This is a genomic window from Maricaulis maris (genome assembly GCF_049116555.1).
Taxonomy (GTDB): Bacteria; Pseudomonadota; Alphaproteobacteria; order Caulobacterales; family Maricaulaceae; genus Maricaulis; species Maricaulis maris_C.
This window is the reverse complement of sequence record NZ_JAGDYT010000006.1, coordinates 453,701-509,201: the sequence shown is the minus strand read 5'-3', so window position 1 is coordinate 509,201 and position 55,501 is coordinate 453,701. Positions and strand designations below refer to the sequence as shown.

Genomic DNA, 55,501 nt, shown 5'->3' with positions numbered 1-55,501 from the left:
CACGGTCAGCAGCAACAGGGCCGCCCAGTCTTTCAGGCCGACCTGATGCGGCGTCGAGGGTGTGTTCACAGCAAGTCTTTCAGGGCCGCGCCAAGGGACTGGAAGTCTGCCTCATCATTGTAGACATGGGGTGTGATGCGGATCCGGTCGCCGCGCTGCGAGACAAATATTTCGCGTGCTGCCAATCGGGCTACCAGGTCGGCAGGCGCGCCATCCGGCAGGGAGAGGCTGAGATAATGCGCGGCCCGGTCGGGCGTTGTCTGTGTCAGACCCAGCGGCCGCAGCCGGTCTGCCAGGCTCTGATTGTTCGCACCAAGCGTCGCCGCCAGATCGTCGGCGCCCCAATCGAGCATGGCATCCAGCGCCGCGACTGCCGCGGGAACAAGCTGAAAATTCGAACGCTCGCCCATGTCGAAACGGCGGGCGCCGGGCGCGTGGTCATCGGCATACTCCACCAGGCGAGCGAAGTCCTCGGCCCGGTCCCGGACAATCCAGTTCTGCTCCAGTGGCTCGCCGTCCTGATGATGGGGCGCGACATAAAGAAAGCCCATCGCATAGGGGCCGAGCAGCCATTTGTAAGAGGCGGCGACCGCGAAATCCGGCTGGATGGCGGCGAGATCGAACGGCATCACGCCCAATGATTGGGTCAGGTCCAGAACCAGCGCCGCACCCTGGCGCCGGGCGGCATCGCTGATGGCGGCCAGGTCGAGCGCGCCGCCATCGGCCCAGTGAACCTGCGGGCAGGCGACGATCGAGGTCGCGGGCGAGATCGCCGTGAGCATGGCCTCGGTCCAGCTTTGATTGTCTGAACGGGATACGGCCCGGACACGAGCCCCATGTTCGGCGGCGAGTTCGCGCCAGACATAGACATTGGACGGGAATTGCTCGTTCAGGACGAGAATTTCGCTTTTCGCGTCGGGTGCCAGATTGCGCGCTGCGCTGGCCAGCCCGTAAGAGGCGGCCGGGACCAGGGCGATATCATCCGTCCGCGCGCCGAACAGGCGGGCTGCTTTCTGGCGAAGCCGCTCCGGCGCGTCGAAGAAATCGGTCTGCACGCCGTACTGCCAGGGCTGGCCCTTGCGGGCATAGCTATCCTGTCCGGCGGCGATGGCGGTGGTTGGCATCGGGCCCATATAGGCGGCGTTGAGATAGCAGGTCTCGCGTGGCAACTCGAACCGGTCGCGCTGTGGCGGGATAAGGGAGGGAGAACTCATGGCGAAAGCTCTTGCCCCGCGTCGGTCAGGGCGTCAACGTGCACTGCAACATAACCTGTCCCGCCGCCCGCGATTCCCCGGAGACCGACTTGGCCGATACCGATACGCCCACCGCGACCCGCAGCCCCAATCCCAAGCCCGTCCTGCGCCCCGCTGATCCGCGCTTCTCCTGCGGCCCGGTAAAGAAGTACCCCGGTTGGTCCTGGGACGCGCTGGCCGACGCACCGCTCTCGCGGACCCACCGCGCCGGCGCTCCGGTGGCCCGGATCAAGGAAGCGATCGAACGCACACATGCGTTGCTCGAACTGCCGGAAGGCTATCATGTCGCCCTCATGCCAGGCTCGGACACGGGGGCCATGGAAGCGGCCATGTGGTCGCTTCTGGGCCAGCGCGGTACGGATGTCTTCTCCTGGGACGTGTTCGGCAATCGCTGGACCTTTGACGCCCGCGACGAGCTCAAGCTGAAAGACCTCCGTGTGTTCCAGACCGAGCCGGGCGTCCTTCCCGATATCGGTCAGTATGACGGCAAGCGAGACGCGATCTTCACTCTCAACGGCACGGCAGCAGGAGTGTGGATCCCCGGCTTTGACTGGATCGATGCCGATCGCGAGGGTCTGACATTATGCGACGCGACCTCGGCGGCCTTTGCCGTCGAGATCGACTGGTCGAAGATCGATGTGCTGACTTTCTCCTGGCAAAAATGCATGGGCGGAGAGGCCCAGCACGGCATGCTGGTGATGAGCCCGCGTGCCATCGAACGTCTGAATGCCTGGCGTCCGGACTGGCCGATTCCGGGCCTGCTGCAGCTGCATGCCAAGGGCAAGGCCAATATGGGCGTCTATGAAGGCTCGACCCTCAACACGCCGTCCCTGATGGCGGTCGAGGACTATCTCGCCTCCCTGAAATGGGCCTCGCGGATTGGTGGACTGCCGGAATTGATCCGGCGTCGCGAAGAGAATTTCGCGGCACTGGATGCCTGGGTCAGCCAGGCCGACTGGGTTGATTATCTGTGCGAAAATCCCGACCACCGCTCGCCGGTCTCGGTGACGCTGAAATACACCGACCCGGCCGTGATTGCGGCTGGCGAGGACGCGCTTTGGGATCTGACCAAGAAGATTTCGACCTTGCTGGAGCGCGAGAATGCGGCGCTGGACATCAATATGCACCGCGCGTCCGTGCCGGGTATCCGCATCTGGTGCGGGCCGACAGTCGAGCGTGATGATTTGGCCGCACTCGGTCCCTGGCTCGACTGGGCCTATCGCGAAGCTCTGGACGCGGGTTGAGACACGCTTTATCCCGTTTGCAACTGTAAACAGACGGGTCGCATCGGCGGCTCCAAGGGGACATCATGAAACATTTCCTGACGACAGCCGCCGCCTTCGCCTTGATCACCGGTGCCGGCCTGGCAGAGGATCGCGGGATGGAATTCCGTCTCGGCGTGACCGCGCATGACCTCGCTGATCATGTTGAAGATGGCCCGAATATCACCGTCGACCTGCTCTTTGCCTCGCCGGATTTCCTCGACGCGATCTGGTCGCCGCGCCCCTATCTCTATGGTTCGTTCAACACCAATGGTCTGACCAATTTCGGCGGGACCGGTCTGGCCTGGGATTTTGAAGTTGCCGAAAACCTCAATTTCGAATTCCGTACCGGTCTGACCTATAATGATGGTGTCGAGGACATTGACCCGAACGCGCCTCCGGGTGATCCGACGCGGATCCGCCTGGCGACCACGCGCTCGCTGATGGGCAATGAAATCCTCTTCCACAACGCGATCGGGCTGGATTACGACCTCGATGAGCGCTGGTCCGTCGGCGTCTATTACGAGCACATCTCGCACGGCCAAATCCTCGCATCCGGCCGTAACCAGGCGCTCGACAATGCCGGCATCCGTCTGGGCTATCGCTTCGGAAATTAGGGGGCGGGCTCTCTGGCTGACCATGGTCGCCGGCGGCGTTGTCTCGGCGTTGACGGTGGGTGCGCCGGCTTGACTGGCGACTGAGAAAGGCGCCCAGCAGGTCGCCCCTTGCGTTCAAGCGGGGGCATCGCGCAATGATCGGCCGGCGGGTCTCGGCTAAAGCGCCACTTCCAGCCAAGGCAATTCACGACCCTTGAAGACGTCGCTCGGGCGCATGGCGACGCGGCGGGCGCCCATGTGGATATAGGCGGCTTCGGCATAGGGGTCGGAGAGGATGGTCATCACCGTCTCTCCGCGCGCTTTCAGCTTGGCCTTGGCGTCCTCGAAGAGGTCGCGACCGACGCCCTTGCCGATGGCGGCAGGGGTGATGAAGAGCAGGTCCAGCGTGCCATGATGGGCACCCGGATCGATCTGGCAGACGCCCAGCATCGTTCCGTCCTCAAGCTCGGCGACGGTGGTGTAACCGGCCTCGATGGCTTCGGCCGTGACCCGCAAATAGGGGGCGACCTCGGCCATGAAGGCCTCGTCATAGCCCCAGTGCGCCTTGGACTTCAGGCAAAGCTCCGAGAGTGCGTCTTCTTCGCCTGTACGGGCGGGACGAAGGCAGACCTCGCTCATAGTGCCACCGTCAACGGATCAGGTGCTGGGCGCGGTGCCGATGGCACCGTGGCACTGCTTGTATTTCTTGCCGGAGCCACACGGGCAGGGCGCGTTACGGGCCACACGGCCCCAGGTCTCCGGCTTGTTCGGGTGTGCCGGTGTGGAGACGCGGCGCTGGGTCGGTGCCACACGCGGCGCCACCGGTCCGTCAGCCGGATCGGCCATTTCATTGCGGCCGGTGCGCGGATCGATATGGGTCGCGGTGATGTCTTCCGGTGCCTTGGGCGGAGCCGGCGCGCGCTCGAAGCGGATCAGCATGAGCTGTTTGGTCACTTCGCCGCGCAGATTGTCCATCATGCGCTCGAACAGGTTGAAGGCCTCGGTCTTGAACTCGTTGAGCGGATTGCGCTGGGCGTAGGAGCGCAGACCGATCATCGAGCGCATGGCGTCGAGATTCTGCAGGTGCTCGCGCCAATTGATGTCGATGGCCTGGAGCAGGATCGACTTCTCGATCCGGCGCATCAGGTCCGGGCCGGCATTGGCCGCTTTTTCGGCATAGGCCTTGTCAGCGGCGTCGCTGATGCGTTCGAGGATCTCCTCGTCGGCAATGCCTTCTTCCTCCGCCCAGGCCTCGACCGGCAGGTCGAGTCCGAACGTGGCCTTCAGCTCCTCCTTGAGACCGGCGATATCCCACTGGTCGGCAAAGGCCTTTGGCGGGATATGTTCGGTAACGAGGTCTTCGGCGGAAGACTGGCGCATGTCCTTGATGACATCGGCAACATCGTCGGACAGCATGAAATCGATGCGTTGCTCGAAGACCGCCTTGCGTTGGTCATTCATGACATCATCGTATTTCAGCACATTCTTGCGGATGTCGAAATTGCGCTGCTCGACCTTGCGCTGAGAGGTCTCGAGCGCCTTGGACATCCACGGGTGCTGGATGGCCTCGCCCTCTTTCATGCCCAGCGTGCGCATGATGCCGTCCAGACGCTCCGGCGCGAAGATCCGCAGCAAATCGTCCTGGACGGAGATGAAGAATTTCGAACGGCCAGGATCGCCCTGGCGACCGGTCCGGCCGCGCAGCTGATTGTCGATCCGGCGGCTTTCATGGCGCTCGGTGGCGAGAACGTAGAGACCGCCCGCATCCAGCGCCTTCTTCTTCTTCTCGGCGATATCGGCCTTGATCGTGTCGGTTTCGCGATCGATCTCGGTCTGGGTCGGCGTCTTGCCGGCCGCTTCCTGCTCGGCCTTCCAGGCATCCAGACGCATGTCCGGATTGCCACCGAGCTGAATATCCGTGCCGCGGCCCGCCATGTTGGTGGCGATCGTCACGGCCCCCGGCACACCGGCCTGGGCGACGATGAAGGCTTCCTGCTCGTGATACCGCGCATTGAGCACCTGGTGCTCGAGCGGAATCAGTTTGAGCATTTCCGGCAGGGTCCGGATCGACGGACGGGCGGATTTCTCGAACTCGGCCTTGGCGGCTTCATCCTTCGGATAAAGATGACCCAGCATCTTCTTGAACAGGGCCTTGTCGCTCATCAGCCGATCGAGGACTTCGGACTTCTCGATCGAGGCGGTACCGACCAGAACGGGCTGACCGCGCTCCTGGCAATCGACGATCTCGTCGATGATCGCAGCGTATTTCTCTTCCAGTGTGCGGTAGACCTCGTCTTCCTCGTCGATCCGCGCGATCGGCTTGTTGGTCGGAATTTCGACCACGCCGAGCTTGTAGATGTCGAAGAATTCGTCCGCTTCGGTCAGTGCCGTACCGGTCATGCCGGCCAACTTGCCGTAGAGGCGGAAATAATTCTGGAAGGTGACCGAGGCCAGGGTCTGGTTTTCCGGCTGGATCTCGGTGCCTTCCTTCGCCTCGATGGCCTGGTGCAGGCCGTCGGAGAGGCGGCGGCCCGGCATCATGCGGCCGGTGAATTCGTCGATCAGGACAACCGCATTGTCCTTGATGATGTAATCCTTGTCGCGCACGAAGATCTTGTGCGCCTTGAGCGCCTGGTTGACGTGATGGACGGCCTGGATGTTCTCGACATCATAAAGGTCGCCTTCCGCGAGGAGTTCACGCTCGTGCAGCAGGCGCTCGATTTCCTCATTGCCCTCTTCGGTCAGGAGAACGGAGCGGGCTTTCTCGTCAATCTCGTAGCATTCCTCGCCGAGGAGCGGGATCAGCTCATTGATCGTCTTGTAGAATTCGGTGCGATCTTCCGTGCGGCCGGAAATGATGAGCGGTGTCCGCGCTTCATCGATCAGGATGGAGTCGACCTCGTCGACGATGGCGAAGCCGTGGCCGCGTTGCACCATCTCGTCGGTCGAGTATTTCATGTTGTCGCGCAGATAGTCGAAGCCGAGCTCGTTATTGGTCGCGTAGGTGATGTCGCAGGCATAGGCGGCGCGGCGTTCCGGATCGGTCATGCCATGCGCGATCACGCCGGTGGTCATGCCCAGCTGGGCAAAGACCCGGCCCATCCATTCGCTGTCGCGCGTGGCCAGATAGTCATTGACCGTGACGACATGAACGCCCTTGCTTTCCAGCGCATTGAGATAGCAGGGCAGGGTGGCGACGAGTGTCTTGCCCTCACCGGTCTTCATCTCGGCGATGGCGCCTTCGTGCAGCACCACGCCCCCCATCATCTGGACGTCGTAGGGGCGCAGGCCGAGCGACCGCTTCGCGGCTTCGCGAACGGCGGCAAAGGCTTCCGGCAGGAGGTTGTCGAGCTTCTCGCCCTTGCCCAGGCGTTCGCGGAACTCCACCGTCTTCGCTTTCAGCGCGTCGTCGGAAAGCGTCTGGAACTCCGGCTCCATCGCATTGATTTTTTCAACGATGGGGCGAAGGCGGCGGACTTTGCGGTCGTTTTCGGAACCGAAGATCTTGCGGGCAATGGACAGCATGTGGCTCAGGCTTTGCGAACTACTGGGCAGCTGGCGTCCGGCGCCCAGGTTTCGTTCCGTTCGCCGGGGACGACAGCATTGCTTTGAAACGTCAGGGTGACTTAAGGATGAGGGGTGTAACTGTCAATCAAGCGGCGCGGCAATCAAGTCCCGTCCCTTTAGCAGGTGAGGCGCTATAGGTGTCTGTTTTCAGGCTCTTTTGCATTTTTGTGCTGACTGCATCTTGCATCGCGTGCGGCCCCGAGCCGCGGCGAACAGCGGAAGATTTCTCCGAAGAGGCCCCCATCCTGTCCCTGGATGAGGCCGATCCGGTCGTCGCGCGGGTCGACGGGACGCTGATCCGGCGCTCCGATGTCGAGCGTGAAGCGACCGCCCAGGGCGAGGAAAGCGGCGAGCCTGTTCCGGAGATGGGCAGCGAGGACTTCGACCGGATCCTGGATGAATTGGTCGATCAGCGCCTGTTGGCGCTGGAGGCCCGGCGTCGCGGTCTGCACCAGTCCGAAGTCGCCCGCCGCCGCCTGGCGCAGGCTGAGGAACGCATCCTCGCCAATGTCCTGGTCGAGACCGCGGTGGACGAGGCGGTGCCCGAGGAGACCATCCAGCGCATCTATGAGGAGCAGATTCGGCTTATCCCGCTGGGCGCGGAAGTCCGCGCGCGGCACATCCTCGTCCAGACTGAGGAGGAGGCCATCGCCATTCGGGACCTGATTGATCAGGGCCGCGACTTTGCCGAGCTCGCCGTGGCGCTCAGCGAGGACCAGGCGACGCGTCTCGAGGGGGGCGATCTTGGTTATTTTTCACGCGAGGGCATCCTGCCGGCCTTTGGCGCGGTCGCCTTCGCCACGCCGGAGGGGGGCGTGTCCGCGCCCTTCCGGACCGAGTTCGGCTGGCATTTGCTGACCGTGGTGGACCGGCGCCGACAGCCGCCGCCTTCACTGGAAGCGCTGCGCCCGAACATCACCCGCTTCTATACCTTCGACCAGATCGAGGCGCTGATCGACGGTTTGCGGACCAATGCGGTCGTCGAGCGCCCTGACCTGTCGCGCGGACTTGCCCCGGAGGGCGAGGATGGCGCACTGGACATGACCGGAGATGAGGCGGCGCCCGACCCTGAAGAAAACCTCAACACCGAACAGCCCGGCTAGGCGGCCATTAACCGCCTTTCTGCACGCGTCCTTAAGGGAGATGTGGGACCATGACTGCTTGTAGCCCCAAACCGGTGCTCTTTGTCGCTGCCTGTGCCTTGCTGGATGCCGATGGCCGCATCCTCATCGCCAAGCGGCCCGAAGGGAAGGCCATGGCGGGGCTTTGGGAGTTTCCGGGCGGCAAGATCGAGCCCGGAGAGACGCCGGAGCAGGCTGTGGTGCGTGAATTGCGCGAAGAGCTGAGTGTTGAGCCGTGCGAACGGTGTCTGCACCCCTTTGCCTTCGTGTCGCATCCCTATGACGATTTCCACATCGTCATGCCGCTCTTCCTCTGCCGCACCTGGGACGGCTTTCCCCATCCCAATGAAGGTCAGGAACTGGCCTGGGTCCGCAAGGAACGCCTGCGCGACTACCAGATGTCCGCCGCCGACATCTCCCTGGCCGCCGAACTGAGGGATCGTCTGTGATGAAGCTTCTCACTCGCCTCGCCCGCGACCAGCGCGGCGCCACCGCGATCGAATACGCGATGATCGGGGTTCTTGTCTCGATCATCGGGATCGGTGCGCTGGCGGTCATCGGCCCGGCCGTGATGGACATGTTCACGAGCGCAGCGGCGCCGTTTTAGGGGCCGGCGAAAGCCCCCCTAACCCCCCGCCTTCTCATCCAGCGAAGTCTCCTTCACGCCCAGCGCGTCTGCCAGCCGGTGCGTGGCTGACCCGGGCCGTTTCGGTTTGGGTTGATCTGGATGCGGGGCCCAGCCGGCAGCGTGGATGATTTCGAAGGTGGCGCGGATGCGGCCGTCCGGGTCGGCGAAACGCTCGGCATAGATCTGGCCGGCGCGGGCGAAGAGGGTGCGCGTGGCAGGCTTGCGCGGCCGGTCGGCCAGGATGGAGGTTTCACCCATGCCACGCAGATCGGCCATCAGCGCGAAGATATGATCATAGCGCACGGTGACGCGATCGACATCGGCGACCGGCATGGCAAAGCCCGCCCGCTGAAGCAGGGCGGCCAGGTCGAAAGTCCCGACCAGCGGGGAGACACGCGCTGCGACACCGCCGGTCAGCTCGCTCTCGGCCGCCATCAGGCATTGCCGCAACTCGGTCAGGGTCGCTCCGCCGGGCAGGGCGCAGGCAAAGAAGCCGTCGGGCTTGAGGGCGTGATTGATCTGCACCAGGGCGCCGGGCAGGTCATTGGTCCAGTGCAGGCCCCAGGGCGCCAGCACGATATCCAGGCTCTCACTGGCAAAAGGCAGGGCTTCTTCGTCGAGGGCAAGTGTCGGGCGGGTCAGCTGCGCGGCAATCGACGTCGCCAGATCAGCCCGGCACAGCCAGCCAACTTTCTCCCGGACGCGCGCGCCGGCGGGGGCGGCCATCAGGCCCGGGCCGCCGCCGAGCAGGGCGCCGCGGTCGAAATCACGTGTGATTCCGACCACCCGGTCACCAATATCCTCGAAAGCCCGTTGCGCGAGGAAGTTGTAATCTGACACACTACCCGCAATTCGCGCGCGGCGCTGGCGCAGCAAGGCGCGGTCGAACAGGGCGGGGGGCGCTTGCGATGTCATGCAGCGGATATGCCCCCAAGCCCCGGTCAGGAAAAGAGGGGCGCTGCTTAAAAGGGAGGGCGCGATGGCGTGGCAAGGGCTGAGAGCGGCGGGTCGCTTCCTGGCGGACCTCGCCTGGCCGCCGGTCTGTCCGCTGGCCGGCGACCCGGTCGATCGGGTCGGACATGTGTCACCTTCGGTCTGGTCGCGCCTGACCTTTCTCGATGCGCCCTGGTGCGATCTGTGCGGTTGGCCCTTTCCCTATCCCGGTGGATCAGGCGGGAGTGCAGCGGCGGTCTGCGCCAATTGTGCCGCAAACCCGCCGCGCTATGACCGGGCGCGGGCGCCGCTCGCCTATGACGCCGCCGCCAGCCCGCTCGTGGTCGGTTTCAAGCATGGCGACCGGCGCGAGATGATTGCGCCCTTTGCCCGCTGGATGGCGAGAGCCGGGCAGGATTGTCTGGACGGTGCCGACGCGTTGGTGCCGGTGCCGCTGCACTGGCGACGCCTGATCTCGCGGCGCTATAACCAGTCCGCCCTGCTTGGGCGGGCCTTGGGGGAGCTGACGGGTCTGCCGCTTTGGACCGACACGCTCCTGCGCCGGCGCGCGACGCCCAGCCAGGCGGGCCGAACGGCGCGCATGCGACGACGCAATATGGCGGCTGCCTTTCACGTTCCGCAGCCCGAGCAGGTTCGCGACCGGCACCTGGTCCTGATTGATGACGTGGTCACGACCGGAGCCACGGTGTCGGCGTGTGCACGGCAGCTGAAACGCGCCGGTGCCGCCTCGGTTCGGGTTGTGGCATTGTGCCGAGTTGTACGCGAAACCGATCCAACTATCTAAGAGGGATCATCTGGAGTGACCCATGGCTGACATAACCATCTATACCCGCCCGATGTGTGGCTATTGCGCGCGCGCTGTTTCGCTACTCAAGCAGAAGGGTGTGGCCTTCAACGAGATCGATGCCGGCTTCGACCAGACCAAGCGCCAGGAAATGATCCAGCGCTCCAATGGTGGCCGGACTTTCCCGCAAATCTTTGTCGGCGACATGCATGTCGGCGGCTGCGATGAGCTGATGGCGCTCGAGCGCGGCAACAAGCTCGACGCCCTGCTGCAGGCTTGATCCGATATGGATGTCGCCCTCGTCCAGATGCGGTCGGGCATCGACCCGGCCGAGAATGTCGCGACGGCCAGCGCGCTGATCCGCGCGGCTGCGGCGGACGGTGCGACCTTCATTGCCACGCCGGAGACCACGCATCTGGTCCAGAAGGATGCCGACGCCGCCTTTGCCGTGATGCGTGCGCCCGAGGCCGACCCGGCCATCCCGGTATTCGCGGCACTGGCCAAGGAATTGGGCATCTGGCTCCTGATCGGATCGCTGGCTGTGCGGATCGGTGAGCGCCGGGCCGCCAATCGAAGCTATCTTTTCTCGCCGGCTGGTGAGACCACGGCGACCTATGACAAGGCCCACATGTTCAATGTCGGGCTCGGGCAGGGCGAGACCTATCGCGAGAGCGACAATTACCAGGCCGGTGACCGGCTTGTCGTGCAGGACATCGACGGGGCCAGGCTGGGATTGTCGATCTGCTATGATGTCCGCTTCGCCTATCTTTACCGGCGACTGGCCCAGGCCGGCGCGCAGATCCTGACCGTCCCCGCCGCCTTCACAAAGCCGACCGGGCGCGCCCATTGGGATACCCTCCTGCGGGCCCGCGCCATCGAGACCGGGAGTTTCGTCCTCGCCCCGGCCCAGGGCGGGCTGCACGCGGACGGTCGCAAGACCTGGGGGCACTCCATCATTATCGGGCCCTGGGGCGAGACCGTCGCCGAGCTCGATCATGATAATCCGGGTCTCTTGCGGGCCTCGCTCGATCTGCGCAAGGTCGCCGAAGCGCGGCGCCGCGTCCCCGCGCTGGAGCATGATCGGGAATTGGCGGGTCCGCTTTGACGCTGTCCGGACGACGATTGCCGCGATGATCCGCTATTCGCTCCTGTGTGATGCCCACCATGATTTCGAGGCCTGGTTCTCGGATTCTGCGGGCTTTGATGACCAGGCAGGCCGCGGCCTGGTTGAATGCCCCCATTGCGGCTCGACCCAGGTTCGCAAGGCGCTGGCGGCCCCGGCCGTCGCGACATCGCGCAAACGCGAAGCTCGGGTCGAACACCGGCTGGCCGAGATGGCCAACAAGGTGAAGGCGCATATTCGCGAGAATTACGACTATGTCGGCGAGGACTTCACCCGCGAGGCCCGGGCCATGCACGCCGGTGAGAAGCCGGAACGCCTGATCTATGGCGAGGCCAGTCCCAAGGAGTCGAAAGCGTTGAGCGAGGACGGCGTGCCGGTCACCCCGCTACCCGACGCCCTCGCGCCAACGCCGCCGAAAAAGCTGAACTAGGCCGGCTTCTCCGCGACAACCATATAGTTCACAGCCGTGTCCGAGCCGATCGAGAATTGGTCGGTGAGGGGGTTGTAATTGACGCCGACTGGCCCGCGCAGATGCATTCCGCCTTCGGCCAGAGCGGCCCGGATTTCGCCGGGTTTGACGAGCTTGCCGAAGCGGTGTGTGCCCTTGGGCAGCCACCCCATCACCCACTCCGCGCCGACAATGGCCAGGGCGAAGGCTTTGGAGGTGCGGTTGATCGTGGCGCAGATCATCAGCCCGCCCGGCTTCACTAGGTTGGCGCAGTCGACCAGGAAGGTATGCGGATTGGCGACATGCTCCATCACTTCCAGATTGAGCACGACATCGAAGGGCGCTTCGCCATTCTCGATCAATTGTTCGGCGACCCCGTGGCGGTAATCGATTTCGAGGCCCTGCTCATCGGCATGGACGCTGGCTGTCTTCACATTGGCTTCGGCGGCATCAACACCGGTGATACTCGCGCCCAGGCGGGCCATGGGTTCACAGACCAGACCGCCACCACAGCCAATGTCGAGAATCCGCAATCCGGCCAGCGGCTTGTCTCCGGTCAGGCCGAAATGCTGGCAGATCGTGTCGCGGATATAGCCCAGCCGTACCGGATTGAACTTGTGCAGGGGTTTGAACTTGCTGTCCGGATCCCACCACTCGGCAGCGATCCGGGAGAATTTCTCGACCTCTTCCGGATCGATGGAGGGCCGGTTCAGCGGGTCGGGCGCGGCGGCGCTGGTCATGGGTTTCTCCTCGCGGGTGAATCCGCGTCTTATTGCGTTCAGGCGTTGCGTGCGGTGCGCTTCGCGCTTACCTAACCGCCAGCGCGGCGCCCCGTTCGAGCCTTAATATGGCCCTGTCGGTGCGTCTAATCGAGCCCGGTGCGACGTTATGGTCGCAGCGAGCGAATTGGGGAAGCGCGAGGGACAGGGTGCATGACGCGAGTCGTGGCGAAATTTGGTGGCACCTCGGTCGGGTCGGTCGAGCGCATCCGGCATGCGGCCGGCCTGGTGGCCGACGCGGCCGCGAAAGGCGAGGTCATGACGGTTGTGGTCTCGGCCATGGCCGGCGAAACCGACCGTATCCTTGGCCTGGCTGATGCCTTCGGCGCCGGACTCGGCGATCCTGAAACCGATGTCGCCCTCGCCGCCGGCGAGCAGGCCGCCGCGGCCCTGATGGCGCTCGCCCTGCGCGAACGCGGACTGAAGGCGCAATCCTTCCTCGGCTGGCAAATACCGGTGATTACGGACGGTCCGCCCGGTGCCTCGCGCATTGCCGGAATGGATGCGACCGGTCTCGAAGCGGCCATCGAGGTCGGGGTCATCCCGGTCGTCGCTGGATTTCAAGGCATCAACGAGGCCGGAGAGGTGCGCACGCTGGGGCGGGGCGGGACCGATCTGTCCGCCGCGGCCGTGGCAGCCGCCCTCAAGGCGCGGTGTGACATCTACACCGATGTCGACGGCGTCTACACGACGGATCCCCGCATCGAACCGGGCGCCAAGCGCCTTGACGCGATCAGCCATGACGAGATGCTGGAACTGGCCGCCCAGGGTGCCAAGGTCCTGCAAACCCGCTCGGTGGAGTTTGCCAAGGCGCGCGCCGTTCCGATGCGCGTGCTATCCTCTTTCCTGAATTCCGGCGACAGCCACGGTACCGATGTGGTCGCCGAGACCGATATTGCCGAACGGCGCCTGGTATCCGGTGTCGCCTATGCCCGCGATCAGGCCCGTATCGCCCTTCACGGCGCCTCCAATCGCTCGGATATGGCGGCGCGTTGTTTCGCGCGCCTTGCCGACGCCGAGGTGGGCGTCGACATGATCGTTCAGGCCCATGCCCGTCAGCCAGGCATGGTCACACTCGAGTTTTCCGTCGCCCATCGCGATCTCGACCGGGCCCAGGCCGTGCTCGAGGAGGCCATGGACGGTGTACGGGTCTCGGCGGAGACTGGCCTGGCCAAGGTTTCCGTGGTCGGCGCCGGTCTGCGTCAGCGAGCCGATGTCGCCCGGTCGCTTTTTGCGGTTCTGGGCGAGCAGGATATTGCGGTGAAGGTTCTCGCGACCTCGGAGATCAAGATCTCGGCGCTGATCGAGAATGACGCCGTGGAACGCGCAGTGCGGGCCTTGCACGCGGCTTATGGATTGGATCAGGTGTAGGCATGGAAGACATGACGGCAAAACCGACTCGCGATCCGCGTAATCTTCTCAAGCGCATGCGCCAGCTCATGGCGGTGCAGGAAAATGCCCAGGCGCGCCTTGATCACCTCACGGCGATGATCGCCGAGGAGGCCGGCTGGGACGTCTGTTCGATCTATCTCGCCCGTCCGTCCAATGCGTTGGAGCTCTGCGCCACATTCGGTCTCAAGCGCGAAGCGGTGCACTCGGTCCGTTTGCGGCCGGGCGAGGGCCTTGTTGGTCTGGTGGCACGCCGGGCGCGGCCATTATCGACGTCCAATGCGCGGGCCCATGCCGCTTTCTCCTACAAGCCGGAGACCGGTGAGGAACCCTTCGACACCTTTGTCGGCGTGCCCATTCTTCGCGGCGGGCGCATGGTCGGTGTTCTCACGGCCCAGACCGCGGTCGAGCGCCAGGTTGCCGGCGACGAGATCGAGACGTTGCAGACCGTGGCCATGGTGCTGGCCGAGATCGTCGCCTCCGGCGATATTGTTGATTCTGAAGAGATGGCCGGTCTGGATGTCCGCCAGTCGCGCCCGGAGCGCTTTCAGGGTGGGGCTTATTCCAATGGCGTGGCCAGCGGTGTTGCGGTCCTGTTCGAGCCTCATGTCGAATCGACCCGGCTGATCGCTGATGATCCCTCCGGTGAGGAGGAGCGTCTCGACGCCGCCATCAAATCCCTGCGAGCCTCGATCGACGAGATGCTTGAAGGCGGCCGGGTGCCCTTTGGTGGTCCGACGCGCGACGTGCTGCAGGCCTATCGCATGTTCGCCCACGACCGCGGTTGGCTCGAGCGCCTGCTTGAAGCCGTGCGGCGGGGTCTGACAGCGGAAGCCGCGGTTGAACGGGTCCGGAACGAGAACCGGGCCCGGCTGATGAAGGCGTCCGATCCGCTTTTCCGCGAACGCCTGCATGATCTGGAGGATCTCGCGAATCGCCTCCTGCGCCATCTCGATGGCAGCGGTCTCGCCCTGGAATTGCCGGACAATGCGATCATCATCGCCCGCAATATCGGTCCGGCGGAATTGCTTGATTTCGATCGGGCCAAGCTGAAAGGCATCGCCCTGGAGGAGGGATCGGCCTCGTCGCATGCGGCCATTGTCGCCAAGGCGCTGGGTATCCCGCTGGTCGGGCGTCTGGAAGGCGCGCTGGACCGGGCTGAAACCGGCGATCCGGTGATCCTGGACGGCGAGTTCGGCATATTGCACATCCGGCCGCAGGCAGATGTCGTCGAGACTTATGAAGGGCGTGTTGCGGCCCTGTCCGAACGACGCCAGTCCTATGCCGAATTGCGCGGCCCCTCGATTACCGCGGACGGTCAGCGGATCGGCCTGCACATGAATGCCGGTCTCCTGATCGAGCTGACAGCGCTCGATGAAACGGGGGCTGATGGCGTCGGGCTGTTCCGCACGGAATTCCAGTTCATGGTCGCCGAGACCCTGCCGCGCCTGTCTGCCCAGGCCACCGTCTACAAATCGGTGCTGGACGCGGCGGGCGACAAGCCGGTGATCTTCCGCACGCTCGATCTGGGCGGCGACAAGGTCGCGCCCTTCGCGCCATCGACTGTCGAGCCCAATCCGGCGCTGGGCTGGCGGGCCATCCGGATGGGTCTGGATCGGCCCGGTCTGCTGCGCTATCAGCTGCGCGCCCTCATTCTGGCAGCCGCCGGACGTACGCTCAGCGTGATGTTCCCGATGATCGCCGCGCCCTGGGAAGCCCGGGCAGCGCGCGAAATGCTGGACCGTGAGCTGCGTCATGCCCGTCATGCGGGCCATGAAATGCCATCAGAAGTACGCTGCGGGATCATGCTGGAAACGCCGGGCATGGCCTGGGCGCTGCAGCACGCGATCGACCAGGTGGACTTCGTTTCGGTCGGCGCGAATGATCTGATGCAATATTTCTATGCTGCCGACCGACAAAATACGCGTGTGTCGGAACGATACGATGTGCTCGCTCCGGCGGCCCTGGATCTGCTCAAACATGTCCGGGATCTGTGCGCGAAACACGACACGCCGATCTCGGTTTGTGGGGAAATTGCCGCCAAGCCGCTGGAGGCAGCGGTGCTGATCGGGCTTGGTTATCAAAGTCTTTCCATGGCTTCGGGCAATATCGGACCGATCAAGAAACTGGTGTCCGGCCTGGACGCCGGCAAGCTTGGCACCTGGCTTGCGAACCACCTTCAACAACCCGTGGACAGTCTGCGTCCCCTCCTCCTCGAGGCGGGAGAAAATGCCGGATTGCCTCGCGAGGCCATTGAAAGTGGACGAGGGATTTGATCTTATAAGAATGCGTTAAGGATTTTCCTTCCAGGCGCGTTTGTGAGTGACGATCGCTCCGGCAAGGATGAGCGGCGGTATGGTGATGGTAAGTCAGATTCCCAGTGCGGACTTTGTTCCCGTTGATGCCGTCTATTCCGACGACGGGGTTGGCTACGTACACCTGTCTGCCGGCGAACGTCTTCGCGAGGCCCGCCAGAAGCTCAACCTGACCCTGGACCAGGCCGCTGAACGCACCCGTGTCCGCTCGGATTATCTGGAAGCCCTGGAAACCATGGACCCGCGCGGCCTCCCGGCCCGGGCCTATGCCATCGGATATTTGCGCACCTATGCCAATTTCCTCACCCTCGATGCCGGCGGTGTGGTCGATCAATTCAAGCGCGAGGTCGATACCGAGACCGGGCGCGCCCAGCCGACGGCTGCCGCAAAGACACGCGAACCGATCAAGCTGCCACGCGGTGCCTTCGGCGCGCTGATGATCCTCGTCGCCGTCGCCGGGGCTGCCTGGTGGTATTCCGAAGAGTTCGCGGGCGGATCGGCCCTGACCAACATGCCGTCTCCGCCGGATGCCGCGCCGGATTGGGCGCGGGCGGATTTCGAGACTGGCCGCGTGGCGGTCAGCGTGGATGATATCTGGTCCGGCCTGCCGATCGGCGAAGCCGCGACGACCTCCGGGCAGGTCGTGATGCGGGCGATCATGCCGACCTGGCTGGAAGTGCGCGATGCCTCTGGCCGTATCCTGTTCTCCCGGGAGCTGGCGGTTGGCGAAGTCTATCGGGCCCTCGAGCCGGGCCTGACCGTATCGGCCGCCAATGCGGGCGCGATCGAGCTGCTGCGCGATGGCGAGGCGGTGGGCTTTCTGGGTGTCGCCGGAATGGCGGTCGAAAATCTTCCTGTCATGGCCGAGGCTGACACCGCCGACGTTCAGCCCCAGTGATGCGCTGGTCCTGACGCGCTGGTCCTGACGCGCTGGTCCTGACGGGTCAGGCGGCAGTTCGCCGCAGTGACCAGCCGCAGCAAAACGCCGTTCCCCCGGTCGCATACCGGACATAATACCGCTATATCCAGCTCCTATCCCGGATCGTCGCTTTTCGGCGCGTCCGACTAGGGAGAGTGTTGATGTCGCAATCCAGCGCTGATCCGCGCTCGGTCCGTCCCTGGCGGATGATCGAGCGCCGCAAGAGCCGCACCATTAAGGTCGGACCGCTCGAGATCGGTGGCGATGCCCCGATCAGCGTCCAGACAATGACCAACACGCCAACCTCGGATGCCGGCGCGACGATCGACCAGATCCGCCGCTGCGAGGAGGCGGGTGTCGATCTGGTCCGCGTGTCCTGCCCGGACGAGGAGTCGACAGCGGCCTTCAAGACGATTGCCAAAGCGGCGACCGTACCGCTGATTGCCGACATCCATTTCCACTACAAGCGCGGCATCGAAGCGGCCGAGGCGGGCGCGGCCTGCCTGCGGATCAATCCGGGCAATATCGGCTCGATGGACCGGGTGAGGGATGTCGTGCAGGCCGCGCGCGATCATGGCTGTGCGATCCGCATCGGCGTCAATGCCGGCTCGCTTGAACGCCATCTGCTGGAAAAATACGGCGAGCCCTGTCCCGAGGCCATGGTCGAGAGTGCCCTCGATCATGCCCGCATCCTCGATGATCTCGACTTCCGCGACTACAAGATTTCGGTGAAGGCGTCCGACGCCTTCCTGACGGTCGCCGCCTATCAGGCCCTGTCCGAAGCCACCGATGCACCGCTCCATCTCGGCGTGACCGAGGCCGGTGGCACACGCATCGGCACGGTCAAATCGTCCATCGGTATCGGCTCGCTCCTGTGGGCGGGTATTGGCGATACCATCCGTGTCTCGCTCTCGGCCGAGCCGGAAGAAGAAGTGAAGGTCGGTTTCGATATTCTCAAATCGCTGGGCCTGCGGACCCGCGGCGTTAACATCATCGCCTGCCCGTCCTGTGCCCGCCAGGGCTTTGACGTGATCCGCACGGTTGAGACACTGGAAAACCGGCTGGCGCACATCTCGGAGCCGATTTCGCTGTCGATCATCGGCTGTGTGGTGAATGGCCCCGGCGAGGCTCTGATGACCGATCTCGGCTTTACCGGCGGTGGCGCAGGCCGCGGCAAGATGTATGTCTCGGGCCGACCCGACCACAATGTCTCCAATGAGGAAATGGTCGAGCACATCGTCGGAATGGTGGAAGCGCGCGCCGAGGAATTGCGGGCGGAGCGTGACAGTGTGGAAGCTGCCGAATAGGCAGGAGAGCAAGCGTATCTGAGGAGTATCTCGTGACGAATTTGACGGTTTACGGTCTGAAGAATTGCGATAGCTGCAAGACGGCCATGAAGGCGCTGGAGGCCGCCGGCCTCGCCCCCCAATTTGTCGATATCCGGGCGGAGACCGATCTGGTCGTCAAGGTTCCGGCCTGGCTGGACAAGGTCGGCGCCAAGGCGCTCGTCAATACGCGCTCGACCACCTGGCGCAACATGTCGGACGAGGATCGCGCCATTGCCGATGGCGACCCGGCCGGCGTTCTGATCGCGCATCCGACCCTGATCAAGCGTCCGGTTATTGAGACGGGCCACGCGGTCAGGGCTGGCTGGACGGCGGCCACTCTGGACACGCTCACTGCCGGCGCGGCGGAATGAATGTGGCGCTGAAAGCGCGCTGCGATCTTGATCTGGGCTTCCCGTTTCATACCGATGGTGAGCCGGCTGACCGGTTGGAGCGGGTTGCGGCATATATGCGCCGTGAAAAACTCGGCGCGGAGGCTTATCTGACCGGTGAGAGCGTGGCCCGCCTTGAAGCGCGGATTGCGACCCTGTTCGGCAAGCCGGCGGCGGTCTGGTTTCCCTCGGGCACGATGGCCCAGGGTGTCGCAGCGCGTCTCCATTGCGCCGCTGCCGGGGACAAGCGCCTCGGTTTGCACCCGACCTCGCACCTCGCCTTGCATGAGCAAGACAGTCACATCCATCTGCACGGGCTGGAGCCCGTGATCGCCGGCGAGTGGTCGCGGACGATGCGGCCCGAGGATCTGCCGGAGCGGGCAGGCTGTACCTTTATCGAACTCCCGCAACGCCATAATGGCGGCGCCGTCCCGGACTGGCAGACACTGGTCGCGATCAAGGCGCGGGCTGCGGAACTGGGGCAGACCCTGCACATGGACGGGGCTCGGATATGGGGCCTGCCCTCGGCCTGGCCCGGTCATGACTGGCCGGAAATCTGTGATGGTTTCGCCTCGGTCTACGCCTCGTTCTACAAGGATCTCGGCGCCTCCGGTGGCGCGGTTCTCGCTGGTGAGGCGGACGTCGTGGCGGACGCACGGATCTGGCTCGCCCGCATGGGGGGGCAACTGGTCTCGGCCTGGCCGATGGTGCCCGATGGCTTGCGCGTGCTCGATGAGCGGCTCGACAAGATACCGGCCTTCGTGGCGAGGGCGCGCGAGATTGCGGCCGGGGTCGGTGAGGTCAAGGGCCTGACGATCACTCCGGACGTGCCGCACGTGAACATGATGCATGTCCGTCTCGATTGTGATGTCGCGACCGCCGAGGCGGCACGCGATGCGGCGGCCGAAGCGACCGGCGTCTGGCTCGGCAATCGCTTCTGGTCGTTCGAGGCCGACCCGGTTCCGGCTCTCGAGATCGCCGTGGGCGAGCGGCTGCTCGCTGCTGATCCGGCTCGCGTCATTGCCGCGATCCGGGCAATGGGCGCGCGTCTGGACACGGCCTAGTCGACGAGCGGGTAGAGGGTCAGGGTCAGCGCCAGGGCTTCGCCATCGCGGATCAGATCTATGTCGAGGGTTTCCGGTGGCGCGCTCTCCAGATCGCAGGTGCGGTCCCGCATCTGCGCGCCATTGAAATGGGTGATGAAGTCGTCGGTCTGTACGCCGGCATCGAAGGCAGGCGAATTGGCGATTACGGAGGCAACCCGCATGCCGTCATTCTCCGGCACCAGTACGAGCCCATGCGTCACCAGAGGCGCGAAGGTGATCGGGGTTTCCGGATCATTGCGCACCAGTCGGACCCGCTCATTGCGCTGATCGAAGGTCCAGCTGAAATGCCGCATCACCTGACCGCCCAGGATTTCCGTTTCCGGCGTTGACTGGATGATGGGCTGGGTCAGCACATTTGATCCGATTGTCGGATTGCCGCTAAGCCGGGCCGAAGACCGACGTTCGACTTCGGTGAAGCGCACCGCCGCCCCGGTGGCCCGCGGTGGCGTGACCGTGTCATAGCGCTCAATATCGCGCAGGATGACGGAGCTGAGTGCGGCTCCGCTATCGATCAGGAGGCGACGTGTGCCCCGGCCGGGAAAGCGGACCTGAATCCAGGGGCGGATGTCGGGTCCATTCGCCCGGAAGATGGTTTCGCCGTCCGCGCGCGGCAATTCCCCACTCACCACACGCATCTCGCTGGCGGCATAATCGAGGGTCAAAAGGACATCCTCGAAGGCATCGAATTCCAGGATGCCGTCAATCTCGCGCCCCAGGGCGATAGAAAGATGGTCAAGATCGCGGACCCGGGCCCGCAAGCCCGTCAGGCGTAGCGGCCCGGACATCGTGGTTCCGAAATTGGCCCGGACCCCGGTGTCCAGCCGCTGGCCGGAAACCCGCTCGAGACTGTCCGGATCGACGAAGCTGGAGGCCGCACCTGTGTCGTAGAGGAACCAGAGCGTCCGCTCCTGCTCGGTTTCGCCTTCGCGCACGTCCAACGTAACCGGCACGAAGAAATAGCCGCGACACATCTCTGTGGGCAGGACGATCGACTCGTCGATTTGTGCGGCTGCGGGAGCAAGCATCTTGCCCGCCGCCAGCAGCGCGACTATCAGGATCGCGACCTGTTTCATGCTTGTCTCCGGACCGGTTTGCCGCAGGATACGACAGCGCGCTGACTTGCCAAGACTATCGGGTCCAAAATGAAATCCATCTGCGTCTATTGTGGTTCCAATTCCGGCCAGGATCCGGCCTTTCTCGAGGTCGCTGACCGGCTGGGACAGATCATGGCCCTGCGTGGGATCGAGCTGGTCTATGGCGGTGGGCAGGTCGGGTTGATGGGTCGCATCGCCGACGCGACCCTGGCCGCGGGCGGTCGTGTTGTCGGCGTGATCCCGGAATTCCTCGCTCTGAAGGAAATTGCCCACATGGACCTCTCGGCGCTTCATGTGGTCAAGTCCATGCACGCCCGAAAGGCCAAGATGGTGAAGCTTTCACAAGGCTTTATCGCCATGCCTGGCGGCATCGGGACGATGGAGGAAATGTTCGAGATCTGGACCTGGTCCCAGCTCGGCCAGCACCGTCACCCGGTCGGCCTCCTGAACGTCAATGGCTATTACGACGACCTGGTCGCCTTCCTCGACAAGATGACGGACCAGGGTTTCCTGACGCCGGAACACCGCGGCGCGCTCCTCGTTGCCGACCGGCCGACCAAGCTTCTGGATGCGTTTGAGGCCTACACGCCCCCACCCGCCGATGTTCGCATCAAGACCGGCCAGACCTGAGCCAGGTGCCTCCCCGACCGTCCAGAGGCGCGAATGCGCCGACACGGAATTCCCGGACATGTGGTCAGGGAGGCGGCTCTGCATGAGGCGCTCCTCTTTCTTGAGTTGATGGATGGATGACAAGCCCCACCGCGCCACGGCGCGAAGGCCTGGCGGTTTGGGCAGTTGAGGGGTGCGAGGTGCCTTGCCGGTGCCTTGCTATGGAAGTTTTGTGGGTGGCGCCGGGGGCACCTCGCACACGGAGATTTGGTCGGAGCCGTTACCGGCCCCGTCTCGAAACCGACAGGGACAAACGGTCGAGCTTTGTGCCGCCGTCCTGCCGATGGCCACGCCGGGTTGGTCTGGCGGTGTTTCCAGGCAACCGGACGAGCTCCGTTCTCCCAACGCCCCCGGATCACCAATCCGGGCCTCGAGTGACGCGGGACGGAAGGAGTATGGGGTGGGTGCGAGGGGGCGGGGACAAGTTTTTGTGGAAGCCGCGTGTTTGCAGTGGGTTAGGGTGGCGCGGCGGGGGATAAACGGCCCGACTTCGATCCCTTCAATCTTTTGATGGCACCGTCATCCACCGGCTTGTCCGGGGGACCTCAGCCAATCTGTCGACGGGAAAGCGCAGGTCCCCCGGATATCCGCTGCGCGGCCCCCGTGGGATGACGGAAATGGTGGATGGAAAGGGAGCCAACTCCACCCATTATTCCCGGGCTAAGACCCGGGACCAACGGTGTTTCATCCTCCCGAGAGCGGATGAATAGACGCCCGACCGAGAGGTAAAGTCCCGGACGACAAGCCGGGATGTGGCCTAGACCTCAATCCCCAACTCCTCCCAGATCGCGTCGACGCGCGCCTTGGTCGTGTCGTCCATGTCGAGTTTTTCACCCCATTCGCGCGTCGTCTCATTGCCCATCTTGTTGGTCGCGTCGAGACCGATCTTCGAGCCCAGGCCGGAGACCGGGGAGGCGAAGTCGAGATAGTCGATGGGTGTGTTTTCGACGGTAACGATGTCGCGGGCCGGGTCCATGCGGGTCGAGACGGCCCACATCACATCCTTCCAGTCGCGCGCATTGATGTCCTCGTCCACGACGATGATCCACTTCGTGTACATGAACTGGCGCAGGAAGGACCACGCCCCCATCATCACGCGCTTGGCATGACCGGCATAGGCCTTCTTCATCGCGATCACGGCGATACGGTAGGAACAGCCCTCGGGCGGCAGCCAGAAATCGAGGATTTCCGGGAATTGCTGCTGCAGGAGCGGGATGAAGACCTCGTTGAGCGCTTCTCCCAGCACGGCCGGCTCGTCCGGCGGGCGTCCGGTATAGGTGGTCAGATAGATCGGGTCCTTGCGCATGGTGATCGCGCTGATCTGGAACACCGGAAAATGCTCGACGGAATTGTAATAGCCGGTGTGATCGCCATACGGGCCTTCCGGGCCGTACTCGTCCAGCAGGACATGGCCTTCCAGCACGATCTCGGCCTCGGCGGGAACCTTGAGCGGGATGGTCTTGCAATCGACCAGCTCGGCTTTCTTGCCGCGCAGAATGCCGGCGAACTGGTATTCCGACAGCGTGTCCGGGATCGGCGTGACCGCGGCGAGGATGGTGCCGGGATCGGCTCCGAGGACGACGGCGGCGGGTAGCGGGTCGGGCTTCTTGTCCTTCCAGCGCTGATAATGCTGGGCGCCACCACGATGCTTCAGCCAGCGCATCAGGGTGCGGTCCTTGCCGAGCTTTTGCATGCGGTAGATACCGAGATTGAAATCATCCTGCTTGTCGTCAGACGGGCCCTTTGTGACAACCAGCGGCCAGGTGATCAGCGGGGCCGGCTCGCCGGGCCAGCAGGTCTGGATCGGCAGGCGGTCGAGATCGATCTCATCGCCGGTCAGCACAACATCCTGGCAGGGCGCCTTTTTCACGGTTTTCGGCCGCATCGACATGACGGTCCTGGCCAGCGGCAGCAGCTCGGCGGCTTCCTTGAGGCCACGCGGCGGTTCGGGCTGCCGCAGGAAGGCGAGCAGTTCGCCGACCTCCCGCAATTCGGTGCCAGTGGTGCGGGCTTCGCCGCCGAGCGTGACCGCCTGGGCGACGCGTTTGACCGTGCCGAACAGATTGACCAGGCAAGGCATCTCGCTCGCCTCGCCGCGTTCATTGATGACATTCTCGAACAGGATGGCCGGTCCACCGGCATGCAGGGTGCGCTTGTGAATCTCCGTCATCTCCAGCTCGGTGGAGACGGGCGTCGTGACGCGGACGAGATCGCCCTCGGCCTCGAGCTGATCGATGAATTCGCGAAGCGATTTGTAGGCCATGCGGGCAGTCCTGCTTTGTTGTGCACTCGAAACTGCAACTTCGCCACCGAAAGTCCAGCCCGCTTTCTGCCGCAGCATCGGGAGCTTGGCGGAACCGGGAAGGATTTGTCGAAAATTCGAGACAAATCCGGTCGACAGATTTGACCCGTGTTTCAGCTTTCAGGCTTAGGAGCAACCTCGTCCCGACGCGATTGGAAACAGGCATGCTTCACAGAATGGTCCTCGCGGCCCGCACGACGGTGGACACCCGGTCGGTCGTCCTGAAGAGTGACCTCGGCTCGCTGCTGGCGTGCTGCCTCCAGACCAGTGTCGATGACGTCCTGACGGGTGGGCTGGTCGTGGATGCCGGTCTCCTGCTTGAAGTCATCGAGGGCAAGAGCGGCGAACTGTGCGCCTTCCACCGGCTCGCGGAAGAGGATCCCCGGGTGTTTGACCTGCAGGTTCTGGAGTTCGTGCCGGTGCTGCGCCGCCAGTTCGACACCTGGGCCGTGGCAAGAACGCCCGACGCGCTCGTCAATCACGCCCTGGCCAGCGCCATTACCGAGAAACGCGCCGGGTCCTTTGCGGTCAGCCAGCACGTCCACCAGGTCCTGATGCATGGCGTGATCGCGGAGACTCCGCCGCTCTGCGAAGCGGCCTAGCCTCCCATCCCCAGTCGCATCTGCTACTCGTCCGGCGTGGGGCTGTCCTCAGCCGGCGCATCCGTGATCTGCGGGGTGTCCTCGACAGGCGGTTGCAGCGAGCCGCTGACCGCCAGTGCGAGCCCGCCGGAGCGCGAATTCACGCCCATCGTCGCGCCGAAGCGGACGATCACCAGCTCCTGTTCCGGCATCACATAGGCCCACTGACCCTGGAAGCCACTCATCATAATGGTGTCCGCAGGAAGGCTCGAGCGCTCATTGGGCAGCCAGAAGCCCATCCCGTATTGGCCATTCGAGCCCGGCGTCGGTTCGGCGACGATGTCATACCAGTCGTCGGGCAGGATGCGGTCGCCGTCGACCATGCCGTCATTCATGTAAAGCAGGGCGAGGCGGGCCCAGTCATGGGCGGTGGCATACATGTAGGACGAGCCCTGGAAGACGCCATTCTCGCCCGGTTCCATGATCGCTGAATGGATGCCCAGCGGCGCAAAGATGCGCGAACGCAGCCCGTCGACCTGGTCCGGCAAGGTGTCACCGAGCAGACGTTGCATGGTGTCGGTGGCCAGGATGGTGTTGCCGCTCATGTATTGCCAGTGATCGCCCGGCGCGTGCAGGCGGTCGCGGGTCGCCGCATAGCGCGGCATGTCGGACTGGGTGAAGAGCATCTCCGAATTGGGGTCCGTGCCGGTATTGTCTTCGGCGATGGCCAGACCGCCCGCCATGCGCAGGAGGTGGGAGATGGTGATTTGGGACAGGCGCATATCGTCGATCTCGGCCAGGGCGGGAACGGCACCCTCGGCATTGATGTCCAGGCGACCCTCCTCGACCAGGACCCCGGCGAGCGTGGCCATCGTGCTCTTGGTCATCGACCAGCCATGGAAACGGGTCTCGCGGCTGGCGCCCGGCGCGTAATGCTCGGCGACCAGGCGGCCGCGGTGCAGGACGGCGACGCCGAGCGTCTGCCGGCTGTCGGCCTCGATATCGTCGAACGCATCGGCAATGGCAGCATCCAGCGCCTCGGTGTCGAACCACTGGTCACGATGATCGGTGTCGAGTTCGAGCGGAATGAAGTCCTGTTCGGCCGGGACGGTCAGGTCGGGATCGAAGCCTTCACCGCCATGAACCAGCGTGCAGCCCAGCCCGTCACGCCAGACCGCGCGCTGATGCCAGAACAGGCCGAGCACGGAGGCCGTGACCTCGCGGTTCTCCTCATCCATGTCATAGCCGATCACGCTGCCGGCATCGCCCAGAAGCGGGGCAAGGTAGAAATCATAGGCCTGATCGGACTCCAGGCCGGACACCCAGGTCAGGGAGCACATCTGCTTGGCGACGATCCCGGTGCCCGAGGGCAGGTAGATCCGGCCGATCGGCGACAGGTTCAGCGCCGTGATACCGGCGGCGAGAAGGATGGCGAGCGTGCCGCCGACAAAGTAGCGCTTTTTCATGATCTTTCCCCTGTGATGCCCGCGGCCGGTCTGACCGGATCAGCCCAGCTTGTCGAAATCCGGAGCGCGACGCTCCAGGAAGGCCGCCGCCGCTTCGGCGAATTCCGGCGATTGAAGTTGTGAGGCGAAGATCGTGTTTTCGCGGTCCATGCGCGCCTCGATGCTCTCGGCGGGCGCGCGCATCAGGGCCTTGGATGCCTTGAGCGAGGTCGGCGCCTTGGCGGCCAGGATGCTGGCCATGAAGCGGGCTGTCTCTTCCAGCTTCGCCGGTTCGGTGACGCGATTGACCAGGCCGGTCTCGCGGGCACGCTGGGCATTCCATGTGTCGCCCAGCAGCAGGAGTTCAGCGGCAACCGCATGGCCGAAGATGCGCGGCATGAGCTGGGAGGAGGCGAATTCCGGGGCCAGGGCGAGGTCGACGAAAGGTGTCTTGAAAACCGCCCGGTCAGACGCAACGACGAGGTCGCAATGCAGGAGCAGGGTAACTCCAATGCCGATCGCCAGACCGTCCACGGCGGCGATCACCGGCTTTTGGGCATTCAGCAGCGCCATCATGAAACGGCGCACTGGCGGCGTGTCATGCTCACCGAATTCCGGCGGGCGCTGGGTGAAGTCGACAATGTCATTGCCGGCCGTGAAGACGCCATCGGCACCGGTCAGGATGCTCACGCGGACTGACGGGTCCCCATCAGCGGTTTCCAGGGCCTCGGCGGCGGCGGTGTACATGTCCTGGGTGAGAGCATTCTTCTTCTCAGGACGATTGAAACGGATGGTGCGGATACGATCCGCAGTTTCGACCAAAACCAGTTCGCTCACGCGAGCCTCCCTCATGATGTTTTTTGGGAGCCTAGAGCAAAAACGGGGCGCTTGAACACCGTGATTCAGTTGACGTAAACGTCACCTACGGTGCCGACCCGAGTGTCAGATATCGACGGCGAGTCGTGTCAGGACACGGTGCAGCATGTCGCTGTCATCCTCACCCAGGCGCGTTTCCAGCTCTGTGTTGAGATCGCGCAGGATGTGATCGGCTGTGTCGCCAAGGGCGCGGCCCTTCTCGGTGAGCGACACCACGGCTGAGCGCTTGTCGGTGGCGGAGACAGCCTTGGTGACGAGGCCCAGGGCTTCCATCCGGTTGACCAGGCCGGTGACCGCCGGTGGGTGTAGCGAGAGCATCTCGCCGATATCGCCCATACGGCGCTCGCCGCGACGGGCCAGCAGGAAGAGCACGGCGGCCTGGGCCGAAGTCACACCGGCGACGGATTTCAGGCGTGCATCGGCATCCCGGTTGAGCTTCCGGGCGGCAATCTCGAGCAGAAGGAATAATCGCCGGTCAACGGCGCGAGCGCGGGCCATGACTGGCAGACTGGGTTGATTCTTCCGGCGGGGGGAGCGTCAGCGGTACTTCCACACCTTGGCCTGTCGCACCTCACGGTCTTCCAGGTCGCGGGTGACCGGCACGGTGTATTCGGCCAGCTTCTCCAGCTTGTCCTGAGGCAGGAAGGAGCGGCCCGGATCGCCAATCAGCACTGTCGCGCCGCGGGCATTGAGCGCCTCAAGCCAGCCGCCGATCAGGCGGGCCGGTTCCGCCTCGTAGAAAACGTCTCCGGCCAGCACCACATCCCAACCGTCATCGGTACCGACCAGATCGCCCAGCCGTGCGGTCAGTGCGACGCCATTGGCACCGGCATTGGTCTCGATGGCGGCGATGGCAAAGGCATCCAGCTCGCAGGCCTCGACCGAGGCGGCACCGGCCTTCATGGCGGCAATGCCCGACACCGCCCCGCCGGCGGCAAAGTCGAGCACGCGCTTTCCGGCAACCAGGTCTGTATGGTCGAGGCAATAGCGCGCCAGCGCCTGTCCGCCGGCCCAGGCGAAGGCCCAGAAGGGCGGCGGCAGACCCATTTCGCCGAGGGCCTCCTCTGTCTGCTCCCAGATTGCGACGGTTTCGACGGCCAGATGGAGCGACACCTCCGGCACCAGGGGCGGCGTGATCAGCGCGGTATGGGCGCGGATGAAGGCGTGCGGGTCTTCGAGGCGGGGGGTGCCCGTCATGATGCTTCCTGTCAGGATGGCCGTGCCATCCGGTTAGGCGGAGCGGGCCAAGGGAGCAAGCCATGACGACACGTGTGACACGATCAACCTATGTTTTGGCGGTCAATGATCTGGAATCCACCGCCCGCTGGTGGGTCGAGAAGCTGGGGTTCGAGCACTGGCTCCGGGCCGATGGCTGGGCTTTCCTGCGTCGCGACAATTGCTATCTGCGGATCGGGCATTGCGTGGATGCCATCCCGCCGTCCCGGCTCGGTGACCATCAATTCTTCGCCTATGTGGAGCTGGAGGATGTCCGCGCCTTCCACGACGAGATCAAGGGGCCGGGTGTCGATATCATCCACCGGCTCACCGACCAGCCCTGGGGCATGCGCGAGTTTGGCGTACAGACGCCGGACGGTCACCGCATCCTGTTTGCGCAGAATATTCAGTAGGGACGGGGATTTCGCTTGCGTCAGGGGCAGGCAGGCGGAGCGTCACGCATCAATCCTGCCTGCCCCTGATGGGGGTCTTCGGGCCGTGCGACCTACTCCCGGATTTCGGCAGCGGCGACTTCCGGCAAGGCCAGGACGTCCTCGCCGATCACGGACAGGTCGCCGACCAGAACCAGAACCATCTGGTCGAGCGGCAGGTAGTCCCGTGCCATGGCCGAAATATCCTCATCGCTGACGGCGAGAATATTGGGCACATACTGGTCGAGATAATCATCCGGCAGCCCATAAAGGTCCCGCTGGCCGAGCTGGTTGATCAGTCCGCCGGTCGAGGCGTTCTGCAGGATGAAGATTCCGGCCAGCCAGTTGCGCATGCCGTCGGCTTCGTCGGTCGGCGGAGTCTCACCCTGGAGGCGCGTGATCTCGTTGAAGGTCTCGCGCAGGGCCGCCGCGGTATCTTCGGCGGTGACATCGGCATTGAAGGTCCAGAAGCCGCCATCCATCGTCCAGGTCTCGCCGGAGCCAGGCGAATAGGTATAGCCCTTGTCCTCGCGCAGATTGCGCGTGAGGCGTGAGGTGAAGGACCCGCCCAGGAGGGCATTCATCACGTCAAATGCCGGCGCGTCCGCATGGTCAATCCTCATGATCGGAAAGCCGAGACGGATAGTCGTCTGCGGCGCACCGGGGCGATCGATCAGCTGGACGATCGGGCCGGCGCTGGCGGGTGCCCCGACTGCGGCATCCGGTTCGCCGCGGTTCCAGCCCCCGAAAGCGTCGCGGATCGCCGCTTCCATGGCCGCTTCATCGAAATGACCGGCGACATAGAGGCGCGACCGGCCGGCGCCGTAATGGGCGTCATAGAAGGCCTGCACATCAGCCATCTCATAGCCGCGGAGCTGTTCTTCCCCGGGCAATGTGTTGCCGTAGGGATGGTCCGGTCCGAAAAGGATGCGCCGATAGGCTTCCGTCGCGATCGAGCCGGGCTGGGCCCGCTGGACATCGACATTGCGCACCAGATTGGCGCGCACGCGCTCGAACTCACCGTCATCGAAATTCGGGCGCTGTGCGACATCGGCCAGAAGCGCGACTGCGTCCGGTCCGTACTGGCTCAGCACGCCGGTGGTGAGGCCGGTCGTATGGCGTCCGACACCGATATTGATGGCGCCACCCATGGCGGCAATTTCGGTTGCGATGTCCTCGCCGGAGCGACCTCCCGCGCCTTCTTCCATCATCGCGCCGGTCAGGTCGGCGAGCCAGGTCTGGGCGCCATCATCAAGATTGGCGGCCCGGACCTGGAGCGACAGATTCACCGTCGGCGCGAGGCCGAAGGGGATGAAGGTCACTTCCAGCCCGTTATCGAGCGTGAAGCTGCGGGTTTCCGGCAATTCAAAGGGAACCGGGTCACCAATGGGCGGTTGCTCGCTCGGCTGCTGGGCCTGGGCGAGGCTTGGCAGGAGGGCGAGGCTGGCAGCCGTCAGGGCCGCCTGGAAAAGTCGAATGGTCATCTGTCTCATTCCTTCCGGGGTCCTGGTCACTCAGTGCCGTCTTCGTCCGCGAGGCGGACTTCGAGCACGGTGCGGTTGGTCGGGCGCAGATAGTCCTGCGCGGTGGCGCGGATCAGTTCCGGCGTCACCTGTTCAAAGCCTTCGGTGATGCGATTGATCCGGCTGGGATCGTCATCAAACATCGCGAAGGAGGCCAAAAGATCGACCAGGCCGAAGCGCGTCGACGTATCGACCGTGCCGTAGAAGTCCGACAACAGCTTGGTACGGGCGCGTTCCAGATCAGCCTCGCTGACCAGATCCGTGCGCACGCCTTCGATCGTTGCGTCGAGGGAGGTCATGACGTCCGACACGGTGAACTCGCTGTCGTGGATCATGCCGACCGTCCACAGCATGGGGCCGTCGTAATTGAAGGCATTGCCCAGAAGATTGATGCCGCCGAAGACGCCGGAGGCGAAACCTTCCTCATTGACCAGGGACTGGTTGAGCCGGCTGTCATCGCCCTGGACCAGCAATTGGTCGATCAGGATCATGGCATAGTATTCCGGCGTCCCGCGCTCGGGCATGTGATAGCCCACGGCGAGGGCCGGTTGGTTGGCCAGAGGATCGTCGCGGACGGCGAATTTCTCTTCTTCCTGGCGCGGTTCGGACGTGTCGATCTCGGGCAGGGCGTCACCGGCGGGAATGGCGGAGAAATACTGCTCGATCGTCGCCAGGGTGGCGTCACGATCGATGGCGCCGGCGACCACGATGACCGCATTATTGGGTGCGTAGAACTGGTCGAAGAAGGCCTGGGCGTCTTCGAGGCTGGCCGCGTCCAGATCGGTCAGGTCGCCGTAGAAATTGTGCGAATTGTGCCAGTTCTCATTGGCCGCCATCGGAAGGTCGATCCAGATCCAGCCGCCATAGGGCTGGTTGATCACATTGACGAAGACCTCGTTGCGCACGACTTCGCGCTGATTGTCGAGCTGGGCTTCATCCAGATTGGGGGCGCGCATGCGGTCGGCCTCGGCCCACAGCACGGCGTTCAGGGCGTTGGACGGGACGACTTCGAAATAATTGGTGAAGTCATAGCGCGTCGAGCCATTGTTCACGCCGCCGGACCCGTAGATCAGCGTGTCGAAGGCGCCGTGCGGAAGATTCTCCGAGCCGGCGAACATCAGGTGTTCGAACAGATGGGCGAAACCGGTGCGGCCGCGTGGCTCGTTGCGGAAGCCAACGCCGTAATACACAGCCACGGTCGCGGTTGGCACGCTGGCATCCTCGGACAGGACAACGCGCAGGCCATTGTCGAGTTCGTGATAGCTGACATCGACCGTGAAATCGGTCGACAGGCCGGTCTCGGCCACGCTCTCCGGTGCCATTTCGGTTGTGGCCGTGTCGTCCGGCGTACTGGCCGGCTGGCACGCAGCCAGGAGGAGCGCCCCGAATCCGGTCGCCAAGCCTCTGTAAAGTGTCATGATATCCCCGCTCGTGACTGCAGTAGCCGTATTGGAAGGCCGTATCAAAGCCCTCCCGACCGACCGGGTCAAACCGTCATGACGAAGATTTAATCCGTCGGAGCGGCCTCGTGGCGGACGATATCGGCCAGCCGCAGGCTCGGCATGCCGCGGATATCATCCTCGATCCGGTCCAGATCGCCGACGATGACAAGGGTGAAGCGGTCATCGCGCAGATAGGCGCGGGCGACGGCGCTGACCTCGCGATCACTCGTGCTCATGATCGAGGGCACGCGCTGGTCGAGATAATCATGATCGAGACCGAAACTGTCCCGCAGCCCAAGGTTTTCCAGCAGACCATAGGATGATCCCGCCGACATCACGAAGAGGCTGGCGAGCCAGCGCCGCGTACTCTCCATCTCCCAGTCGTATTGGCGCAGCGACCCGATGGTGTCGAAAACGGCTGTCAGCGCGATCAGCGTCCGCGGTGTGTCGATATCGTCGGTATAGGTCCACATGCCGCCACCGCGGGTCCATTGCACGTAGCTGGTCGGCGAATAGGACCAGCCGGCCTCGCGCATGCGGGCAGCGATGGCGCCGCCCAGGGCGGCATCCATGATGGAAATCGCGGTCGCATCCTTCGATGTGACGCTGCTGACAGGGTAGACGAGATGAACCGTGCTCTGCGGGGCGCCGGGGCGGTCAATGAGATGCACGGCGGGGCCGCGCGCCGGCACGGCCTGCGGCGCGGTGTCGGCAGCCCCGCGCGGCCAGTCACCGAACGCGTCACGGACGGCCGCCTCCATTTCCAGCGTGTCGAAGCGGCCGGCGATATAGAGATGGGTCCGTCCTGCGCTGAAATGCCGGTCGTGGAAACTGCGCACATCGGCGAGCGTAAATGTGTCGATCTGGCCCGGGCGGGGCAGTCCGAAATGATAGGGGTGGCCCTCCGGGAAAAGTGTGTGGAAGGCGGTCACAAAAGCCTGGCTTCCCGGCTCCAGGCGGCGGCGTTCGATATCGCGCGACATGCCCGACCGGATCCGTTCGAAGGCGTCGGCCGGGAAGTCGGGGCGGCGCACCGCATCGGCGATCAGATGGAGCGCGTCTTCACCATGTTCGGCCAGGACATAGCTGCCCATGAGCGTGCTGGTCTGGGTGACGCTTGTATTGAGCGATCCGCCCATGGCACCGAAACGGGCCCCGATCTCGGCCCGGTCCATGCCGGCGAAACCTTCCTCCATCATCGCGGCGGTGAGATCGGCAATCCAGGTCTGTTCGCCATCATCGATATTGCCGGCGCGCACGGAGACAATCACATCCATGGTCGGGGTCATGCCCCAAGGCACAAAGGTGACCGTCAGCCCGTTTTCCAGGGTCAATGTCTGGCTGGCAGGCAGTTCGAAGGGATTGGGCTCGCCCGGCGCGGGCGGCAGCAGGCCACGACCGGGTTCGTCGGCGCGGGCTCCTGGCGCGGCAATGGCAGCCAGAAGGGCGAGGGCGGGCAGGAAGACGGAGCGGATCATCATGGGGCCTCCTCGCCGGTCGGCGCGGCCGGGCGTCCGTCTCCGGGTCTCAATTCCAGCACGGTCCGGTTCTCTCGGCGCAGCCAGGTCCGGGCTGTCCGCTGGATCAGCTCCGGCGTGACCTGCTCAAAGCCGTCCTCGATCCGGTTGATCCGGCTGGGGTCATCGTCAAACAGGGCAAAGCTCGCCAGCAGGTCGGCCACGCCGAAGCGGGTTGAGTAGTCGAGGCTGGAGTAGAATTCGGTGAGAAACTTGCTGCGGGCGGCGGCGAGATCCTCGGCGCTGACCGGATTGGCGCGCAGGGAGTCGATCACTGTGTCAAAATCGGCGAGGACCTGATCCGGTGCGACGGCATCATCATGGATGATGCTCGCCGTCCACAGCATCGGCCCGTCATAGTTGAAGACATTGCCCAACAGGTTGATCCCGCCGGAAATCTGGGTGCCGTGACCCAACTCGTCAACCAGCCGACGGCGCAGGCGGGCATCGCCGCCACGGACGAGGATCTGGTCGATCAGGATCATCGCGAAATAGTCCGGCGTGCCCCGCTCGGGCATGTGATAGGCCACAGCCAGCCCGGGCTCGGTTGCCAGCGGGTCCGTCATCTCCGCCCATTTTTCCTCGGTCTGCGGCGGCTCGGAGACGTCGATCTCCGGCAATTCGGGACCGGTGGGAATATCGCCGAAATATTGCTCGATCGTGGTCAGCGTTTCGTTGGTGTCGAAGCTGCCCGCCACGACGAGGACCGCATTGCGCGGCGTGTAGTACTGCTCGAAGAAGGCGCGGGCATCCTCGACCGTTGCCGCATCCAGATCGCTAAGGTCGCCGTAGAAATTGTGCGCATTGTGCCAGTTTTCATTGGCAACCATGGGCAGGTCGATCCAGGTCCAGTCGCCATAGGCCTGGTTCTGGACATTGACGAAAATTTCGTTGCGCACGACGTCGCGCTCGCGCTGGAAAACCTGGGTGCTGATGGTTGGTGCCGCCATGCGGTCAGCCTCGGCCCACAGGAAGGCGTTGAGGGCATTGGCCGGGACCACGCCGAAATAATTGGTAAAATCCAGTCGGGTCGACCCGTTGGCGATGCCGCCCATGCCCGAGATGAAATAGTAAAAGACCGAATCCGGCAGGTTTTCCGAACCGGCAAAGAAGACATGCTCGAACAAGTGCGCAAAACCGGTGCGTCCGCGCGGTTCATTGCGGTAGCCGACCCCGTAATAAACCGCGACCGTTGCGGTCGGCACGGTGTGATCTTCCGCCAGCACAACGCGCAGACCATTGTCGAGCGTCTCGTAGCGCACCGGAATGTGAAGCGCGCTTTGCGGGGCGGGCGTTTCCTGGGCGGAGGCCAGGCCGGCACACAGGCTCAGGGCGAGCCCGACGAAGGCTCGGATAACTAGACGCATGACACTCATCCTGACTGGTAGCGCGATCTGATGGCCGGCGCGGCGAGCGCGCTCCTGCCTATCAAGCCAGCGCCGGGCGCCGGGGTCAAATCAGGGCGCCAGTGAAAAGCGTGGCGACCAGAAGCAGCCCGCTGATCCTGTTCGATTTGAAAAGGGCAAGGCATCTGGCCCCGTCTTCGATATCAAGGCGCCGGACCTGGTTGAACAAATGCGCGGTGTAGAGCGTGAACGGAATGACGATCCAGGGCGTCGCCTGGCTCATCCAGATTGCGAGGGCGATGAGGATTGCATTGGCGCCGTAAAAGCCCGCGACCCAGTATTGCGAGCTCTCGCCGAACAGGCGGGCGGTCGACTTGACCCCGACCAGCGCATCATCCTCGCTGTCCTGCTGGGCATAGATGGTGTCATAGCCCAGCGTCCACAGGACGCAGGCGGCATAGAGCACGATCATGACGCCATCGGCGCGGCCGATTGCCGCGATATAGGCGACGGGAACGCCCCAGTTGAAGGTCAGGCCGAGCCAGGCCTGCGGCCACCAGGTAATGCGCTTCATGAAGGGATAGGCCGCCACCAGCAAGAGCGAGGCCAGGCCGACACCGATCGCGATCACCGGTAATTGCATCAGCACAATCAGGCCGACCAGCGCCTGTCCCGCCAGAAAGAGCCAGGCCTGTTTCAGCGTCACCGTCCCGGCTGCGAGCGGCCGGTCGGCGGTCCGCGCTACCTGGGCATCGAGTTCACGGTCGACAATGTCGTTATAGGTGCAGCCGGCCCCGCGCATGGCGATGGCGCCGATTGCAAAGAGCACCGCCAGCCAGAGATCATGCAGCCCGAGCCCGTCGCCGATCCGTGCTGCCATGAGCCCCATCCAGCAGGGCAGGGCCAGCAGCCAGAAGCCGATGGGCCGGTCATAGCGGGCCAGCCGCAGATAGGGGCGCAGGGCGAGCGGGGCTCGGTCGACCCAGGATGTAGGCAGGCTGTCGGCGACCCGACGGTCGAAATTCAGTTGCATCCCCGGTGTTTGGCAAAGCCTGACGGCCAATTCAAGGCAGGAGTGCGCTGCGGGCTGCCGGGACTTGACCTGGCGCGGCGGCGCGGCCAAAGCGGAAGACATGTCGACCGCACCCCGCCTCCATATCGATGCACCGTTCATTGCCGGTGCCACCCTGCCGCTGACACGGGAGGATGCGCACTATCTGCTCAATGTCATGCGGCGCGGCGAAGGCGATCCGGTTCGCGTCTTCAATGGCCGCGACGGCGAGTGGTCGGCGCAAATCGCCCACGCCTCGAAAAAGGCAGCGACCTTGCAGCTTGAGGCGCAGACCCGGCCGCAGCAGGGCGTGCCCGATCTCTGGCTGCTCTTCGCGCCGGTCAAGCGCCAGAAAACCGACCTCATCGTTGAGAAGGCGACCGAGCTTGGCGTCGCGGCGATCTGTCCGGTGATGACGGCCCGGACCCAGTCCGACCGCATCAAGTATGAGCGCTTCGCGTCGATCGCCAGGGAGGCCGCCGAACAGACCGAACGGCTCGACCTGCCGACGATCCGCGAGATCGACAAGCTTGACCGGGTCCTCGGCGCCTGGCCGGCCGACCGGGTGATCATCTTCTGCGATGAAAGCGGTGATGACGCCGACGAAGCCTGGGGTGGCGCGCGCGGGCGCGGGCAGCCCATGGCGGCGGCGCTGGCGGAGGCGGACATGTCAAGGCGTGCCGCGATCCTGATCGGTCCCGAAGGCGGCTTCTCGCCCGCCGAGCGCGAGCGCCTGCGCAGCCTGGATCACGTCATCCCGGTCACGCTGGGGCCACGCATCCTGCGCGCCGAGACGGCAGTCATTGCGGCACTGACGATCTGGCAAAGCGCGTGCGGGGACTGGCGTTGAGCAGGTCGGGCTGTCGATGCCGCGCCGTCACAACGCTGTGAATCTCAGCGCCTTGCCCTTGTTCCCGGCGCAGTGCCCCCATATCTGTTGCGGACATTTTGAACGGCGGGGGCGCTTGATATGAGCGGCACGTATAATTCGGGCGGCGAAGGTGCTCCCATTGAGAGCCTGGACCAGCTGACGGCCTATTTCGCCGCGGGTGAAAAGCCTGCGGACGCCTTCCGCATCGGTACCGAGCACGAGAAATTCGGCTTTGCCCTGGGCGATCACACGCCCTTGCCATTCCGCGCAGGCGGTCCCAGCGTCGAAAAGATGCTGTCCGGGCTGGAACGCTTTGGCTGGCAGCCCGTGCGCGAGGGCGGCGAGCTGATCGCCCTGAAACGCGAGGGGGCCTCGATCACGCTGGAGCCGGGCGGACAGTTCGAGCTCTCCGGTGCGCCGCTGGAAACCATCCACCAGACCTGTGCCGAGGTGAATTCCCATCTCAAGGAAGTGCGCGAGGTCGCCGACGAGATCGGCGCCGGCTTCCTCGGTCTTGGCTTCTCGCCGAAATGGTCGCTGGAAGACACACCAATGATGCCCAAGGCCCGCTACGGGCTGATGAAGGCCTACATGCCACGCGTCGGCACGATGGGGCATCAGATGATGTTCCGCTCGTGCACGGTCCAGACCAATCTGGACTTCTCGACCGAAGCCGACATGGCGAAAAAGTTCCGCGTCTCGCTGGCCCTGCAACCGCTGGCGACAGCCCTGTTCGCCAATTCGCCCTTCAAGGATGGCGGGTTGCACGGCTTCCTGTCCTATCGGGCCCATGTCTGGACCGACACCGACAATAACCGCACCGGCATGCTGCCCTTCGTCTTCGACGAGGGTTTCGGTTATGAGCAATATCGCGACTGGGCGCTTGATGTGCCGATGTATTTCGTCAAGCGCGGCGGCGAATACAAGGACGCCACCGGCAAGTCCTTCCGCGACTTCCTGGCCGGCAAGCTCGACATCCTGCCGGGTGAAAAGCCGGTGATGAGTGATTGGGAAGACCATCTCTCCACCGTCTTCCCCGAAGTGCGCCTGAAGACCTTCCTGGAAATGCGCGGGGCCGACAGCGGTCCCTGGAACACGCTGTGTGCCCTGCCGGCCTTCTGGGTCGGGCTGCTCTATGACAACACGGCGCTGGATGCCGCCTGGGATCTGGTGAAAGACTGGACCGAAGCCGAGCGCGATGCCCTGCGGGTCGGCGCTGCGAAGACCGGCCTGCATACGCCCTTCCGTGATGGCACGCTGCAGGACATCGCCCGCGAAGCCCTCGCCATCGCCCGGTCTGGCCTGCGCGCGCGCGCCAGGCTGAATGGCCATGGCGAAAGCGAGACGCTTTTCCTGGATGATCTCGACGAGATCGTCCGCACCGGACGCACCCGGGCCGAGGATCTGATCGCGCGTTTCAACGGCGCGTGGGGCGGTTCCATCGAGCCGGTTTTCACCGAGTGCGCCTACTAGCGGACGTCAGAATATCCGTTCCCGGATGAACAGTGCACACCCAAATGTGTAGGGCTCCCATGTATCCGCCCGTCCTCGAGGCTTGAGCCTTCCCCGTACGCGTGGTCAATTGCCCGCCTATTTAAAGCCCGCGTGGGGCGGGTACTGGGGAGATACGCGTGACGGACACGACCGCAACGCCGGGTAATGCACCCAATCAAGAAAACAAGGACACCTCTTTCTTCGGGCATCCGAAGGGGCTGGCCATCCTGTTCTTCACCGAAATGTGGGAACGCTTCTCGTATTACGGGATGCGGGGCCTGCTGATCATTTATCTGACACAGCACTTCCTGTTCTCGGATGAGCGCTCGGGCGTGATGTACGGCGCTTACACGGCGCTGGTCTACATCATGACAATTATCGGCGGGACGTTGGCTGATCGGTATCTGGGTCAGCGCAAGGCGGTGACATTTGGCGCCGTCCTGCTGGTCCTCGGCCATTTGGGGATGGCCTTTGAAGGCAGCGGGTCTCGCCAGGACATCACGGTCGCCAACGAGACCTATGAGCTTCAGGCCGAAGGGCGTGGCGACCGCCAGCAGCTCTTCATCGACTATGAAGGCGCGGATCGTCTGCTGGTTTTCCGGACCGACACCACGCTGACCCTGACAGGTAGCGATGGCGATACCCGTAGCTTCCTCGGTGAACGCTATGACGCGGCCGAGCAGGAAGTGGAACGCGCGGCCGAATACGCTCTGATCGCGGAACCGCGCAGCTTCCTCGCCAATATCTGCAATACGTTCGGGATCGCGTCCTGCTCGGGTGACGAGCCGGCGACGACACTCGAACTGCCCGGCGAGGGCGCGTTCCCGGTCACGATCTCCATGGACGGTGACGACGTTGTTCGCACGGTGGAGATCGCCGGCGCGACCTATCAGCTCGCCGAGGCCGATCAAAACTATCTTGAGGTCGTCAACGACAATGGGACCCGGGACAATGATGATGACACGGTGCTGACCAGTGCCGCCGAAGGCGAGTATGCCGTAGGCGAACCGGTTCGCCAGCCGCTCTACGTCTTCATCCTTTACCTCTCGCTGGCGTTGATCATTGCCGGTGTCGGTTACCTCAAGGCCAATATTTCGACCATTGTCGGTTCGCTCTATGGCGTCGAAGACAAGCGTCGCGACTCCGGTTTCACGCTCTTCTACATGGGCATCAATCTGGGCTCATTTCTGTCATCCATCACCTGCGGCATCCTCGGTATTGTCTATGGCTGGGCCTGGGGTTTCGGCCTCGCCGGCGTCGGCATGCTGGCCGGTCTGGCTGTCTTCATCTGGGGTCAGAAATACCTTGAAGGTCGCGCCGAGCCGCCCAATCCCGAAAAGCTGAAGAAGAAGGTGCTTGGCCCGATCACGGTCGAACACGCCTGCTATCTGGCCGGGCTGGGCATTATTGCCGTGTCGATGTCGCTGGTCATGAATGCGCACGTCATTCCCGAGTGGTTTGTCGGCATGCTGGGCGTGGCGATCTTTGTCCTGCTCGTCCTCTACAGCATCATCAAGCTGAGCGGTGTCGAGCGCAGTCGCATGTTTGCGGCGATCTATTTCGTGCTCGCGCAGATCCCGTTCTGGGCCCTGTTCGAGCAGGCTGGATCCTCACTCAACCTGTTCACCGACCGACTCGTCGACAAGACCATTTTCGGATGGTCGGTACCGGCCCCGGTCTTCCAGTCGCTCAATGCCGGCTTCATCTTCATTTTCGCGCCGATCGTGGCCTGGATGTGGATTGCGTTGGCCAAGCGGAACCGTGAGCCCTCGACGCCGGTGAAATTCGCGATTGGTGTCTTTGGTGTGGGACTTGGATTCCTCGCCCTGGTCGGCGGTATGCAGGCCGGTGGCTCGGCCGGGATGACGGCGGTTGTCTTCATCTTCCTGATCTACTGGATCCACACCATGTCGGAGCTTCTGCTCTCACCGGTCGGTCTGTCCGCGGTGACCAAGCTGGCACCGGCACGGGTCGTCGGGATGACGATGGGGGCCTGGTTCCTCTATTCCGGTCTGTCCAACTATCTTGCCGGCGTGATCGCGAAGTCGACGGGGGCCGAAACGGTTGGCGGGCAGCTGACCAATGTGGCGGCAGCCAAGGCGACCTATGTCAGCGTCTATACGCAGGTCGGGATCATCGCCATGTTGATCGCTCTGCTGATGCTGCTGATCTCACCGATCATCAAGCGGCTGATGGCGGAGAGCAGCCTGACCGCGCATCCGACCGAAACCGAAGCCGGTGGCCCGTCGATGGACCGGTCGTCGGACGCGCCCTAAACCGCGCTCGACACTGTCATGAGAAAGGCCGCGGAACCTGAGGTTCCGCGGCCTTTTTCTTGCGCATGTCCGGGGCCGCTAAAGGCCGGGCATCTGCACCCGGTCGCCATTGCATTGTGTGGCCTCGGTGGTACCGGAAATCTCGAACACGCCCGTCGTCCGGTCGACGCGGATGCGGGCATGGCGCAGCGTGTCCATGCCGATCACCATGGCCGGCTCGTCCGCCCAGCCTAGCGCGTCAAAGACGTCGAGATCGGACTGCAGCGCCGGAGACTGGTCGACGCAAAGGCCACCGATCTGCAGTTGGCGAATGAGCACAGGCCGGGCTTCTTCCGGTTCTTCATCCTCGATCCCGGAGACCGCGACATTGATGTTGAACTGGACGCCGGCATCAAAGAGATGGCGGCGAAGCTGACGATTGATCAGTGTGTGCGAGCTGCCCGTGTCGATGATGACATGGACCGGGGCCGAGCGACGGCGCAGTTGCGCTTCGCCGATCAGCAGGCCGCGGCGTTCGATCTGACCGTCCGGATGGGCGGCAGGCCCGCTGTCGAGAATCAGCTGGAGCGTGTCGACATCGATCTCATAGCGGTCCGCAGTGATGGCGTCCGCGCCCAGGAGTCCGGCAACGGGCAGGGGATGTTCTGCGGCCACCGGGATGATCACGCTGTTGACGCCGACCGGGTCGAGCCCTGGCATGTAGAGCCGTTCGATCGGGTAACGCTCGGCGTCGAACCGCGCATTCAGCGACTGGACGAGGTCGTAATCTTCCCATTGCGACACGAAGCCGACACCTTCGGCGATCGGCTGGGCGATGGCGGTATTGCTGGCGCCGGTATCGAGAATGAAGGTCTGGGGCTCGCTCTCATTGAGCGAGACCGGGATCAGCAGATGACCACTGGGCGCGCGCACCAGATTCACTCGTGTCTGGGCCTGGCCCGGCGCGGCCAGACCGAGTGAGGCCAGGGCCAGGGCGGTGCCCGCGAGCAGCGCCCGGCTCAGCCGGCGTGGTTTCAAGTCACGATCATGTACGCTCATGCGCGCTCCTGTGCCTGCCATGCGGTGGGATCACCGCTGCAGCTCGTTTGCGCCAGCAGCCCCCACACCGGCACAGGATGAATTTCGGTTCCGGACCTTCAGGTCCGCACGGGTGTGAGCCTAGCCGCACCTGTTTCACGCCGCCACCGTATTGATGCGGCGCTCTCTTCAATGTGATCGGCGCCGACAGCCAGGCTGCCGGCGCCGGATCATCAGAATGTGCTGCGGGCACTGATCTGGAAGGTGCGGCCCCTGGAGATGTTGCGATACTCGGTTGCGTCGATGATGCCATTGGCCCGAGAGCCGTCATAGAAGACGCGCTGACGGTCATCGCCATTGTTGAAAACACCGTCGACCTGGGCCCGAAGTGTCACGCCGAACAAGCGTGTCGTCTCGACATAGATATCAAGATCGCCATCGGTATTGTCATGGAGCTGATATTCCTGGGCGCGGAAGACTTCGCCGTCCGTGATCCAGTGATAATCCCAACCCCAGGCCATCTGGCTTTCCGGGAAGGTTTGGCGGAAGTCGAGCGCCAATTCCCATTCGCGATAGCCGGAGAAGTGACGGTCCTCGCCTGTCAGCGGGTCTTCGACATTGGTGTTGTACCACTCGAGAAAGATATCGAGCACGGCATTGTTGAGGCCAAGCGAATCCAGCGGCGTGGTCATGTTGCCGGTGACCCGCAAATTGGTGCCATCGCCGATATTGCCCGGTGCGTCGAAGACGCCCGTCGGCGTGACAATCGGAACCCAGCCGTCGAGATCCTGGATCCAGTCATGGCCTATCCGCAACGAAAACGACCCCTCATCGCCGAAGCGCCGTTCCCATTCGCCCTCGATGGTCCATGTGCGCTGGGGCACATAGTCCGGATTGCCGAGGGTGGAATTATTGTCGGCCGGATCGACAGAGGATGCGAACTTGCCGAATTCCAGCTGGGCGACATCGCGGCGACCGGTGAGTCGGAAGCGGTTGCGGTCATCGGAGCGATAATTCAGCGTCATGCTGGGCTTGGGGTAGGTGAAGGAGCGGGTCTGCTCGGCATCACCGGTCTGGGTGATTTCCGAGAATTCATAGCGAAGACCGCTTTCCAGATTCATCTGATCGTTGATCTGCCAGACATGGTTGGCGAAAATCTCGCTGCGCGCTTCCTCGACGCGAGTGGCAGCCACGGGCAGATCAATCGGCGTGACCGTTGTGCCATCATCGGTCGCGAGAGCCAGATTCGTATCGCGGGCATTGAGCGCATGCTCGCCGCCGAATTCGAGCGAGTGGCGCTCATTCGGGTCCCAGGAGATCGTCTGCCGGAAGGCTGTTTCCTCGACTTCACCCGCGAAATCGACAATCAGGGCTTCGATGAAGCCTGTATTCGGATCGTACTCCTCATAGGCCTCTGGACCGTCCTCAAAACGGTTCCGCGTGGCGAGGAACATGGTCTCGGTCGATATCGTGTCGGTCAGGTCTCGCTGGTAGGACAGGGTGCCAGTGTATTGGCTGCCGTGATTTTCGGTTTCGTTGTGTTCGATTCGGTAGGGTGTCAGCGCGCCGCCGGAAACCGAGTCCACGTCGCTGAATCGCACGCGGTGCCAGGTCCAGATATTGGCCTGGACATCGAGGCGGAGGCGGGACTCGTCATCAATATCCCAATTCATCGACCAGGTCGGCGCGAATTCCTGGTAGTGGCGCTGATCATTGTCGCGGCCGCGGAAAATCTCAGTGCCGGTTTCGTCGTGCAGGCTGTCGCGCAGGCGAATGCGATTGCCGCTCATGCCCGTGTCGAGACCGAAGGTCATCTCGGTCGGACCGACCGGTGTTGTGTAGGAGGCGACGAGGCGCGGGCCGAGCCGTCCGCTGTCGGAGATTTGCAGGCGGGCATCCCAGGAACCAGACTGACCGGCGCCCTCACGCAGAACCACATTCACGAGACGCGAATGGCCGCGCATATCGTATTGCGGCAGGGCTTCCTGGATCAGTTCGATATGGGCGACATCATCGACCGGAATGCGCTGGAGCACGGTCTCCAGAGACAGTGACTTGTTCGACGGTCGGCGCCCGTTGATCAGCAGATTGCCAAAACTGTCACCCAACCCGCGACGACTGGTATCACCGTTCGACAGGCCGAAACCCGGGACGCGTGACACCATGTCCAGTGCCGTGACAGGCGCGTAGTTGGTGAAGAAGTCCTGCTGATAGGTGGCCACGCCGGACTGGGTCCGGACAAGTGGTGAATTGCTGGCGGCCGGGCCGTCCTGCAGTGCGAATGCAGATGCACCCATGAGCGCGCTGACGGCTATGCCGGCCACGCTGCTTTTCAAAATCCCTCGCATAATGTCCCTACGCTTTGTACCTGCCCAACTCCCCGTCGCTGAGGCTCTAGGCGGGGCCGGTGCGGGGCGCTACGTACGCTTCCGTAAGGTTCGTCACGGACGTGTTATGCTGCACGTGCTAAGTCGCGCGCGTGGGGCGGCAAAATGCTGTTTTGTATGGGCTTTATAGAAAACTGAGCGATCACGCCGTGGTAATCTTCCGGACATGAAATTTTGGTCACGGTCGGAATCGGGCGCTTGATCGCCCGATTGGTCGACGGTTCAGCCGCCGGAACCACCGACCGTCAGGCCGGAAATCTTCAGGCTTGGCTGACCGACACCGACGGGGACGCCCTGGCCGGCCTTGCCGCACATGCCGACACCCGGATCCATCTCGAAATCATCGCCGATCATGGTGATCTGGGTGAGGGCGGTCGGGCCGTCACCGATCAGGGTTGCGCCCTTGACCGGAGCGACAATCTTGCCGTCCTGGACGCGATAGGCCTCGGTGCACTGGAAGACGAATTTGCCCGAGGTGATATCGACCTGGCCACCGCCGAAATTCACGGCATAGATGCCGTCCTTCAGGCTTTCGACCATTTCCTCGCGCTTGTGCTCGCCGGCCAGCATGTAGGTATTGGTCATGCGCGGCAGCGGCGGGTGGGCATAGGACTGACGCCGGCCATTGCCGGTCGGCTTCTGGCCCATCAGGCGGGCATTCATGCGGTCCTGCATGTATCCGGTCAGAATGCCGTCCTCGATCAGTACGGAACGCTCGGTCGGCGTGCCCTCATCATCAATGGTGAGCGAACCGCGACGTTCCGGCATGGTGCCGTCATCGACAACGGTCACGCCCTTGGCGGCGACCTGCTGACCCATGCGCCCGGCGAAGGCAGACGAGCCCTTGCGGTTGAAATCGCCTTCCAGGCCATGACCCACGGCCTCGTGCAGAAGGACGGCGGGCCAGCCCGGTCCGAGCACGACGTCATAGACACCGGCGGGGGCGTCGACCGCATCGAGATTGACGCGGGCGATGCGCAGCGCCTCGTCGGCCAGCGGCTTCCAGGCATCCGGTGTGATCCAGCGATCGAACTCGGTGCGGCCACCGGCTCCGGCGGAGCCGGTCTCGCGGCGACCTGCTCGCTCGACGGTCACCGACACATTGAGGCGGACAAGCGGGCGGATATCGGTTTTCAGATCACCGCCGGCGCGCAGGATCGACACGGAACGCTTGGCGCCGGCGATCGAGGCGGACACCTGGACCACGCTGGCATCCTTGGTCCGGCAATAGGCGTCGATCTCCTGCAGCAGAGATGCCTTGGTTTCAAAGCCGGGCTGGGCGACCGGATCGATGGCGTCATAAAGCTTGCGATTGGTCCCGGCGGGCGGCGGTGCGAGGACACCGGCATGGCCGCGTTTCACCGCCGAGGCGGCCTCTGCGGCGCGGCGAACCGCGTCCAGGGTCGGATCGGAGGAGTGGGCATAGCCGAAGGCCTCGCCCGCGACACAGCGCAGGCCAAAGCCGCGCGCCGAATCGAGATTGGCCGCCTTCAAGCGCCCGTCATCAAAGACGAGTGATTCGGACACTTCGGTTTCCAGGAAGAGTTCACCATCATCGGCCCCGTGCAGGGCGTCGTGCAGAATCGGTTGCACGCTGTCGACATCAAAATCGAACTGGCTGATCGGATCATCGGACATGAGGCGCACTCCCGGGGCTTCTCGACACCATACATAGTCGAGCCAACCCCGGGCGTGAACACAGGGCGCGCGGCGCGACGCAGTCGCCACGCCGGGCAGGGTCTGCGCCCCGCTAGCGCGAAGAGATGGTGAAGCGGGACAGCTCATGCTGCGGCAGGTCCCAGCCGGGGCGCAACCGACGGGCCTGGCGATGGGAATCATAGGCGGCCGCGAGCTCATCCAGCGCTTCCAGCGCCAGACCGCGATTATACCAGGCATCGGCCTCGCGGCTGTCCCGGGCCCGGATCGCCAGATCTGCCCGGTCCACGGCTTCGGCATAGCGGCCGAGTCCGATCAGGGCGCAGGCCCGGTTCACCGCCAGCGCGCTGGGGGCGAAATCGTGCAGGGATTCGGCCCGGCGAAAGTCGTCGAGGGCTTCAGCATGCCGGTTCTGGTGGATCCGCAAAATGCCCCGATTGACCAGTGTTGCCGCGCGATCACGGCGGGTCACCCGATTGTCGCGCAGGGCCATGTCGCAATCCTGGACGGCGCGGACATCATGACGGGAGGCGACAGCATGTTCGAAACAGGTCGCGGCGGGTGAACGGCCGAGCACCTGGAATTGGGCGGTTGCCGGTGCAGTACTCATACAAACTACAAGGGCAGCGAGTGAGACGAATGGACGCATCGGTCGCTCCTTTCCGTTGCTATGAACCGCTCCATGATATGTCACTGATGACAAATGCGCTGATCATAACTTCGCGAGCTGGGCATGCGGCCTTTTCCAGGCGGACAATCTCCTGTAATGCGGCGCCCAGTGTGTATGACACGAGAAAAAATGCCGTTGATGGCCTGACACGGCCGGAGACGGGCTCTATATTCCGCCGCCATCGGTGGGGGATTCCCGCCTTAATGCCTGACTTGTATGGGGAAGCCATGCGATTCCTGACCGCACTTGCGCTCACTTGGACGACTTTCGCAGCCGGCGCGTTTGCCACGCCCGGCCAGCCAACCGACGGAGCGCTGGGCCTTCAGCCTGCCGTGACACCGATCATGGAAGACATCGTGTCTTTCCATAATCTCCTGCTGATCATCATCACCGTGATCACGGTCTTCGTGATGGGTCTGCTGGTTTATGTGATGTTCCGCTACAACCGGAAGGCCAATCCGACGCCCTCCAAGTTCAGCCACAACACGCTGCTCGAAGTGGTGTGGACGGCAGTGCCGGTGCTGATCCTGATCGGCATCGCGATCCCGTCCTTCCCGCTTCTCTACAAGCAGGACGTGATCCCGGCCGAGATCGACTTCACGCTGAAGGCCACCGGCAATCAGTGGAACTGGTCTTACGAATATCCTGATCACGAAGTCGCGGAATACTTCTCCAACATGGTTGAAGAGGAAGACCTCGAGCCGGGTCAGCTGCGCAATCTGTCCGTTGATTACCCGCTGGTGGTTCCGGTCAATGCGACGGTCCGCCTGCAGGTCACGGCGTCCGACGTCATCCACAACTGGGCGATGCCGGCCTTCGGCACCAAGATGGATGCCATTCCGGGCCGGATCAACGAGGCGTGGTTCCAGGCGACCCAGGAGGGCGTCTATTACGGCCAGTGCTCCGAGCTTTGCGGTCTTCGCCACGCTTTCATGCCGATCGAAGTCCATGTCGTGCCCCAGGATGTCTTCGACGCCTGGATCGCGGCCAAGGCCGAGGACGAATACTCCGAAGCCGCTGACGCGATCATTGCTGAATATACCGCCGCGCGGGAAACGCGCCTGGCGCAACTCGACTAGGGATGGGCTGAACCATGTCTGCTGACGCCGCTACGCACGACGATCATACCCCGAGCATGTGGGACTGGCGCCGTTGGGTGCTGTCCACCAACCACAAGGACATCGGTACGATGTACCTGGTCTTCGCGATCTTCGCGGGGATCATCGGTGGTGGTCTTTCCGGCCTGATCCGCTGGGAGCTCATGGAGCCGGGCCTGCAGGTCTTCACCGGTGAGGATACCGGCTGGGGCGCCCTGTTCGGCAACGCGCACAATTATAACGTTGTCACCACGATGCACGCCCTGATCATGATCTTCTTCATGGTCATGCCGGCGATGATCGGCGGTTTTGGCAACTGGTTCGTCCCGCTCATGATCGGCGCGCCCGACATGGCCTTCCCGCGGATGAACAATATCTCTTTCTGGCTCCTGCCGGCCTCCTTCGCGCTGGCGCTGATGTCGATGTTCGTACCGGGTGCCGGTGCCGATCTCGGTTTCGGGGGCGGCTGGGTTCTCTATCCGCCATTGTCGACCTCCGGCCATAATGGTCCGGCGATGGATCTCCTGATCCTGTCGCTGCACATCGCCGGTATCTCGTCGATCCTGGGGGCCATCAACTTCATCACGACGATCTTCAACATGCGCGCTCCGGGCATGACGATCCACAAGATGCCGCTCTTCGTGTGGTCGGTTCTCGTGACGGTCTTCCTGCTTCTGCTCTCCCTGCCGGTTCTCGCCGGCGCGCTGACCATGCTGCTGACCGACCGTAATTTCGGCACGGCCTTCTTCGCACCGGAAGGTGGCGGTGACCCGGTCATGTACCAGCACCTGTTCTGGTTCTTCGGCCACCCGGAAGTCTACATTCTCATCCTGCCCGGCTTCGGCATTGTCTCGCACATCGTGTCGACCTTCTCGCGCAAGCCGATCTTCGGTTATCTCGGGATGGCCTATGCCATGGTGGCGATCGGCTTCATCGGCTTCATCGTGTGGGCCCACCACATGTACACGGTCGGTATGCCGGTTGACCTGAAAGCCTATTTCGTGGCCGCGACAATGGTCATTGCGGTGCCGACGGGGATCAAGATTTTCTCCTGGATTGCCACGATGTGGGGCGGCTCGATCGAGTTCCGCACCCCGATGATGTGGGCGATCGGCTTCATCTTCCTGTTCACCGTCGGCGGTGTGACGGGCGTGGTGCTGGCCAATGCCGGCGTCGACCAGGCCCTGCACGACACCTATTATGTGGTGGCGCACTTCCACTATGTGCTGTCGCTGGGTGCCGTGTTCGCGATCTTCGCCGGCTGGTACTACTGGTTCGAGAAGATCTTCGGTGTGAAGTACAATTCCTGGCTGGCTCGCGCCCAGTTCTTCTTCTTCTTCATCGGCGCGAATGTGATCTTCTTCCCGCAGCACTTCCTCGGCCTGAACGGCATGCCGCGTCGCTATGTCGACTATCCGGACGCCTTCGAGTTCTGGAACGCCGTCTCCTCCTGGGGCTATCTGATCATGCTGGTGGGTATGGTGCTCTTCTTCGCCGTGCTGATCGACGCGATGATCCGTCGCCGCAAGGCGGATGCCAATCCGTGGGGCGAAGGTGCAACCACGCTCGAGTGGACGCTCTCCTCGCCGCCGCCCTTCCACCAGTTCTCCGAACTGCCGAAGATCAAATAGGGTTTGACCTTGGACACCATTGTGACCCCAAGCGACAATCGCGCAGAGGGCGAGGCTGTTTCGACAGCCTCGCCCCGCGACTATTTTGACCTGATGAAACCGCGGGTGATGACGCTGGTCGTCTTCACCGCCTTTGCCGGTCTCATCGCGGCACCGGTCGATGCCGACCCCTTCCTGGCGGTGATGTCGATCCTGTGCCTGGCCGTGGGTGCCGGCGCCGCCGGTGCGCTCAACATGGCCTATGACGCCGATATCGACGCCACCATGCAGCGCACGCGCAAGCGTCCGATTCCGCGCGGTGTGGTCTCGGTGGCCAATGCCTATGGTTTCGGGGTCGTCGCGGCTATCCTGTCGGTTCTGCTGATGGCGCTGGCGAGCAATTACCTCGCCGCCGGCCTGCTCGCATTCTCGATCTTCTTCTACGCCGTCATCTACACGATGATCCTCAAGCGCTCGACGCCGCAGAATATCGTCATTGGTGGCGCTGCCGGGGCCTTCCCGCCGATGATCGGCTGGGTCGCGGCAACGGGCGAGATTTCGCTCGATGCCTTCATCCTCTTCATGATCATCTTCCTGTGGACCCCGCCCCATTCCTGGGCGTTGGCGCTCTACAAGTCGGGCGATTATGCCGCCGCCAATGTGCCGATGATGCCGGTCGCCCGGGGCGCCAAGTCGACGCGTCTTCAAATTCTGCTCTATTCCATCGTGCTGGTGGTCTTCGCCGGCGCGCCGGTCCTGACCGGGCTGGGCGGCGCTGTCTATGGCGCGACCTCTCTGGGCGGCGGCCTGCTCTTCCTGCTGCTGGCCTGGCGGATTTTCCGCTCTCGTGCCGGCGAGGCCGGTTCGGCCGAAGAGGGCGCGCTCTATGCCGTGCGGGCTGGCGACAAGGCCGCGCGTGACCTCTTCGCCTATTCGATCGGTTATCTGACGGTTCTTTTTGCCGCATTGATCATCGAGCATGCATTTGGTGCATATGTCGCCATTCCGGGAGTGGGATGATGACAGAGACCGAGAACGGCAAATCCAAGAAATCCGTCGGCGAGATGATCGAAGAGGTCATCGAGTCCGAACAGCCGGACTATACGCAGTCGACCGAGACTGTGCGCCTGACGCCTGAGCAGGAGAAGGCCCGCGCGCGCCGCAATGTGGTCATCGCCTGGTCGCTGATCGGCTTCATGGTGGCGGTCTTCGCGATCACAGTGGTTCGACTGAGCCAGAATATTGCGGCGGGAGCGGGCGCATGACCCGTCTGCCGCTCAACAAGAATGCCCGTGTCGCGGCGTATTCGGCCCTTGCCGCAGCCGTGATGGTCGGCGCAGCCTATGCCGCGGTCCCGCTTTATGACCTGTTCTGTCGGGTGACCGGTTATGGCGGGACGACCCAGGTCGCGGTCGGCGAGGCCGGCGCCATTCTGGATCGCGAAGTCACGGTCTATTTTGACGCCAATACCAATCGCAACCTGCCCTGGACCTTCGAGCCGGCGCAGCGGTCGATCACGGTCCGGGTCGGTGAAACCGCACTCGCCTATTACACGGCGACCAATAATTCCAGCCAGCCGGTCACCGGCGTGGCCACCTATAATGTCGCGCCCTACAAGGCGGCGACCTATTTTTCCAAACTGGAATGCTTCTGCTTTACCGAGCAGACGCTGCAACCGGGTGAGAGCATCGAGATGCCGGTCCTGTTCTTTGTCGATCCGTTGATCGCCGAGGAAGAGCGCATGGATGATGTCGCCGCAATCACCCTGTCCTATACCTTTTTTGAGTCCCAAGACGGGGGGTCGGATCCGTCCGACGCCGCGCCTTAGCATTGAACCTTTCGGGTGTGCCGCGTATCAGGGGCATACTTCGCTGATTTGAAATCGCAGGAGATTCGCGATGGCTGGGCATGCCGCTAAGCACGACTACCACCTGGTTGACCCGAGCCCGTGGCCGTTTGTGGGCTCGGTGGGCGCTTTCCTTCTGGCCGTTGGTGCCGTCGGCAATATGGCGGGCCTGGTCTCGGCTGAGCATCCGCTGGCCTTCATGCTGGCCGAGGGGTCCTGGGGTGGGCTGATCCTCGGTTTCGGCGTGGTCATCTGGACGATGATCGGCTGGTGGGGCGACATGATCAAGGAATCCCAGCGCGGCGATCATACGAGCGTTGTCGATATCGGCATGCGCTATGGCATGATCCTGTTCATCGCGTCGGAAGTCATGTTCTTCGTGGCCTGGTTCTGGATCTTCTTCGAGTACGCGATCTTCCCGGACGTGCGCCTCGACCCGGCGCTTGCGACATTCCCGCCGGCTGGCGTGGAAACCTTCGATCCCTGGCATATCCCGTTGATGAACACGCTGGTCCTGCTGCTGTCAGGCACCACCGTGACCTGGGCACACCACGCGCTTCAGCATGATGACCGCAAGGGCGCGATTACCGGCCTGATCTTCACGGTCGCGCTCGGCATGTTCTTCACGGCCCTTCAGGTCTACGAGTATTCGGAAGCCCATTTCGCCTTCTCGATGGCAGATGGCGGCAATCTCTATGGCTCTGCCTTCTTCATGGCGACCGGCTTCCACGGCGCCCACGTCGTCATCGGTACCATTTTCCTCGCCGTCTGCCTGATCCGTCTTCTGAACGGTCAGATGAGCGCGAAGAAGCATTTCGGCCTCGAAGCCGCGGCCTGGTACTGGCATTTCGTTGACGTTGTCTGGCTCTTCCTGTTCGCCTTCGTCTACGTCGTCTACCAAGGCTGACCGACAGCATGACAAAACCCTCCCCGTTTTCGACGGGCGCCCGGGGGCGCTGCCCGAAATGCGGGGAGGGGGCCATGTTTGACGGACTGCTCAGGATCGCGCCGCGTTGTGATGTGTGCGGGGCGGACTTTGAATGTGCCGATGTCGGCGACGGCGCCTCGGTCTTCGTCCTTTTCATCGTCGGCTTCCTGGCAATGGTCCTCTTCCTTCTGGTCGAGGCGGCCTTCAGCCCACCCTGGTGGGTCCACGCGATCTTCCAGTTGCCTTTCGTCCCGCTTGCCTGCATTGCCGCCCTGCGGCCGATCAAGGGCCTGCTCTTTGCCTTGCAATTCCAGCACGACGCCCAGGAGGCCCGGCTGGATAATTGAGGCCTGCCCGCCTCGCCCCTTTCGGTGATGGACCCCGTCCGCCATGCCCCGTTTCCAGCCGCTTCCACTGCTCACCCTGTTCACCGCGGCAAGCCTCGCCCTGCTGCTGACGCTGGGCGGCTGGCAGATGCAACGCATGTCCTGGAAGGCCGGGCAGATCGAGGCCTATGAAGCGCGCGGTGAGGCGGTCGGCTTCCGCGAGGCCCTGTGTGAACCCGACAGGGGTGCCTTCTCGGCCCCGGTCACCGGCCCTGTTCCGCTGAGCGGCCAGACGCTGCGCCTCTACACCCTGCGTGAGACGGCTGGCTGGATGCGGTTGGCCCTGATGCCGGCGCCGCGCTGCCGTCCCGACGACCCGGCGCGTTTCTTGATGGTGGAAGTCGCTTTCGAGGATTTGCGCAGCGAGGCCCAGACGGCTGTGCAGGTCTGGCGCATTGAAACGCCACCGGCGCCCGGTCTTTTCACTCCCGGAAACGATCCGGATACCAATGCATGGTATAGCCATGATCGTGCAGCCATGGCGGCGGCCTTCGGGATTGACCCGGACAGCCTCTTGCCGGTCTGGGCCCGCTCGGACAGCGGCATGCCGGCCTCCTTGAGCCGGACGCCGCCTGCCAAGCATCTGGGCTATGCCCTGACCTGGTATGGTCTGGCGCTGGCTCTGATCGGGGTGTATCTCGCCCTGCATGTCAGCCGGGGTCGGCTGCGCTTTACAACGCCATCGCACGATGGCGACAAGAACAAGAAGGCGGACTAGTATCCGCCCGGCTACGGAGATGGAATTTGGCAGTCTGGCGCGAAACTTCCTGGGACGAGACCCTCACCGGTCAGGGCATTCGCCTGCGAGCCCCGACGCTTTCCGATTACGAAGGCTGGGCCAAGCTGCGCAGCGCCTCGCGCGCTCACACCGAGCCCTGGGAACCCGCCTGGACCAGCGATGAATTGTCCAAGGGGGCGTTTCGCCGCCGCATTGACCGCTATCAGGCCGATCGCGATGCCGGACTGGGCTATCCCTTCTTTGTGGTTCGTGCCCGCGATGATGTCCTGCTCGGCGCCTGCAATCTGAACAATGTCCGGCGCGGCGTGCTGCAATCGGCCGATGTCGGTTACTGGATCGGCTCGCCCTATGTTCGCAAGGGCCATACGCGGGCCGCTGTGCGCCGCGTTCTGGCCTTTGCCTTTGACGAGTTGCGCCTGCATCGGGTCGAGGCTGCGTGCCAGCCGAACAATGCCGCCTCGCGCACCTTGCTGGAACAGGTCGGCTTCGTGCGGGAAGGCCGCTCGCGCGCCTTCCTCAATATCGCCGGTGAGTGGCGCGACCATGACCGCTTCGCCATTCTGTCCACCGATCCCCGCAAATGACGGAAACCGGATATGAAGCCGGCGTCCGTGCAGCCGGTGCGCTGGCCTTTGCCTGTGATCTTGTCGCCGGTCGGGTCCGACTGACCGGTGATGCCGCGGCCTTCGGTTTCGACCCGGCAGAAATGGACTGGCAGGGCTTTCTGGATCGGCTCGGACCGGCCGACCAATCGCGGCTTGCCGCTGCGGTTGACGGCGACACGCTGGACCTCAGAATTCGCCTGATCGGCGCGGGCAATCGTCTGGCCTATGTCCGCCTGCTCGGCCGGCGCGTCGGCGATGGGCAGTTTGAAGGCCTGATGACCCCGGCCGGCGCGACGCGCGACCTGGCTGGACGGATCGGCGAAGAGCATGCCCTCGCCAAGGGCGTTGCCGCCGGCGAAGTCATGGCCTGGTACCAACCCATCATTGCGCTGGATACCGGCCGGCTGGCCGGCTTCGAGGCCCTGGCCCGCTGGGACCGGCCGGGCGTCGGAATCCTGTCGCCGGATGACTTTCTGGACATGGCGGACGAGTTGGACCTGCTGAATCGGATCAGCACGACCGTACGCGGTCATGCGGCCGCCGACCTGTCCTCCTGGCGGGTCGCCCATGGCGCGGCGGCTGACATTTTCATTTCCGCCAATGCGACGGTCAGCGAACTGGTTGATCCGGCATTCGTGACCGACCTGCTCGACTGCGTCGGGGCCGCAAAACTGCCGGCCGGGGCCTTCAAGCTGGAGATTGCCGAGACCGAGATCATGCAGGACCCCGATATGGCAGCGGCGGCGATGCAAAGGTTGGCGCAGGGCGGGGTGTCGCTGGCGCTGGACGATTTCGGTACCGGCTATTCCTCGTTGGCGCGGCTCGACATGCTGCCTTTCGATGTGGTCAAGATCGATCGCTATTTCGTCCGGGCCATGGCCGGTGACGAAGCGGCCGGCACAGTGGTCAAATCAGTGATCCAGCTGGCCACGCATTTCGGCATGAAAGTCGTGGCCGAGGGCGTCGAGAATGTCGCGGCGGCCGAGCGGCTTGCCGCGATGGGCTGCCAGTATGCCCAGGGCTATCGCTATGCCGGTGCCCTGTCGCCGGATGCGGCCGAGCAGGCATTGATCGGTGGCATGGAGGGGCGGTTCAGGCCCGCAGGCGCTTGATCGTACCGGAGAAGTTGAGCACCGGGACATCATCGCCGGTGATCAGGCCGCGTACGAAAATAAGTGAGCCGCCGGCGCGCAGGACCTCGCCCCGCGCTTCCATCAGCGCGCCTTCTTTCGCACCCGAAATAAACTCCGAGGTAAAGGCGATAGTGACGCCATAGCCGGAGGGTTTGAGCTCCTCATGGGCAATTCCGAACAGCGCGAAATCAGCAAAACTCATCAGGCAGCCGCCATGGACCGCACCCATGCCATTGAGGTGGTGGCGCTGCGCGCGGAAGGCCATTTCCGGCCCGTCCGCGCCAATCCGCATGAAAAAGGGACCGACCGTCTGTTCGAACGGGTCGTCAGGCCAGATACGCCAACCGGCGAACTCGCCGTCCTCGACAATATGCGGTGCCATGGGGGATCCGTTCTCGGGATGTCAGGCGTGGCCCGACAGGGCGGAAAGATGTTCGGGGCTGACACCGAGAAGGTCCAGCGCCCGCGGCCATTTGTCCGCGTCATCCGTGTCGAAGACAAGGTCTTCGTCCAGTTCCGCCACCAGCCAGGCATTGGCGGCGAGTTCGTGTTCCAGCTGACCGGCACCCCAGCCGGCATAACCCAGCGCCAGCAGGCTGCGGCGCGGCGGCGATGCTGATGCCATGGCCTCGAGCACATCCTTGGTCGCGGTCAGCCCGATTCGCGCGTTGACGGGCAGGGTCGCGTCCCCGGTCGAGTAGTCGCGGGTGTGCACAACGAAGCCGCGATCCTGATCAACCGGCCCGCCCATCAGCACCGGCTTGTCCGGAGTGGGGTGCGAGCCGGCCACCCCCAACTGCTCGAACAGCTCGGGCAGGCGCAGGTCATCGGCGGGCTTGTTGAGGATGATCCCCATTGCGTGTTCAGGTCCGTGATCGCACATAAGGATGACGGTGCGGTCAAAGCGCGGATCTCCGATGCTCGGCGTCGCGATCAAAAGCTTGCCGCCGAGGAAGGTCTCGTCCACATCTGTCGAACGTCCGGGTCTCATGGCTGACATGTTCCTCCCAAAAGGGGGATGCGTCCAGCCGGGTTCCCGCTATCTTGCCGTGCGGAATACCGCCCATACTGATCAACAGGAGAAATGCCATGACCATCTCGGTCGGAGATCGCCTTCCCGAAGCCAGCTTCATGACCATGACGGCTGATGGACCGAACAAGCTGAGCACGGCTGACGTGTTCGCCGGCAAGACCGTCGCCCTGTTCGCGGTGCCGGGTGCCTTCACGCCGACCTGTTCGGCCAAGCATCTGCCGGGCTTTATCGAGAAGGCCACCGACATCAAGGCCAAGGGCGTCGATACGATCGCCTGTCTCTCGGTCAATGATGTGTTCG

General features: G+C 63.6%; 55 protein-coding genes (2 of these 55 cut by a window edge). 32 read left to right on the top strand and 23 right to left on the bottom strand.

Features of this window, described 5'->3' with window-relative positions; translation table 11 throughout:
• Both JXQ94_RS10035 and JXQ94_RS10030 read right to left on the bottom strand, forming a co-directional pair.
• On the bottom strand, window positions 1–69 hold the start of the coding sequence (locus tag JXQ94_RS10035) for a DMT family transporter (RefSeq protein WP_421923633.1). 834 nt of this gene lie to the left of the window's left edge; only the first 69 of its 903 coding nucleotides appear in the window; its start codon is at window positions 67–69; the stop codon falls past the left edge of the window.
• Window positions 66–1,214 carry an aminotransferase class V-fold PLP-dependent enzyme gene (locus JXQ94_RS10030; RefSeq protein ID WP_421923632.1) on the bottom strand — a complete coding sequence of 383 codons (1,149 nt, stop codon included), beginning with the start codon at window positions 1,212–1,214 and terminating at the stop codon, window positions 66–68. Before JXQ94_RS10030 ends, JXQ94_RS10035 begins: the two co-directional genes overlap by 4 nt.
• A gap of 89 nt (window positions 1,215–1,303) precedes the next feature.
• On the opposite strand from JXQ94_RS10030, the gene JXQ94_RS10025 reads away from it, so the two are divergent.
• Complete coding sequence (locus tag JXQ94_RS10025) at window positions 1,304–2,497, top strand: phosphoserine transaminase (RefSeq protein WP_421923631.1); 1,194 nt, start codon at window positions 1,304–1,306, stop codon at window positions 2,495–2,497.
• A gap of 65 nt (window positions 2,498–2,562) precedes the next feature.
• Window positions 2,563–3,132: an acyloxyacyl hydrolase gene (locus JXQ94_RS10020; protein ID WP_421923630.1), complete on the top strand. Its 570-nt coding sequence runs from the start codon at window positions 2,563–2,565 to the stop codon at window positions 3,130–3,132.
• A 156-nt stretch (window positions 3,133–3,288) separates the two neighbouring features.
• Here JXQ94_RS10020 and JXQ94_RS10015 read toward each other — a convergent pair whose 3' ends face one another.
• Both JXQ94_RS10015 and secA read right to left on the bottom strand, forming a co-directional pair.
• Complete coding sequence (locus tag JXQ94_RS10015) at window positions 3,289–3,750, bottom strand: GNAT family N-acetyltransferase (protein ID WP_421923629.1); 462 nt, start codon at window positions 3,748–3,750, stop codon at window positions 3,289–3,291.
• Between the two features lie 18 nt (window positions 3,751–3,768).
• Window positions 3,769–6,636 (bottom strand): preprotein translocase subunit SecA, encoded by a 2,868-nt coding sequence (gene secA / locus JXQ94_RS10010; protein WP_421923628.1) that lies wholly within the window; start codon window positions 6,634–6,636, stop codon window positions 3,769–3,771.
• A 209-nt stretch (window positions 6,637–6,845) separates the two neighbouring features.
• Between secA and JXQ94_RS10005 the strand changes: the two genes are divergently transcribed.
• From JXQ94_RS10005 to JXQ94_RS09995, 3 genes are read left to right on the top strand one after another with little or no spacing between them, the layout of a single operon-like run.
• A complete protein-coding gene (locus JXQ94_RS10005; protein WP_421923627.1) occupies window positions 6,846–7,781 on the top strand; it encodes a peptidylprolyl isomerase in 936 nt (311 codons plus the stop codon).
• 50 nt (window positions 7,782–7,831) lie between these two features.
• Entirely contained in the window at window positions 7,832–8,248 is a 417-nt protein-coding gene (mutT, locus tag JXQ94_RS10000) for an 8-oxo-dGTP diphosphatase MutT (RefSeq protein ID WP_297730586.1), read from the top strand.
• On the top strand, window positions 8,248–8,406 hold the full coding sequence (locus JXQ94_RS09995; protein WP_421923626.1) for a Flp family type IVb pilin: 159 nt from the start codon (window positions 8,248–8,250) through the stop codon (window positions 8,404–8,406). Before mutT ends, JXQ94_RS09995 begins: the two co-directional genes overlap by 1 nt.
• A gap of 18 nt (window positions 8,407–8,424) precedes the next feature.
• Here JXQ94_RS09995 and JXQ94_RS09990 read toward each other — a convergent pair whose 3' ends face one another.
• Window positions 8,425–9,342 (bottom strand): methyltransferase domain-containing protein, encoded by a 918-nt coding sequence (locus JXQ94_RS09990; RefSeq protein ID WP_421923625.1) that lies wholly within the window; start codon window positions 9,340–9,342, stop codon window positions 8,425–8,427.
• 64 nt (window positions 9,343–9,406) lie between these two features.
• On the opposite strand from JXQ94_RS09990, the gene JXQ94_RS09985 reads away from it, so the two are divergent.
• From JXQ94_RS09985 to JXQ94_RS09970, 4 genes are read left to right on the top strand one after another with little or no spacing between them, the layout of a single operon-like run.
• Window positions 9,407–10,165 carry a ComF family protein gene (locus tag JXQ94_RS09985; protein ID WP_421923624.1) on the top strand — a complete coding sequence of 253 codons (759 nt, stop codon included), beginning with the start codon at window positions 9,407–9,409 and terminating at the stop codon, window positions 10,163–10,165.
• Window positions 10,166–10,187: 22 nt separating this feature from the next.
• Window positions 10,188–10,445 (top strand): glutaredoxin 3, encoded by a 258-nt coding sequence (gene grxC, locus JXQ94_RS09980; protein WP_421923623.1) that lies wholly within the window; start codon window positions 10,188–10,190, stop codon window positions 10,443–10,445.
• 6 nt (window positions 10,446–10,451) lie between these two features.
• Entirely contained in the window at window positions 10,452–11,270 is an 819-nt protein-coding gene (locus JXQ94_RS09975) for a carbon-nitrogen hydrolase family protein (protein WP_421923622.1), read from the top strand.
• Between the two features lie 25 nt (window positions 11,271–11,295).
• Complete coding sequence (locus JXQ94_RS09970) at window positions 11,296–11,718, top strand: DUF1178 family protein (protein WP_421923737.1); 423 nt, start codon at window positions 11,296–11,298, stop codon at window positions 11,716–11,718.
• Here JXQ94_RS09970 and ubiG read toward each other — a convergent pair.
• Entirely contained in the window at window positions 11,715–12,476 is a 762-nt protein-coding gene (ubiG, locus tag JXQ94_RS09965) for a bifunctional 2-polyprenyl-6-hydroxyphenol methylase/3-demethylubiquinol 3-O-methyltransferase UbiG (protein ID WP_421923621.1), read from the bottom strand. The genes JXQ94_RS09970 and ubiG overlap by 4 nt on opposite strands.
• A 192-nt stretch (window positions 12,477–12,668) precedes the next feature.
• On the opposite strand from ubiG, the gene JXQ94_RS09960 reads away from it, so the two are divergent.
• From JXQ94_RS09960 to JXQ94_RS09935, 6 genes are all read left to right on the top strand, one after another.
• On the top strand, window positions 12,669–13,886 hold the full coding sequence (locus JXQ94_RS09960; RefSeq protein WP_421923619.1) for an aspartate kinase: 1,218 nt from the start codon (window positions 12,669–12,671) through the stop codon (window positions 13,884–13,886).
• Between the two features lie 2 nt (window positions 13,887–13,888).
• The gene (gene ptsP, locus JXQ94_RS09955) at window positions 13,889–16,180 is read left to right on the top strand and encodes a phosphoenolpyruvate--protein phosphotransferase (protein ID WP_421923618.1); all 2,292 of its coding nucleotides are present in this window, start codon (window positions 13,889–13,891) and stop codon (window positions 16,178–16,180) included.
• A gap of 79 nt (window positions 16,181–16,259) precedes the next feature.
• Window positions 16,260–17,117 carry a helix-turn-helix domain-containing protein gene (locus JXQ94_RS09950; RefSeq protein WP_421923617.1) on the top strand — a complete coding sequence of 286 codons (858 nt, stop codon included), beginning with the start codon at window positions 16,260–16,262 and terminating at the stop codon, window positions 17,115–17,117.
• A 182-nt stretch (window positions 17,118–17,299) separates the two neighbouring features.
• Complete coding sequence (gene ispG / locus JXQ94_RS09945) at window positions 17,300–18,445, top strand: flavodoxin-dependent (E)-4-hydroxy-3-methylbut-2-enyl-diphosphate synthase (RefSeq protein ID WP_421923616.1); 1,146 nt, start codon at window positions 17,300–17,302, stop codon at window positions 18,443–18,445.
• Between the two features lie 32 nt (window positions 18,446–18,477).
• Window positions 18,478–18,837 (top strand): ArsC/Spx/MgsR family protein, encoded by a 360-nt coding sequence (locus JXQ94_RS09940; protein ID WP_421923615.1) that lies wholly within the window; start codon window positions 18,478–18,480, stop codon window positions 18,835–18,837.
• On the top strand, window positions 18,834–19,919 hold the full coding sequence (locus JXQ94_RS09935; RefSeq protein WP_421923614.1) for a threonine aldolase family protein: 1,086 nt from the start codon (window positions 18,834–18,836) through the stop codon (window positions 19,917–19,919). The genes JXQ94_RS09940 and JXQ94_RS09935 overlap by 4 nt, the downstream gene beginning before the upstream one ends.
• Here the strand turns inward: JXQ94_RS09935 and JXQ94_RS09930 are convergent.
• Window positions 19,916–21,034 (bottom strand): PDZ domain-containing protein, encoded by a 1,119-nt coding sequence (locus JXQ94_RS09930; protein WP_421923613.1) that lies wholly within the window; start codon window positions 21,032–21,034, stop codon window positions 19,916–19,918. The genes JXQ94_RS09935 and JXQ94_RS09930 overlap by 4 nt on opposite strands.
• 69 nt (window positions 21,035–21,103) lie before the next feature.
• Between JXQ94_RS09930 and JXQ94_RS09925 the strand changes: the two genes are divergently transcribed.
• Window positions 21,104–21,685: a TIGR00730 family Rossman fold protein gene (locus tag JXQ94_RS09925; RefSeq protein ID WP_421923612.1), complete on the top strand. Its 582-nt coding sequence runs from the start codon at window positions 21,104–21,106 to the stop codon at window positions 21,683–21,685.
• A gap of 796 nt (window positions 21,686–22,481) precedes the next feature.
• On the opposite strand, the gene JXQ94_RS09920 is transcribed toward JXQ94_RS09925, so the two are convergent.
• Window positions 22,482–23,987, bottom strand: a complete 1,506-nt coding sequence (locus JXQ94_RS09920) for a UbiD family decarboxylase (protein ID WP_421923611.1) — start codon at window positions 23,985–23,987, stop codon at window positions 22,482–22,484.
• Window positions 23,988–24,190: 203 nt separating this feature from the next.
• Between JXQ94_RS09920 and JXQ94_RS09915 the strand changes: the two genes are divergently transcribed.
• A complete protein-coding gene (locus JXQ94_RS09915) occupies window positions 24,191–24,628 on the top strand; it encodes a BLUF domain-containing protein (protein WP_421923610.1) in 438 nt (145 codons plus the stop codon).
• A 23-nt stretch (window positions 24,629–24,651) separates the two neighbouring features.
• On the opposite strand, the gene JXQ94_RS09910 is transcribed toward JXQ94_RS09915, so the two are convergent.
• From JXQ94_RS09910 to JXQ94_RS09895, 4 genes are all read right to left on the bottom strand, one after another.
• Window positions 24,652–26,073, bottom strand: a complete 1,422-nt coding sequence (locus tag JXQ94_RS09910; RefSeq protein ID WP_421923609.1) for a serine hydrolase domain-containing protein — start codon at window positions 26,071–26,073, stop codon at window positions 24,652–24,654.
• 39 nt (window positions 26,074–26,112) lie between these two features.
• Window positions 26,113–26,889 (bottom strand): enoyl-CoA hydratase-related protein, encoded by a 777-nt coding sequence (locus JXQ94_RS09905; RefSeq protein WP_421923608.1) that lies wholly within the window; start codon window positions 26,887–26,889, stop codon window positions 26,113–26,115.
• Window positions 26,890–26,994: 105 nt separating this feature from the next.
• Window positions 26,995–27,426, bottom strand: coding sequence for a MarR family winged helix-turn-helix transcriptional regulator (locus JXQ94_RS09900; RefSeq protein ID WP_421923607.1), 432 nt, complete (start codon window positions 27,424–27,426; stop codon window positions 26,995–26,997).
• A 39-nt stretch (window positions 27,427–27,465) separates the two neighbouring features.
• Window positions 27,466–28,125 carry a class I SAM-dependent methyltransferase gene (locus JXQ94_RS09895; RefSeq protein ID WP_421923606.1) on the bottom strand — a complete coding sequence of 220 codons (660 nt, stop codon included), beginning with the start codon at window positions 28,123–28,125 and terminating at the stop codon, window positions 27,466–27,468.
• A 62-nt stretch (window positions 28,126–28,187) separates the two neighbouring features.
• Between JXQ94_RS09895 and JXQ94_RS09890 the strand changes: the two genes are divergently transcribed.
• Complete coding sequence (locus tag JXQ94_RS09890; protein ID WP_421923605.1) at window positions 28,188–28,556, top strand: VOC family protein; 369 nt, start codon at window positions 28,188–28,190, stop codon at window positions 28,554–28,556.
• A gap of 92 nt (window positions 28,557–28,648) precedes the next feature.
• Here the strand turns inward: JXQ94_RS09890 and JXQ94_RS09885 are convergent, their stop codons facing one another.
• The 5 genes from JXQ94_RS09885 to ubiA form a co-directional block, all read right to left on the bottom strand.
• A complete protein-coding gene (locus JXQ94_RS09885; protein ID WP_421923604.1) occupies window positions 28,649–30,058 on the bottom strand; it encodes a M16 family metallopeptidase in 1,410 nt (469 codons plus the stop codon).
• A gap of 26 nt (window positions 30,059–30,084) precedes the next feature.
• On the bottom strand, window positions 30,085–31,515 hold the full coding sequence (locus JXQ94_RS09880) for a M16 family metallopeptidase (protein WP_421923603.1): 1,431 nt from the start codon (window positions 31,513–31,515) through the stop codon (window positions 30,085–30,087).
• Window positions 31,516–31,604: 89 nt separating this feature from the next.
• The gene (locus tag JXQ94_RS09875; RefSeq protein ID WP_421923602.1) at window positions 31,605–33,020 is read right to left on the bottom strand and encodes a M16 family metallopeptidase; all 1,416 of its coding nucleotides are present in this window, start codon (window positions 33,018–33,020) and stop codon (window positions 31,605–31,607) included.
• Complete coding sequence (locus JXQ94_RS09870) at window positions 33,017–34,423, bottom strand: M16 family metallopeptidase (protein WP_421923601.1); 1,407 nt, start codon at window positions 34,421–34,423, stop codon at window positions 33,017–33,019. Before JXQ94_RS09870 ends, JXQ94_RS09875 begins: the two co-directional genes overlap by 4 nt.
• An 85-nt stretch (window positions 34,424–34,508) precedes the next feature.
• The gene (gene ubiA, locus JXQ94_RS09865; protein WP_421923600.1) at window positions 34,509–35,435 is read right to left on the bottom strand and encodes a 4-hydroxybenzoate octaprenyltransferase; all 927 of its coding nucleotides are present in this window, start codon (window positions 35,433–35,435) and stop codon (window positions 34,509–34,511) included.
• 100 nt (window positions 35,436–35,535) lie between these two features.
• Here ubiA and JXQ94_RS09860 point away from each other — a divergent pair, with 100 nt between their 5' ends.
• The 3 genes from JXQ94_RS09860 to JXQ94_RS09850 all read left to right on the top strand — a co-directional run bounded on the left by JXQ94_RS09860 (window position 35,536) and on the right by JXQ94_RS09850 (window position 40,094).
• The gene (locus tag JXQ94_RS09860; protein WP_421923599.1) at window positions 35,536–36,303 is read left to right on the top strand and encodes a 16S rRNA (uracil(1498)-N(3))-methyltransferase; all 768 of its coding nucleotides are present in this window, start codon (window positions 35,536–35,538) and stop codon (window positions 36,301–36,303) included.
• A gap of 120 nt (window positions 36,304–36,423) precedes the next feature.
• Window positions 36,424–37,797, top strand: a complete 1,374-nt coding sequence (locus tag JXQ94_RS09855) for a glutamate--cysteine ligase (protein WP_421923598.1) — start codon at window positions 36,424–36,426, stop codon at window positions 37,795–37,797.
• Window positions 37,798–37,955: 158 nt separating this feature from the next.
• On the top strand, window positions 37,956–40,094 hold the full coding sequence (locus JXQ94_RS09850; RefSeq protein ID WP_421923597.1) for a peptide MFS transporter: 2,139 nt from the start codon (window positions 37,956–37,958) through the stop codon (window positions 40,092–40,094).
• Between the two features lie 78 nt (window positions 40,095–40,172).
• Here JXQ94_RS09850 and JXQ94_RS09845 read toward each other — a convergent pair whose 3' ends face one another.
• The 4 genes from JXQ94_RS09845 to JXQ94_RS09830 all read right to left on the bottom strand — a co-directional run bounded on the left by JXQ94_RS09845 (window position 40,173) and on the right by JXQ94_RS09830 (window position 45,764).
• Window positions 40,173–41,132 carry an aspartyl protease family protein gene (locus JXQ94_RS09845; RefSeq protein WP_421923596.1) on the bottom strand — a complete coding sequence of 320 codons (960 nt, stop codon included), beginning with the start codon at window positions 41,130–41,132 and terminating at the stop codon, window positions 40,173–40,175.
• 212 nt (window positions 41,133–41,344) lie between these two features.
• Complete coding sequence (locus JXQ94_RS09840; RefSeq protein WP_421923595.1) at window positions 41,345–43,408, bottom strand: TonB-dependent receptor plug domain-containing protein; 2,064 nt, start codon at window positions 43,406–43,408, stop codon at window positions 41,345–41,347.
• Between the two features lie 312 nt (window positions 43,409–43,720).
• On the bottom strand, window positions 43,721–45,136 hold the full coding sequence (gene tldD / locus JXQ94_RS09835) for a metalloprotease TldD (RefSeq protein ID WP_421923594.1): 1,416 nt from the start codon (window positions 45,134–45,136) through the stop codon (window positions 43,721–43,723).
• A gap of 112 nt (window positions 45,137–45,248) precedes the next feature.
• Window positions 45,249–45,764: a hypothetical protein gene (locus JXQ94_RS09830; RefSeq protein WP_421923593.1), complete on the bottom strand. Its 516-nt coding sequence runs from the start codon at window positions 45,762–45,764 to the stop codon at window positions 45,249–45,251.
• Between the two features lie 287 nt (window positions 45,765–46,051).
• Between JXQ94_RS09830 and coxB the strand changes: the two genes are divergently transcribed.
• The 10 genes from coxB to JXQ94_RS09780 all read left to right on the top strand — a co-directional run bounded on the left by coxB (window position 46,052) and on the right by JXQ94_RS09780 (window position 54,147).
• The gene (gene coxB / locus JXQ94_RS09825; protein WP_421923592.1) at window positions 46,052–46,903 is read left to right on the top strand and encodes a cytochrome c oxidase subunit II; all 852 of its coding nucleotides are present in this window, start codon (window positions 46,052–46,054) and stop codon (window positions 46,901–46,903) included.
• A gap of 14 nt (window positions 46,904–46,917) precedes the next feature.
• Window positions 46,918–48,552, top strand: a complete 1,635-nt coding sequence (gene ctaD / locus JXQ94_RS09820) for a cytochrome c oxidase subunit I (RefSeq protein ID WP_421923591.1) — start codon at window positions 46,918–46,920, stop codon at window positions 48,550–48,552.
• Window positions 48,553–48,561: 9 nt separating this feature from the next.
• Window positions 48,562–49,551 carry a heme o synthase gene (locus JXQ94_RS09815; RefSeq protein WP_421923590.1) on the top strand — a complete coding sequence of 330 codons (990 nt, stop codon included), beginning with the start codon at window positions 48,562–48,564 and terminating at the stop codon, window positions 49,549–49,551.
• On the top strand, window positions 49,551–49,796 hold the full coding sequence (locus JXQ94_RS09810) for a hypothetical protein (RefSeq protein ID WP_421923589.1): 246 nt from the start codon (window positions 49,551–49,553) through the stop codon (window positions 49,794–49,796). Before JXQ94_RS09815 ends, JXQ94_RS09810 begins: the two co-directional genes overlap by 1 nt.
• Window positions 49,793–50,359, top strand: coding sequence for a cytochrome c oxidase assembly protein (locus tag JXQ94_RS09805; protein WP_421923588.1), 567 nt, complete (start codon window positions 49,793–49,795; stop codon window positions 50,357–50,359). The genes JXQ94_RS09810 and JXQ94_RS09805 overlap by 4 nt, the downstream gene beginning before the upstream one ends.
• Before the next feature lie 70 nt (window positions 50,360–50,429).
• Window positions 50,430–51,284, top strand: a complete 855-nt coding sequence (locus tag JXQ94_RS09800; protein WP_295694353.1) for a cytochrome c oxidase subunit 3 — start codon at window positions 50,430–50,432, stop codon at window positions 51,282–51,284.
• 74 nt (window positions 51,285–51,358) lie between these two features.
• Entirely contained in the window at window positions 51,359–51,652 is a 294-nt protein-coding gene (locus JXQ94_RS09795) for a DUF983 domain-containing protein (RefSeq protein ID WP_421923587.1), read from the top strand.
• Between the two features lie 43 nt (window positions 51,653–51,695).
• Entirely contained in the window at window positions 51,696–52,409 is a 714-nt protein-coding gene (locus JXQ94_RS09790) for an SURF1 family protein (protein ID WP_421923586.1), read from the top strand.
• A gap of 26 nt (window positions 52,410–52,435) precedes the next feature.
• A complete protein-coding gene (locus tag JXQ94_RS09785; protein ID WP_421923585.1) occupies window positions 52,436–53,014 on the top strand; it encodes a GNAT family N-acetyltransferase in 579 nt (192 codons plus the stop codon).
• On the top strand, window positions 53,011–54,147 hold the full coding sequence (locus JXQ94_RS09780) for an EAL domain-containing protein (protein WP_421923584.1): 1,137 nt from the start codon (window positions 53,011–53,013) through the stop codon (window positions 54,145–54,147). Before JXQ94_RS09785 ends, JXQ94_RS09780 begins: the two co-directional genes overlap by 4 nt.
• Here the strand turns inward: JXQ94_RS09780 and JXQ94_RS09775 are convergent.
• Window positions 54,128–54,550 carry a PaaI family thioesterase gene (locus tag JXQ94_RS09775; protein ID WP_421923583.1) on the bottom strand — a complete coding sequence of 141 codons (423 nt, stop codon included), beginning with the start codon at window positions 54,548–54,550 and terminating at the stop codon, window positions 54,128–54,130. The genes JXQ94_RS09780 and JXQ94_RS09775 overlap by 20 nt on opposite strands.
• A gap of 21 nt (window positions 54,551–54,571) precedes the next feature.
• Window positions 54,572–55,159 (bottom strand): YqgE/AlgH family protein, encoded by a 588-nt coding sequence (locus JXQ94_RS09770; RefSeq protein WP_421923582.1) that lies wholly within the window; start codon window positions 55,157–55,159, stop codon window positions 54,572–54,574.
• A 98-nt stretch (window positions 55,160–55,257) separates the two neighbouring features.
• Here JXQ94_RS09770 and JXQ94_RS09765 point away from each other — a divergent pair, with 98 nt between their 5' ends.
• A protein-coding gene (locus tag JXQ94_RS09765) for a peroxiredoxin (RefSeq protein ID WP_295694372.1) crosses the window boundary here: on the top strand, window positions 55,258–55,501 show its beginning. Its footprint extends 254 nt past the window's final position; only the first 244 of its 498 coding nucleotides appear in the window; its start codon is at window positions 55,258–55,260; its stop codon lies off the right edge, out of view.

Excerpts from the sequence above, each read along its gene's own strand:
- JXQ94_RS10030 (WP_421923632.1), bottom strand. The coding sequence starts at position 1,214 with ATGAGTTCTCCCTCCCTTATCCCGCCACAGCGCGACCGGTTCGAGTTG.
- JXQ94_RS10020 (WP_421923630.1), top strand. The coding sequence starts at position 2,563 with ATGAAACATTTCCTGACGACAGCCGCCGCCTTCGCCTTGATCACCGGT.
- JXQ94_RS10015 (WP_421923629.1), bottom strand. The coding sequence starts at position 3,750 with ATGAGCGAGGTCTGCCTTCGTCCCGCCCGTACAGGCGAAGAAGACGCA.
- secA (WP_421923628.1), bottom strand. The coding sequence starts at position 6,636 with ATGCTGTCCATTGCCCGCAAGATCTTCGGTTCCGAAAACGACCGCAAA.
- mutT (WP_297730586.1), top strand. The coding sequence starts at position 7,832 with ATGACTGCTTGTAGCCCCAAACCGGTGCTCTTTGTCGCTGCCTGTGCC.
- JXQ94_RS09995 (WP_421923626.1), top strand. The coding sequence starts at position 8,248 with ATGAAGCTTCTCACTCGCCTCGCCCGCGACCAGCGCGGCGCCACCGCG.
- JXQ94_RS09990 (WP_421923625.1), bottom strand. The coding sequence starts at position 9,342 with ATGACATCGCAAGCGCCCCCCGCCCTGTTCGACCGCGCCTTGCTGCGC.
- JXQ94_RS09985 (WP_421923624.1), top strand. The coding sequence starts at position 9,407 with ATGGCGTGGCAAGGGCTGAGAGCGGCGGGTCGCTTCCTGGCGGACCTC.
- grxC (WP_421923623.1), top strand. The coding sequence starts at position 10,188 with ATGGCTGACATAACCATCTATACCCGCCCGATGTGTGGCTATTGCGCG.
- JXQ94_RS09975 (WP_421923622.1), top strand. The coding sequence starts at position 10,452 with ATGGATGTCGCCCTCGTCCAGATGCGGTCGGGCATCGACCCGGCCGAG.
- JXQ94_RS09970 (WP_421923737.1), top strand. The coding sequence starts at position 11,296 with ATGATCCGCTATTCGCTCCTGTGTGATGCCCACCATGATTTCGAGGCC.
- ubiG (WP_421923621.1), bottom strand. The coding sequence starts at position 12,476 with ATGACCAGCGCCGCCGCGCCCGACCCGCTGAACCGGCCCTCCATCGAT.
- JXQ94_RS09960 (WP_421923619.1), top strand. The coding sequence starts at position 12,669 with ATGACGCGAGTCGTGGCGAAATTTGGTGGCACCTCGGTCGGGTCGGTC.
- ptsP (WP_421923618.1), top strand. The coding sequence starts at position 13,889 with ATGGAAGACATGACGGCAAAACCGACTCGCGATCCGCGTAATCTTCTC.
- JXQ94_RS09950 (WP_421923617.1), top strand. The coding sequence starts at position 16,260 with ATGGTGATGGTAAGTCAGATTCCCAGTGCGGACTTTGTTCCCGTTGAT.
- ispG (WP_421923616.1), top strand. The coding sequence starts at position 17,300 with ATGTCGCAATCCAGCGCTGATCCGCGCTCGGTCCGTCCCTGGCGGATG.
- JXQ94_RS09935 (WP_421923614.1), top strand. The coding sequence starts at position 18,834 with ATGAATGTGGCGCTGAAAGCGCGCTGCGATCTTGATCTGGGCTTCCCG.
- JXQ94_RS09930 (WP_421923613.1), bottom strand. The coding sequence starts at position 21,034 with ATGAAACAGGTCGCGATCCTGATAGTCGCGCTGCTGGCGGCGGGCAAG.
- JXQ94_RS09925 (WP_421923612.1), top strand. The coding sequence starts at position 21,104 with ATGAAATCCATCTGCGTCTATTGTGGTTCCAATTCCGGCCAGGATCCG.
- JXQ94_RS09920 (WP_421923611.1), bottom strand. The coding sequence starts at position 23,987 with ATGGCCTACAAATCGCTTCGCGAATTCATCGATCAGCTCGAGGCCGAG.
- JXQ94_RS09915 (WP_421923610.1), top strand. The coding sequence starts at position 24,191 with ATGCTTCACAGAATGGTCCTCGCGGCCCGCACGACGGTGGACACCCGG.
- JXQ94_RS09910 (WP_421923609.1), bottom strand. The coding sequence starts at position 26,073 with ATGAAAAAGCGCTACTTTGTCGGCGGCACGCTCGCCATCCTTCTCGCC.
- JXQ94_RS09900 (WP_421923607.1), bottom strand. The coding sequence starts at position 27,426 with ATGGCCCGCGCTCGCGCCGTTGACCGGCGATTATTCCTTCTGCTCGAG.
- JXQ94_RS09895 (WP_421923606.1), bottom strand. The coding sequence starts at position 28,125 with ATGACGGGCACCCCCCGCCTCGAAGACCCGCACGCCTTCATCCGCGCC.
- JXQ94_RS09890 (WP_421923605.1), top strand. The coding sequence starts at position 28,188 with ATGACGACACGTGTGACACGATCAACCTATGTTTTGGCGGTCAATGAT.
- JXQ94_RS09885 (WP_421923604.1), bottom strand. The coding sequence starts at position 30,058 with ATGACCATTCGACTTTTCCAGGCGGCCCTGACGGCTGCCAGCCTCGCC.
- JXQ94_RS09880 (WP_421923603.1), bottom strand. The coding sequence starts at position 31,515 with ATGACACTTTACAGAGGCTTGGCGACCGGATTCGGGGCGCTCCTCCTG.
- JXQ94_RS09875 (WP_421923602.1), bottom strand. The coding sequence starts at position 33,020 with ATGATGATCCGCTCCGTCTTCCTGCCCGCCCTCGCCCTTCTGGCTGCC.
- JXQ94_RS09870 (WP_421923601.1), bottom strand. The coding sequence starts at position 34,423 with ATGCGTCTAGTTATCCGAGCCTTCGTCGGGCTCGCCCTGAGCCTGTGT.
- ubiA (WP_421923600.1), bottom strand. The coding sequence starts at position 35,435 with ATGCAACTGAATTTCGACCGTCGGGTCGCCGACAGCCTGCCTACATCC.
- JXQ94_RS09860 (WP_421923599.1), top strand. The coding sequence starts at position 35,536 with ATGTCGACCGCACCCCGCCTCCATATCGATGCACCGTTCATTGCCGGT.
- JXQ94_RS09855 (WP_421923598.1), top strand. The coding sequence starts at position 36,424 with ATGAGCGGCACGTATAATTCGGGCGGCGAAGGTGCTCCCATTGAGAGC.
- JXQ94_RS09845 (WP_421923596.1), bottom strand. The coding sequence starts at position 41,132 with ATGAGCGTACATGATCGTGACTTGAAACCACGCCGGCTGAGCCGGGCG.
- JXQ94_RS09840 (WP_421923595.1), bottom strand. The coding sequence starts at position 43,408 with ATGGGTGCATCTGCATTCGCACTGCAGGACGGCCCGGCCGCCAGCAAT.
- tldD (WP_421923594.1), bottom strand. The coding sequence starts at position 45,136 with ATGTCCGATGATCCGATCAGCCAGTTCGATTTTGATGTCGACAGCGTG.
- JXQ94_RS09830 (WP_421923593.1), bottom strand. The coding sequence starts at position 45,764 with ATGAGTACTGCACCGGCAACCGCCCAATTCCAGGTGCTCGGCCGTTCA.
- coxB (WP_421923592.1), top strand. The coding sequence starts at position 46,052 with ATGCGATTCCTGACCGCACTTGCGCTCACTTGGACGACTTTCGCAGCC.
- ctaD (WP_421923591.1), top strand. The coding sequence starts at position 46,918 with ATGTCTGCTGACGCCGCTACGCACGACGATCATACCCCGAGCATGTGG.
- JXQ94_RS09810 (WP_421923589.1), top strand. The coding sequence starts at position 49,551 with ATGACAGAGACCGAGAACGGCAAATCCAAGAAATCCGTCGGCGAGATG.
- JXQ94_RS09805 (WP_421923588.1), top strand. The coding sequence starts at position 49,793 with ATGACCCGTCTGCCGCTCAACAAGAATGCCCGTGTCGCGGCGTATTCG.
- JXQ94_RS09800 (WP_295694353.1), top strand. The coding sequence starts at position 50,430 with ATGGCTGGGCATGCCGCTAAGCACGACTACCACCTGGTTGACCCGAGC.
- JXQ94_RS09795 (WP_421923587.1), top strand. The coding sequence starts at position 51,359 with ATGTTTGACGGACTGCTCAGGATCGCGCCGCGTTGTGATGTGTGCGGG.
- JXQ94_RS09790 (WP_421923586.1), top strand. The coding sequence starts at position 51,696 with ATGCCCCGTTTCCAGCCGCTTCCACTGCTCACCCTGTTCACCGCGGCA.
- JXQ94_RS09780 (WP_421923584.1), top strand. The coding sequence starts at position 53,011 with ATGACGGAAACCGGATATGAAGCCGGCGTCCGTGCAGCCGGTGCGCTG.
- JXQ94_RS09775 (WP_421923583.1), bottom strand. The coding sequence starts at position 54,550 with ATGGCACCGCATATTGTCGAGGACGGCGAGTTCGCCGGTTGGCGTATC.
- JXQ94_RS09770 (WP_421923582.1), bottom strand. The coding sequence starts at position 55,159 with ATGAGACCCGGACGTTCGACAGATGTGGACGAGACCTTCCTCGGCGGC.